The following is a 55967-nucleotide window of genomic DNA, read 5'->3' as shown; positions in this document are numbered from 1 at the left end:
GGGGCCTCAGCGCTTGACGGGCATCCATGCCCGTCACCTCCCTCCGCAGTCCCTTCGCTCGGCCTCCTGAAGTCGCAATCGGCGGCGCCTGGACTACCGCGCGCTTAAAAGCAAAAGCAAAAGCAAAAGCAACGGCAACGGCAACGGCAACGGCAACGGCAACGGCAACGTTGCAATTATTGGGCGAACGCACGCCCCAGACCACCCGGCACACCGCTGCTGTCAGTCTCCTGCCACGGCCCATCCGGGCTCAGCGACCAGCTCCAGCCGTTGTCGAAGCGGTAGTAGGTGCGCTGGCGGTAGAAGGTATTGGGCTTTTTCTCCAGCACATACACGCCCAACTTCGGGTCCCAATGGCTCGCCCCGCCAGGTGGCGGCGCGAAGCTGGCCGAGGTGCGTGGCATCGGTTTGGGCGTGGCCGCCGGCTTGCTCGGCGCAGGGGCCGGTTGCCTGTCCGGCAAGTGTTTGACCGCCGGCCCCGGCGGCGGCAGGCGTTCGATCGGTGGTTCGGGCTGCTCGTACGGCTCATGCACCGTACACGCAGACAAACCCAGGGCCAGGGTGATCAGGGTCAGGCGGACGATGCTGTGCATGGCATTGCTCTCTTACGGGTCGGGGCTGTCGATGGTCAGGTGCTGGATGGCCTGGGTGGCGCTGGGCAGTGGCGTGCCCTGGCCAATCCACTCGCCATGAGTTGGCTGGCCAGCGCGTGATACACGTGCAACGAGTTGGACTTCGGCAAAGTCCGACAGTTTCATCTGCGGCATCATGGCGTCAGCATCGGACAATTCCACTTCGATCGGCAACTGCGCCACGGTCACCCGCTTGGCCGCCAACGGCATGGGTGGGCCATTGCTGGCGCGGGCGAAAATGAACACCGTGTCGTCCGGCTTGACCTTGTCCTTCAACGCCGCCGCCAGTTCCACCCGCACCTTCAAGCGAGCCGCCACGGGCGCCGCAGCCTGCCCCGGCGAACCACCCAGGCGCTCGGCGGCGCGGTCGATACCGCCCTGCAGCGCCGCACGCGAGGCATCACCTTCCGGCAACTGCGCCAACAGGCGCTTCCAGTAATCGATGGCTTCCTGGTAACGCTCGCCCTCGAAGGCAGCGATACCACGCAGGCCCAGGCTGGTCACTTCATTGGGGTCGGCTTTCAGCGCCTCGTCAGTCAGCGCCTGCAGCTGCGGGCTCCATTTCTTGTCGGCGGCGAAGTACAGCGCCTGCGCCCACTGCCCGAGCAATTCGGGCTGGCGACCCGCCAAGGCCACGGCGCGCTCGAAGGTACGCGCGGCATCGCCAGGGCGCTGCTCGGCCATGTAGGCTCGGCCCAGGAAGTACACGGCCTCGGCCGAATCCGGCTGGGCCTGCACCACCCGTTCCAGGCGGGCAGTCATTTCCTCCATCGACTTGGGCGCCTCGGCAAACTCCTGGGTCAGTTCCACCTTGTCGGCCGCGCCGAAATGCAGGTACAGCCCCAATGCCAGCAGCGGCACCAGCAACGCTGCCAACAACGGCAGGGTCTTGCCCAGGTAGCCTTGGCGCGGAGTCTCGGTACCCTCGGTATCAGCCAGCAGCTCACGGGCGGCCTCGTCACGGCCCTTGGCCATCTGCGCCTCGTCGAGCACGCCGGCGGCCTGCTGGGCAGCCAGTTCGGCGACGCGCTCCTGGTACAGCGCCACGTTCAGGGCGGTGCGGTCTTCTTCCTGCTGGCGGCCACGGCCACGCAGGATCGGGATCAGCAGGAAGCTGAGGGCAGCGAGCAGCAGCAGGCCCGCGCTAAGCCAGAATTCAATCATGGGTCTGTTCTTTTTCCAGCAGTTTGGCGAGACGCTCGCGTTCTTCGGCGGACAACTCATTGGCGCCCTGCACGGCCGCACCGCGGCGCCGGCGCACGATCAGCGCCAGCACCACGAAACCGCCGGCCAGCAAAATCCCCGGGCCGAACCACAGCAGCCAGGTACGCCCGCTGAGCGCCGGCTTGTAGCGCACGAAGTCGCCATAGCGGTCGACCATGAAGTCGACGATCTGCTGATTGCTCTTGCCCTCGCCGAGCATGCGGAATATTTCCCGACGCAGGTCGGCGGCAATCGGCGCGTTGGAGTCGGCGATGTCCTGGTTCTGGCACTTGGGGCAGCGCAGCTCCTTGGTCAGCTGCTGGTAGCGCTCACGCTCGGCATCGTCGCGGAACTGGTAAGTGTCGATGGCCGCCTTGGCCACGCCTGCCAGGCTCAACCCCATGAAGAGCCCCAGCACGGCAGCTGCCAGCCCCCGCTTCATGGCTTGGCCTCGTCGACCAGGCCCTGGTACAGCGGCGCCAGCTGCTCACGCCAGACCGTGGCATCGACCACGCCAACATGCTTGTAGCGGATGATGCCCCTGGCATCGATCAGGAAGGTTTCCGGCGCGCCATACACGCCCAGGTCCAGGCCCAGGCTGCCCTGCTCGTCACGAATGTCCAGCTGATAAGGGTTGTGGAACTCGGCCAGCCACTTCAGGGCCGCCGCATTGTCGTCCTTGTAGTTGACCCCGTGGATCACCACGCCCTGCTGGGCCAGCTGGTTCAGGTACGGGTGCTCGACCTTGCACGACGGGCACCAGGTGGCCCACACATTGACCAGTGCCGGGCGGCCCCGCAAGTCGGCCTCGGTCAGGGTACGGTCGCCCTGGGTCGAGGCCAGGGAAAACGCCGGGAACGGCTTGCCGATCATTGCCGAGGGCAGCTCGTCGGGCTTGAGGAACAGCCCTTTGTAGAGGAACACCGCCACCAGCAGGAATACCGCCAGGGGGACTACCATGATCCAACGCTTCATGCAGCTGCTCCAGACACGCCCAGGGCATCACGCACCCGGGTCTTGACCTTGACGCGATAGCGCCGGTCGAGGGCCGCCAGCAACCCGCCCAGGCCGGTCAGCAGACCGCCCAGCCAGATCCAGCGGACGTAAGGCTTGATATGCACGCGTACCGCCCAGGCACCGTTCTCCAGCGGCTCGCCAAGGGCGACGTAGAGGTCGCGGGTAAAACCGGCGTCGATGCCGGCTTCGGTCATCATCGACTGCTGCACGGTGTACAGGCGTTTCTCCGGGTGCAGGGTGGTCACTTCACGGCCATCGCGGCTGACCACCACGGTACCCTTGTCGGAGATGAAGTTCGGCCCTTCGAAGTGCCGGGCACCCTGGAACTGGAAGTGGTAACCGCCCAGTTCCACGCTCTCGCCCGGCGCCATGCGCAGGTCGCGTTCGGCGCTGTTGTTGCTCGACAGCACCACGCCCAGCGCGCACACCGCCAGGCCCAGGTGCGCCAGCTGCATGCCCCAGTAGCTGCGACCCAGGCCGGGCAGGCCCTTGAGCAGGCCTTTGTGGCGGGTCTTGTCGAGTATGTCGCGCAGCCCGCCAAGCACTACCCAGGCGGCCAGGGCGAAGGCGGTCAGGGTCGGCCAGTCGAAGTCGTCGACGATAAAGCCCGCCACCGGCGCGAGGATGGCGCTGCCGAGCAGCACCGGGGTCATCATGCTGGCCAGCCATTTGCCGGGGGTGTCTTTCCAGCGCACCACCACGCCCACGCCCAGCACCACCATCAGCAGTGCCATCAGCGGCAGGAACAAGGCATCGAAATACGGAGGGCCGACCGACAGCTTGGCACCGGTCAACGCATCGAGCACCAGCGGGTAAAGGGTGCCGAGCAGAATCATCGAGGCCGCCACTACCAGTACCAGGTTGTTGGCCAGCAGCAGCGTCTCGCGCGACCACAGGGCAAAGCCGACCTGGCTCTTGACCACCGGTGCGCGCAGGGCGAACAGGGTCAGCGATCCACCGACCACGAACAGCAGGAAGATCAGGATGAAAATGCCCCGCGACGGGTCGGCGGCAAACGCGTGCACCGAGGTCAGCACACCGGAGCGCACCAGGAAGGTACCCAGCAGGCTCAGCGAGAACGCGGCGATTGCCAGCAGCACCGTCCAGCTTTTGAACACCCCGCGCTTCTCGGTCACCGCCAGCGAGTGGATCAGCGCCGTACCTACCAGCCAGGGCATGAACGAGGCGTTTTCCACCGGATCCCAGAACCACCAGCCCCCCCAGCCAAGCTCATAGTAGGCCCACCACGAGCCCAGGGTAATGCCGACACCGAGGAAGGCCCAGGCAACGATGGTCCATGGCCGCGACCAGCGCGCCCAGGCGGCGTCCAGGCGGCCACCGAGCAAGGCGGCGATGGCGAAGGCGAAGGCCACCGAGAAACCGACATACCCCATGTACAGCATCGGCGGGTGAACGATCAGGCCAAAGTCCTGCAATAGCGGGTTGAGGTCGCGGCCATCGGTCGGCACCTGCGGCAGCAGGCGCTGGAACGGGTTGGAGGTGATGATCAGAAAGCTCAGGAAGCCCACGCTGATCATGCCCATTACCGCCAGCACGCGGGCCAGCATCACCTGCGGCAATTGCCGCGAGAACACCGACACGGCGAAGGTCCAGCCGCCGAGGATCAGCGCCCACAGCAGCAGCGAACCTTCGTGCGCACCCCACACGGCGCTGAACTTGTAGTACCAGGGCAAGGCGCTGTTGGAATTGCTGGCCACATAGGCGACCGAGAAGTTGTCGGTCATGAAGGCATGGGTCAGGCAGGCGAAGGCAAAGGCCAGGAAGGCGAACTGCCCCCAAGCCGCCGGCCGCGCCAGGCTCATCCACAGGCTGTCGCCACGCCAGGCGCCCAGCAGCGGTACGCTGGCCTGCACGGCGGCAAAGCAGATGGCCAGGATCATCGCCAGCTGGCCGAGTTCGGGGATCACCAGCGCCGCGTTCATGGCCTGGCCTCCCCGCCGGTGGCGGCCTGGCCGCTTTCCTTCAGGGCCTTGGTGACCTCGGGCGGCATGTACTTCTCGTCGTGCTTGGCCAGTACTTCATCGGCCACCACCACGCCATCGGCGTTGAGCTTGCCGAGGGCGACGATGCCCTGCCCTTCGCGGAACAGGTCGGGGAGGATGCCACGGTAGGTGATCGGCACCGACTTGTTGAAGTCGGTGACCACGAAGCGCACGTCCAGCGAATCTGACGAGCGCTGTACCGAACCCTTCTCGACCATGCCGCCGGCGCGAATGCGGGTGTCCAGCGGCGCTTCGCCATTGGCGATCTGGGTCGGTGTGTAGAACAGGTTGATGTTCTGCTGCAATGCGCTCAAGGCAAAGCCGACGGCAACCCCGACGCCGACCAGCAGGCCGACGATGAGCAACAGGCGTTTCTTGCGCTGCGGATTCACTGGTTGTTCTCCCGGCGCAAACGGCGCGCCTCATCTTGCAGGTAGCGACGGCGGGCCAGCACGGGCGCGGCGACATTCAGCGCCAGCACCGCCAGGCAGATGCCATAGGCCGTCCACACGTACAGGCCATGGTGGCCCATGGCGAGAAAGTCACCGAAGGTGGCGAAACTCATTGTGCGGCCCTCCGCCCCAGGCTGTTCAATACTTCGTCCTTGACCCAACTGGCGCGCGCTTCGCGCTTGAGTACTTCAAGGCGCATGCGCAGCAACAGCACCGCGCCAAAGAAGCAGTAGAAGCCCAGCGCCGTGCACAGCAGCGGCAACCACATTTCTGCGGGCATCGCCGGCTTTTCGGTGAGGGTGAAAGTGGCGCCCTGGTGCAGGGTGTTCCACCACTCCACCGAGTACTTGATGATCGGGATGTTCACCACACCGACGATCGCCAGTACCGCACAGGCCTTGGCTGCACTGTCACGATTACTGATTGCCTGGCCCAGCGCAATAATGCCGAAGTACAGGAACAACAGGATGAGCATGGACGTCAGTCGGGCATCCCAGACCCACCAGCTTCCCCAGGTGGGCTTGCCCCAGATGGCCCCGGTGACCAGTGCCACGGCGGTCATCCAGGCACCGATGGGAGCGGCGCACTGCAACGCGACGTCGGCCAGTTTCATCTTCCACACCAGCCCCACCACCCCGGCTACTGCCAGCAGCACGTAGCAGGACTGCGCCAGCATCGCCGCCGGCACGTGGATGTAAATGATGCGGAAGCTGTTGCCTTGCTGGTAGTCCTGGGGGGCGAAGGCCAGGCCCCAGGTGATGCCGACCAGCAGCAGGAGCACGGCAGCGCCGGCAAGCCACGGCAGCATGCGGCCGCTGATGGCATAGAACCATTTGGGGGAGCCCAGCTTGTGGAACCACGTCCAGCTTATTTTCATCAGGGTACATCCAGGGTATTGGCCGGGCTTGAAAGCCCGGGACTCGTTATTCGCCGACGCTGATCTTCAGGCCGGCCGCTATCGCAAAGGGTGCCAGGGTCACGGCCAGCGCCGTCAGGCTGGCGAGCCAGAGCAGGTGGCCGGTTGCCGGCATATTCTGCAACGCCGCTTGCAACGCACCACTGCCCAGGATCAATACAGGGATATACAACGGCAGAATCAGCAATGCCAGCAGCAAACCGCCGCGTTTCAGACCGACTGTCAGCGCCGCACCCACCGCGCCCAGCAGGCTCAGCACCGGCGTGCCCAGCAGCAGCGAGCCGAGCAGCACCGGCAGGCAATGGCTAGGCAGCCCCAGCATCAGCGCCAGCAGCGGCGCCAACAATACCAGCGCCAGCCCGGAAAAGATCCAGTGTGCCAGCACCTTGGCCAGCACCAGCAGCGCCAACGGGTGCGGCGACAGCACCCACTGTTCCAGCGAGCCGTCCTCGAAATCGCTGCGGAACAGGCCGTCCAGCGACAACAGCACCGCCAGCAGCGCCGCCACCCAGACCAGGCCTGGCGACAAGGTTTGCAACAATTGGCTTTCCGGGCCGACTGCCAGCGGGAACAGCGCAACCACGATGGCGAAGAATACCAACGGGTTGGCCAGCTCGGCCGGGCGGCGGAACAGCAGGCGCGCTTCTCGGCGCAACAACAGGATGAATACGCTCATGCCGCCCATTGCCCCAGGTTCAGTTCACGGTAACCGGAGGGCTTGCGTTCCAGTGTGTGGTGGGTGGTCAGCACTACTGTGCCGCCCTGCTCGCAGTGGGCCGCCAGGTGCGCCTCGAGCTGCGCCACGCCCTGCTTGTCGAGGGCGGTGAAGGGTTCGTCGAGGATCCACAGCGGCGGGCTGGCCAGATACAGCCGGGCCAGGGCCACGCGGCGCTGCTGGCCGGCAGACAGGGTATGGCACGGCACGTCTTCGAAACCACGCAGGCCGACGTCCGCCAGTGCCGCCCAGATCGCTTCGCGGCTGGCCGGCTGGTGCAGGGCGCACAGCCAGGTAAGATTCTCTTCGGCGGTGAGCAGGTCCTTGATGCCGGCGGCGTGGCCGATCCACAGCAGGATGCTGGCCAGGGCGTGGCGCTGCTCGGCCAGTGGCTTGCCGCCCAGCAGGATCTGCCCGGCCGTCGGCTGCATGAGCCCGGCCAGCAGGCGCAACAGGCTGGTCTTGCCGCTACCGTTGGGGCCGCTGATCTGCAGCATGTCGCCCGGCCGCAGCTCAAAAGCGAGATGCTCGAACAGCAGGCGCCAGTCGCGCTCGCAGGCCAGGCCCGCGGCTTGGAGGTGAAGGGTCACGGTTTCGCCTTATCTTTGTAGGGTTCCGGAGCGGTGTCGCCTGCTTCGCGGGCACGCCCGCTCCCACAAGGTTTCACGCAAGGCTTGAAAGCTGCGCAAGACCCTGTGGGAGCGGGCATGCCCGCGAAGCAGGCGACACGGCACTGAAGCCCTGTATCTCAAGTCGCCCCACTCGCTGCCGTTATACTGGCAACGACGGACGGTCGGCATTATTACACGCGCCGCCGCGCTGCCAAGAGGGCGGGTTCGACAGGTTGTATACAATCATGACTGAAATCAATAGTCTCGGCGCACAAACCGCGATCAGCCCCCAGGCCTTGAAGGCAGGCATGACCGGCGAACTGCTGCGCCTGACGCAACCGCAGCCCGGCTTGATGGCCCCCGGCGAAACCGCACAGGCCGAGGTCATGTCGTTGCGCCAGGTGGGCCAGGATTTCCAGCTGGTGCTGCGGCTGATGCAGGCCAACGGCACCCAGACCCAGCTGCAAGCCAGCGCCAGCCAGCCCTTGCCCCAGGGCAGCCAGGTCACCGTCAGCCAGACCGAAAGCAACCGCCTGGCGATCATGCTGCAGCAGGCCAGCGCCAGCCAGGTCGCCACCCTCACCCAACTGGACACCAGCAAGGTGCCGGTCGGCACCCTGCTGCAGGGCAAGGTCCTGACCAACCAGGCGCTGGCCCAGGCGCCCGGCCAGCCCGCCGTCTACCGGGCGCTGGTCAGCCTGCTGAACAGTGCCCAGGCCGGCGCTACCTTAAGCGTGGACAGCCCGCGACCGCTGGCCGTCGGCAGCCTGCTCAGCGCGCTGGTGCAGGGCGACCAGTCTCTGCGCTTTGTACCGCTCAGTGGCCGCCAGGACCAGCTCAGCATTGCCCAGCAGCTGCTGACCCAGCAAAACCGCCAGGCTTCGCTGCCCGGGTTGCTCAATGCCCTGCAACAGGTGGCGCGCGATCCGGGCGCCGATGGCGAACTGCGAGCAAGCGCCGAACGCCTGCTGGCCAGCCTGCCGGATGCCCGGCAACTGGGTGATGCCAAGGCAGTGGCTCAAGCCCTGAACAACAGCGGTGCCTTTCTCGAAGCCAAACTGCTGGGCGGCTTCCCGGCCAGCGTCGCCACCGACCTGAAGGCGCACTTGCTGCGGCTGATCGCCGTCGCACCGGCGAGCGTACCCGGAGCACCCAACCTGGCGCCCGCCAGCCTGGCCGTCACCATGCCGGCCCTGGCCCGCAGTGCGCTGGGCATGCTCGAACGGGTCAGCCCCAAGCCACAGCCGGGCGCATTCCCGCTGCCATCGCGCCTGCTCAAGGCCATGGAAGACGAAGGCGACCTGCAGCAACTGCTGCGACTGGCCGCCGCCGCGGTTTCGCGCCTGCAAAGCCATGCCATGAGCAGCCTTCAACAAACCGGTACGCTGGAAAATGGCAACCTGCAGACCACCTGGCAAACCGAAGTGCCGATCCGTCACGGCCAGGAGTTCATCCCGTTGCAGGTCAAGCTGCAGCGCGAGGAAACGCCACAACAGCAGGCCGACCGCCAACAGGAATCAGCCGACCCACTGCAAGCCCTGTGGCGTATCGAGCTGGCTTTCGACCTCTCGCCCCTTGGCCCGGTGCAGGTCCAGGCACAACTGAGCCAAGGCCGCCTGGGTGGCCAGCTTTGGGCGGAACGCGAGGCGACAGCCCGGCTGATCGACAGCCAGCTCGGCAGCTTGCGCGAACGCCTGTTGGCGCGGGGCCTGGATGTGGGTGATCTGGAATGCCATCCTGGTATCCCGCCACAAGGCCCGCGTACGCGGGTAGAACAACGCTGGGTGGATGAGAACGCATGACGCACCAACCTGCACGGCAGGCAATTGCCCTGTTCTACGACGGGCAGCAAGCCCCTACCCTCACCGCCAAGGGCGACGATGCGCTGGCCGAGGCCATCCTGGCATTGGCCCGCGAGCACGAAGTGCCGATCTACGAAAATGCCGAGCTGGTGCGCCTGCTGGCGCGCCTGGAGCTGGGGGACCAGATACCGGAGGCGCTGTACCTGACCATTGCCGAAATCATCGCCTTTGCCTGGCACCTGCGGGGCAAAGTGCCCGCGGGCTTCGATGACGAACCGGCCACCCCAGAGGCAACCCCACCGCTGCTCGGAAGGCTGCTGCCCGGAGGCGAAGGCGCCTGACCGCCATGGTATTCATGCAAATTGCCTTTTTGCGCCATCTTGGTAACGTGCCGTTCAAGGTCAGGCGCTTGGCGATGTAAGGAATACTGTAATGCGTACCATCTGGTTCTTGCTGCTCCCGGGCACCCACATCCTTGATCTCGGCGGCCCGTTACAAATCATGGCGAGCCTCGAAGAACTCCAGCTGGCACCGGTCAACGTACGTTGCATAGCCGCCAGACAACAAGTCAGCAGTTTCCAGGGCGTGACATTGAGTGGCCTGCACCAGTTGCCTGAGCGGCTCGCACCGCAGGACTTGCTGTTCGTGGTAGGCAACAAGCTCTCTGCGACACCCGCCGAAACAGCGATATTGACCGCCACCGCCCTGTGGCTGGCGAAGGTGGTCAGGCAAACGCCGGATATAAAGCTGTGCTCCATATGCACCGGTGCGTTCCTGCTGGGCGAAGCTGGCTTGCTGGATGGCCGGCAATGCACCACGCACCATCGTTATGTCGACTTGCTTCGGTCGCGCTACCCAGCAGCCAAGGTGCTGGAGAACCGCCTGTTCGTCGAGGACGATGGCGTGTTCACCTCGGCAGGCGTTTCCAGCGGAACCGACCTGGCGTTGCACATCGTCAGCCTGGAATTTGGCAAGGTAGTGGCCAACCAGGTGGCGCAGGAGCTGGTCATCTACCGTCGCCGCGCTGGCGAAGATGTGCAACTGCGCGCGGCTGACCTGGCGCGCAACCACATCCACCCGTTGGTGCATGCGGCCCAGGACTACATCGATGCACACCTGGGTACCCACTTCAGCTTTGAACAACTGGCCAGCCAGTTCAATGTCAGCTACCGGCACCTGGCGCGGCTGTTCCGCGATAATACCGGTCAAACGCTGCAGAGCTACCTGCGCACTCAACGCATCGACCTGGCCCGTGAACTTTTGCGCAGCAGCCACCTGAACGTGGAACAGATCGCCGAACGTTGCGGCTACGGCAGCAGCCATGCCTTTCGCCTGGCATGGCGTCAGGAAATGCCGCAACCGCCACTGCAGTTTCGCCATGCTCTGGCCCACGAGGGCGCCTAGATTTCGACTGCTATCGCTCGCTTATCGCAGTCGGGGCGAAGCTTTCGGTGAAAAACTCCACCACGGCCCGGCGCGAAGCGTCGCGCGCTGCCGGGTCAGGTGCCGAACGCCCCACGCCGCCCTGGCCACGATGCAGGAACGGGTCCTGATACTCCTGGGCGGCCTCCAGCCCATTGAAACCGTGCTCTGCGCCGGGGTAAACCAGCACCTGCGCCCGCGCCTGGTCTTCGCTGGGCAGGGTTGAAATAAGCGACGGGCAGGCACCCGGGTCATCTTCGTACTGGTCGTTTTCCCCTACCAGCACCAGCAAGCGCGCCGGGGCCAGGTGCTTGAAGGTATAACCCGGCACATGGTTGTAACCCCAGCACACGGGGTAGAACGCGGCCATCGAGATGGGGCGTACGCCTGAGGCTTGCTCCAGCTCGTCATTGATGGGTGCAGAGGCGGCGAGCATGGCCTGTACGCCCCCCCAGGAAAACCCGAGCACCCCCACGCGGTGGCCGTCGACGCCAGGCTGCTTGGCCAGGTAAGCCAGGGCGCCTGCCAGGTCCGGCAGGGTATCGTGCACACGTGGCGGCCGCCCTTGTGCACCGCCTGTGAGCCTGCGCGCGCCCCACATGTCCAACTCCAGCGTTGCGATGCCGCGGGCATTCAGGTCACCGCCATGCAACGGACCGCGCGAATCCATCCCCGCCGAGCCATGCAGGATGATCACGGCCGGTACCGGCCCCGCGGCTTTGGCCGGCAGCGACAACACAGCCGGAACCCGAATCGGTATCGCCTTGCCAGCGGATGGCAGTGGCTGACTATAGAAAGAGACCAGCCGTTTGCTGACCGTGGCAACGGTGCCGCTGTCGCCAGCGGCGACCTCAGCCCGGGCCGTTGCGAACTGAAGGGCGCAGCCCAGCACCAAGCTGATGGCCATTACTTTGAACATCTGGTTACCCCTGAACGTCATGAGCGGGTGTTGAACCGGCACCCGTTATCGAAAATTGACGGCGCCCGGCATCAGCCGCACATCGCCAGTACTGCCAGGCCGTCGACATGCCATTGGGTGAATGCCAACGGGTCGAGCATCGCCATGCCCGTCATCACGCAACTCGCCAGCGCGAAAGCCACGGCATAGAAGCGCACTTCCTTAACGCAGGCCGTGCCATACACCGCGATCAGTGCAAGGATCTGCACCCCCACGGCGAACACGCCAATGCCGAATCCTGAAGCGAGCAGTTCAGTCATTGAACACCGCGTTCCGGGCACAGCCGACCGGCACTGTCATGGATGATTGCAAGGACACGGCGTGGAAAGCCTGTTGCAGGTCGGCCTTGATATCGTCCACACGCTCCAGGCCGACGCACAACCTGATCAAACCATCCGTGATACCCGCCTGATGCCGCGCCTGTGCGTCCAGTCGCCCGTGCGTGGTTGTGGCTGGATGCGTGACCATGCTGCGGGTGTCGCCAATGTTGGTACAGCGCGCCACGCAACGCAGTTGGTCAATCCATTGCCAGGCTGCGGCCTGGCCCCCGACGATCTCGAAAGCCAACAGCCCGCCATGGCCGTCCTGCTGGCGGCATGCCAATGCGTGCTGGGGGTGGTGCTCGAGGCCGGTGTAATGCACCGCCGTCACCAGGTCCTGATGGGCAAGCCAGCGGGCCAGCTCGAAGGCGCTCTCCTGCGCCCGCATCATCCTGACTTCAAGGGTTTCCAGGCTTTTGAGCAGCAGCCAGGCGTTGAACGGGCTGCAGGAAATGCCCAAGGTACGCAGAACACCCCGCAACACCTGAATGAGGCTTTGCGAACCGGTCACGACGCCCGCCAAGGCACGCCCTTGGCCATCCATGTACTTGCCGGCGGAGTGGATGACCAGGTCCGCTCCCAGTGTGTGGGGCCGCTGAAAAACCGGGGTAAGCAAGGTGTTGTCCACCACCAGCAACGCGCCTTTTTCATGTGCCAGCAAGCTTATGGCGCGGATATCACCGATTTTCAGCAGCGGATTGGAGGGCGACTCCAACACCACCAGACGGGTCCTGCCGTCGATTGCCGAAGTCCACTGCGCCAGGTCTGTCAAATCGACGAACCGGGCCTCGATCCCGAACCGGGCCATGTAGTAGCTGAAGGCATTGACGGTAGTGCCGAACACGTCACGGCTGCAGACAATGTTGTCACCTTGCTGGAGAAAGGCGTGACAAAGCGCGGTGAAAGCGCCCATGCCGGAAGCGAACGCCACTGCGCTTTCAGCGTTTTCCAACGCTGCCACACGGCTTTCAAACGCTTGAACGGTCGGGTTGGTGAACCGGCTGTATACATTGCCCTGCTGTTGCCCGCTGAAGCGCTCGCAAGCCTCTCTCGCTGAAGCGAAGGTATAGGCGGACGTCATGGCCAAAGGCTCGCAGAACACATCGGACAGGTCACTGACCCGGTGAGCATGCAGCGCCCTGGTTGCATTGAAATCAGTTGCGTTGAAATCATCCAGGCCAATCACGGTAGATTGCATGGGTTTGCGCCTCCTTGTTTGCATTGAACAATGGGCAATTGATTGGTGGACTATTCAGGTTCGGCGAGTTGAGCGGCCAGGGTTTCGCTTGATGGGCGAACCGCTATCAGCCACAACGATGCCAGGGCAGCCACCGCCGTGGCCGTGGCCAGGCCGGCCAAGGTCAGCTGATAGCTTTGATGCCGGTCGAAATCCAGTGCGCCCAGCTGCGTGGCAACCAACGCGCCAAGTTGATGTACCAGGAACAGCATCCCGAACACCTTGCCTTTGATTTCGGCGCCATACAGCGCGAAGCAAAAGGCAGACGTGAGCACCACCGTTCCGAGGTAACTGGCGCCAAACAGCACAGCGAACACGTAGGTTCCGAGAGGCCCAGGCGTGGTCAGCAGCACGATGACCGCAGCGGTTCGCAGCAGGTAGAACATCATCAGCAGCAGCCCCTTGTTGTAGCGGGTGGCCAACCAGCCCGCCAGCAGGCCACTGACCAGCTCCAGCACACCTAACAGGCTCAGGCCGCTGGCCTGTACCGAACTGGGCAGCGCCTCACCCTGCCAGAACGACACCAGGTGAACATCGATGAACGCCATGGTGGCACCACAACTGGCGAAACTGAGGGCCAGCACGAAGAAGCGCGGATCACGCAGCAGAAACGTCACCGGATGCCTGACCTTTGCCGCCTGCGGGTCCGGCTTCAACGGCACGGTGCGGGATACCCAATACAGCGCCAGGCTCAGAGGCACCAGGAAGATCAGGCCAACCCAGGAGAACACCGACTGCCAGGGCACGCTCTGCTGCAGCATGATCCACAACGGCGACAGCACGATGAAGCCGATGGAGGTGCCGTTGGTGACGAATGCGAAAGCGAAGGCCTTGAACCGTTCGGCGACCAGGCGATCGACCAGAATACCCATGGGTACATAGGTCATCGCAGCAAGGGCAAAGGCGCCGAGCAGGCCATACAACAGGGTGAACACCAGCAGGTGCGAGCCCGCGAAGGTCACGCCCAGCAGCACCACCCCGCCGCTGACACTGCCCAGGGCCACCGTGCTCAAGGGGCCGACCCTGTCGCTCAACCAACCCACCACAGGCGATACCAGGCCGATGGTCAGGACGAACAGCGATCCTGCCGTGGCCAAGGCTGCGCGCCCCTCGCCAAAGTGGGAGGCCAGGTCGACGAAGTAGACCTGGTACAACCCCTTCAAGGCGCTGGACAGGAACATCACCACGAAGCCGACTACCAGCACCGAGACGATCAAGGTAGAGCTGAATTTCTGTTTCATGGGCAATCCTTATCGTGTGGGCATTACACCGCCTCGGCTTGCGGAGCTCGGCAATACGCCTGGTACATGTTTTCGTACATCGCGTAGAACAGCTGGCAGGTGTGGTCTACCGCCTGCAACGCCTCTTCCTGCATCTGCGCCGTGGTGCACAACTGCGAGACAAGGTCCAGGCCTTCATTGACATGGCCCACGTCTTCCTTCTGGTGTACCGAAAAGAACAGCAAGTCTTGTTCGGCCAGGCCATAGGCACGCCCCAGCAGCACATGCCGTGCATCACCTGCGACGGTCTCGAGGTTCTGCCCCTCGCTGGCGATCATCACTGCTGCCGCACCAATGTGATAACGCGCCGGGTCACGTACCGCTTGCAGGCGGAAATCGATCAACTCCCATGTAGCTGGCAGCGGTTGCTCGGCATCACGCTCGGCATCGCTGATACCGAGCGCCCTCAGGAAGTTCTGCATGAGCACGACATGATTGTCGGTGCGGGACAGCCGACCGGTTTCTTCTTCGAAACAATTGGTGATCAGCGCCCGCTTGTGAGCGGGCAGCGGGCAATAGAAGAACAAGTGCTCGACATAGGTCAGGAAATACTTGGTGAGCTGGTAGCCTTGCAGCGCGACCTTGCGCAGCAGCGGCCTGTTGCCCTCAGGCGCAAGCAGTTCCTTGAAAATCGGGTGGGACAAGGTCAGATGGTGGTGCAGCTTCTGCTCCAACTGATCGCGAAAATCTGCGGTAGATAAGGCCATTGGGGGTGTTCCTTGGGTCAGAAAGGCAGGTGCCGTTGACGGCGATGGCCGCAGGCAGTGTTGACGAAGGGCAAGTCAGTTCAGGTTGAGTCGCAGCGCAAGGCCTTCCACGGACTGGGCCATGTAATGGCCGCGGTGCTTCACGCCGTCGACCCGTGCGTAGTCGTCCAGCACGCCGTAGGTCTGGAACCCGAAGGTTTGCCATAACCGGTGCGCCCGGGTGCCCTCGCGTACATCCAGGGTCAACAGCTCGATACCTTGGGCCTGGCAAAGGCGCACGACTTCCCCGAAAGCCCTTGCCACCAGGCCGGTCCCGCGATAGGCCGGATGCACCACGCCCTTGCTCAGGTCGGCAATATGCCGGCAGTTCGGCATGCTGCTGCGCGAAACAATGACCAGGCAGGCAGGCCCGGCCATTGCCTGGCCGAGCAAGACGTGGGTATCGCCGCCATGGATGCGCTCTTGCAACGCGGCAGTGAATTCGACGCTCTGCCCGGCAGACATCTCGTGCTCGTAACCCAGAACACCGCCATCGCCAACCGTGCTGTTGATGAGTTGCATGATGGCCGGCGCGGTATCGCTGTCGGCCTGGCGCAACCATTGCAACTGTGGCTCGCCGGGGGCCACCTGCTTTGAAGAGAGCGTGTTCATTGCGTAAATCCCTTGTGCGTACAAGCAGGGATTTAAACGTTTAAGGGCGACGCCGGGTAAGAAGGGAACCGGACAGGAAGCGGCAGGATAGTGACATGCACGACCAAAATGCCATCAGCGCCGGAGGGCCGGGGGTGACGAGATCGGCCAGGCCGCGTACCGACATATCTACCACCGCTTTTACGTACCCCTGCTTCAACCTTGCCGGCTTCCTCTCAGCGCAGGTACCCACATGCATTCGACTCGCATCAACGTGATGGGCACGCATTACGTTATAGACCACCTCGGCCATGTGCCTCGCCCCGATCAAGAAGCCAACCGCGCCATCCGCCAATGGCTCGCGCAGCAAGGCCATGACCTGGACCCAAACCAGCTTGACGTCGTTACCCTCCACTACTGCCCTGACGGTGCAGGTGGCCAGCTGGCCGCAATCAGCCAACGTATCAGCCTGACCCAGGCACTGCTGGGCAACTGGCAGGGCGAGGCGGCCAATGACGTGTTCGGCAAGCTGCTGCAAGCACCGTGGGCAGGTACATTGCCCGCAGGCCCGCTACGGTTGGTGGACACCCTCCCGGCACCCGCCTTCAATCACTACGGGGCACCCTTCGAAGTATTCAACGGCCTGTTCCGGCGCACTGCCCCGCAACGCTACGACGCTTCCACCCATTTGCCGGTAAGCGCCGAAGCCTTCCAGCACTTCATCACCCAACTGGATTTCCAGCATCCTTTCAAGGCGGCGCTGGATGCCTACTGGCGAGACCATCTGCGCAGTCACAGGCTGGCGCTGAAGCTCAACTTCATCGCAGCTTGCAATAAACAGGTCAGCGAAGGCAGCCTCAGCGAGCCGGCGCGGCAGCTGATCTGGCAGGCGGCTGGGCTGATGCCGAAGCGCAACAGGGTGCGTCGCAGCACATTGAGCATTTACGGCTATGCAGCGACCGACTTGTTGTACCTGAATGACCCCATCACCGACCTGACAGTGCTGTACATACCTGGCAACAGCTCGCCCTTGCTGACGTTCAGCAGCGAACGAGAATTGAAAGCCTGGGTCGGCGAACAATGCAAAGACCCGGCCAGACGCCAGGCCTTGAAACAGCACTTTCGTCTGGCCGATTGCCCACAAGGTCTCGACTTCAGCGGCCTGGACACCGCCCTGGAGGGCCTGGGCGCCTACCCAGAGCGACATCTGTTACCGCCTGAACATGGTTACTTCAACGACGATGGCACCTGGCCCCCGCAAACCTATGTCAACTATCGGCCTGCCAGATACAACCCCAGGATGAAGGGCGATCTGTTTCAGGCGCTGGCCGAGCGCCAGCGCCAGCGCAGCTACGACGATGCCGCATTTCTGATCACTGCTGACAGCGAGGTTACCAAGGCCAGATGGCGTGGCTACCTCACCACCACGCTCAACCTGCTTGCGCCACTTTGCATGGTGGTGCCGGGCCTGGCCCCTCTGCTGGCCGTTGGCGGCATCGCCCAGTTTGGCCTGGGGCTTGACCAGGCGATCAATGGCAAGTCATTGCAGCAGCGCCAGGACGGCATCGACAACATCACATGGGGCCTGTTCAACGCGTTGCCACTGGCGGCAGGCGGGGCCTCGCGGGCCTCGGCGCTATTCGAATTCAAGACCGAGGGCTTCGCTCCACCGACACGGTTGCGTGATCAGCTCGGCTACCCGCTGAGCCCGCTTTCGCCGCCGCGGTTACCCGAACCCGAGGGCGCCCGCTATTTCCATGTCACCGACCCGATCGAGCCCCTGGCGGACAGCGATCAGGCAGTTGCCGACGCAGTCATTCGCACACCGCAGTACGATGGTGAGCCAGACAAGCTCGCAGCCAGCATCGATACCTATAACACCCGCGTCATCTACGACATGGCACGGGACGTCTTCATCCAGGCCGAGGATGTGAACCAGGCCGACCCTGTCGGCTTCGTGGCAGTACTCGGCAGCAGGGACCTGCGACCTGCACCACAAGGGCGTGTGGCAACCAATGCAATGCGCGTCCGGACCCTGCGGGCGCTGGGCGTCGACCTGCCATTACCGCTACAGATACCGGTCAGAGCACCGGGGAGTTGGCCAATACCCAAGCGCATTTCCTGCCTGTGGGTCGGTGACCAGATCATCGGTCAGGAGCTGCTGGCCAACCTGGGCCAGAACGCAGCGCGGCTGCAAGGCAGCGAATACAGCATGCGGTTGTTCCTTTCCAGTACAGCCCGGCAGGCCTTTGCCGAAAACCTGGATCTGCTGACCAGTCATGCCCCGGGCTTGCAGGTGCTGCCGCTGGAAGAGCAGGCCTTCTTCCAGAATTTCCGCCAAAGCAGGTACTACGCGCAGTACGACGCTGCCCTGGATGGCAACGGCGGCGTCGCCCGCAACTATGCATCGGCATGCGACGTGCTGCGCTACCCGATGCTGCACCACGAAGGTGGCTTGTACATGGACGTCGATGACACGTTGCTGGCACCAGGCGAATACCCATTGATCATCGACGGGCGCCCGGAAGGCGACGCCAGTGAGCCCATCGACCAGGTCGAGTTGAGCACCGACGCCAATGGGCTGCTTCTGGCACCGCCCATGTCCAACGAAAGGATGAGCATGAACTGCCTCTACAACTCCAGCATGATCGGCAGCCACCCAGGCAACCCCACCCTGGAGGCCATTTCCGAAGAAATGTACACGCGCTACCAGCTCAACCGCGAATTCTACGACAGCAAGCCCAGCCTGGCCGACGACCCGGCGAACTTCTATCACTACGCCAAGCGGCTGAGCTACCTCACCGGCCCTGCCCTGCTCAGCGACGTGGTCGATAGGCAACTGCCTAGCCTGCGTCTCCTGCGACAGCTCACCAATCTCTATGGGATACCGCGCATCAACGCCTACCAGTTCGTCGATTTGCCGCGCATGCGCGAGGCAGTGCGTACGCTGCTGCCCCTGAACCGGTTCTCCAAGGTCGGTGGCAACCATTCCTGGAGCCGAACATGACCCAGCGCCTACCCGTGGTCGGCGCAGCCGGCCAAGATTACGTCAAGGCAATGTTGGGTTCCGTGCCACGCCCGGACCGCAATGCCAGTGCCGCCATCCGCGACTGGGCACGCCAGCAGCAACTGGACCTGGAACCCGACAACACACTTGCGGTGACATTGCATTGCAAATTCGTACCCAAGCGGGGTTGGCTGGCCAAGGTCGTCCAACAAATGAGCCTGACCGAAGCACTATTGAGCAATTGGCAGCAAAGCGGCTATTCCAAGGCTGCCGAGCAAATCGCGCAGCTGCTGCTAAAAGGCGGAACGGCAGCCTTCGACCTGCTCGGTTCACTGCCGGACCTGTCCCTGCTACACGGTCGAGCGCGCTGGGCCCAGGAATTCAGTCACGGCCAAGTGACGATCGTCGATGAGTTGCCTGGAAGCGGCCTGGCCCATGACATTGATGTGCACACCGAATTCCATGGCCTTTTCCGCCAGACCGCACCCATGCGCTACGACGCCGGCACTTATGTCCAGGTAGACGCCACGACCTTCCAGGCTTTCATCTGGCAGCTCGACTTCCAGAACGTATTCAAACGCCAGCTCGATGCCTTCTGGGCCGGCACCGCCAGCCAGTACAGCGCCAGCGCGTGCATCGCGTTCCTCGCTGCCTGCAACCGGCAAGCTTTGCGGGGCAACCTCAGCGAACATGGACGCAGCCTGGCGTGGCGGGCGGCTGGAGTGGAACGCTGGCACCACGGCGCAAGCCTCATTGCCAACGGGGTAGACGCCAGGCTGCTTAACATCAATGGTTACCCATCAAGCGACATCCTCTGCCTGAGCGATATCCGCAGTCACCTCACCCTGCTGTATATCCCGGGCAATGCGGCACCGCTGCATGAGTTCGCCAACCCGGGCGCCATGCGTGCGTGGCTTGCAAGGCAATGCCGCGATGCAGCCAAACGGGCTGCCCTGCTTGCGCACTTCAGGGCTTGCGATATTCCGGACAGGATTGGCTGGTCGGGGTTGCGTCGGGTGCTTCGGGGCCTGGCCGATTTCCCGCCCCGCCAGATCATTCGGCCTGCAACCAGTGTGTATCGCCTGGTCAGGGTATGGAACCCGCATACCTTGATCAACTACAAGGCGGACACTTACAGCCCACGCATCGAATACAACCTGTTCGAAGCATTGACGGTGGCCCAACGTCAACGCAGCCAATCCGACGCCGACTTCCTGATCACGCGCGACAGTGAAGTGACCAAGGCCGCATGGCGCAGCTATTTCTACCTGACCATGAACCTGGCCACACCGTTTCTACTGGTGGTTCCCGAACTGGTCCCCCTGGCTGCCGTGGCCGGGGTTGCCCAATTTACAATAGGCCTGGACCAGGCGCTGCACGACAAGCATCCGGACCAACAGCTCGAAGGCGCCGAGCAGGCCGTGTTCGGCCTGCTGAACGCAGCCCCGGGGCTGGCGCGCGGGGTCAAGGCGAGCAAGGCGCTGTTCGGCCGACGCCCTATTGGCTTCATCAAACCGGTGAGGCTCAATGGCCGCATAGGTTACCCGCTGAGCCCGGTATCGCCGCCACGCTGGCCCGGCCCGGCGATGACACCCTATTTCCAGGACCTCGCAGAAGCAGGTGACCAAGTGGCTGCCACCTGGCCCGGCGCCGACTCACACGTTGCCCGCTGCGTAACGCGGCGCAGGGCATTCGGCACGGGTGACGAACTGATCGGCGATGCGGGCAACGGCCCCCACCCACTCTACTACGACGCCCGACAGGACAGTTTCGTGCTCAAGTACCCCAACGGCACACGCGGCGCCCAGCACTATGTGGCCAGCACCGACCCGCTGCAGCCCTCGATCAGCCGGCTGCTGCCCGATACGGACCCGTCGCGGGAAATCAGCCCGGCATCGCGCTCGCGTACGCTGCGGGCACTGGGTATCGATCTGCAGCTGCCCGTCGACCTCGACGCCCTGGGGACCGCACCAGGCATACCCGTCCCCAGGCAGGTTTTTCACATCTGGCTGGGTGACAGGACGATCGCCGGTGATTACCTGGCTGCGCTCGACAACAACGTACAGGCACTGCGCAACAGCGATTTCACGCTCAAGCTCTACCTCTCCAATGCAAACCCTCAGGCATTCGAACGCAACATGACCCTGCTGCAGCCCCGCATCGCCGAGGGGCTGAAGGTGGCGGTGCTGGAGCACCAGACCTTCTATCGCCAGTTCGAGGCAAGTGAATACTTCGGCCAGTACCAGGCTGCGCTGGAAGGGAATGGCGGTGTGGCGAGCAACTTCTCCTCGGCCTCGGACATCTTGCGCTACCGCGTCCTGCACAGCGAAGGGGGCATCTACCTGGATATTGACGACCATCTGCTGGTCGAGCCGGACGCAACCGGGCAGCTGCGGGCAAAGATCGACAGCGTACCGCTCACCACGCCACTCGACGGGCTGCTGCTGAGGAGCCCGGTGTGCAATGCGCAATTGGGCATGTATACCAGCTACAACACCAGCATGATTGGTAGCCGTGCTGGCAATCCGGTGCTGAATGCCATATCCGACGAGATACTGACCCGCTACCTCACCCCAGAGGGCCAGGCGTTCTACCAGGTCCCCAAGCCGCCGCGACAGTATGCGGCGGCATTCCAGGCCTATACCGAAAGGCTCAACACGCTGACCGGGCCTGCGGTGCTCAACCACGTGATCGACCAACGTCTACCTGAGCTGTACACCTTCAGGCAGGTGGCAGACCTGGCAAACATGCACACCCTGAACTACGACGCGCTGCTGGATGAAGCAGCACAACGGCGTGCAGAGCTGCGCTTGCTGCCACTGGAAGAGGTCGCAATGGCGGGGAACGCACAGGGCTACTGACTGCCGAGCGAGCCTGCACGGCCGCTGCAGCAGATGGCCGCCCAATGCTCATGGCAATCAGTTGCTGCGATGCAGCTTGCTCATCAGCTCGGCCTCGGCCTGGGTGAGGCCGCAGCTTTCGGTCAGCTCGGCCACGCTGGCCCCCATGCCCACCAGCTTGGCCGCCTGGGTGAAGGTGACGTTGTGCGGGTCGCGTTGCTCCAGCTGCTGGATCTTGTCTGGCAGCGGAGCAACCGCCACGCGCAGGTCATGCAGCGCCTCGCCCATGCGCACGGTACCGTTCTGGTAGTCGTCCAGGCGCTTGGCCAGGTCCTTGATGCGCTGGTCACGCAGCGCATCACCCGCCGCCTGCTGCGCAGCCAGCTCGCGCTGGCGCTTGCTGTAGTTGAGGAAAAACCACAGGCTCAGCGCCCAGACCAGCGCCAGGAAGATGACAGCAACCTCTAGGATCAACTCAGATATTCTCCAGCTCGGACCATTCTTCCTCGGTCATCATCTTGTCCAGCTCGACCAGGATCAACAGCTCGCCGTTCTTGTTGCAAACACCCTGGATGAACTTGGCCGACTCTTCGTTACCCACGTTCGGCGCGGTCTCGATCTCGGACTGACGCAGGTACACCACCTCGGCCACGCTGTCGACCAGGATCCCGACCACTTGCTTGTCGGCCTCGATGATGACGATACGGGTGTTGTCGGTGACTTCGGTCGGCATCAGGCCAAAGCGCTGGCGGGTGTCGATCACGGTCACCACGTTGCCGCGCAGGTTGATGATGCCCAGCACATAGCTTGGCGCACCCGGCACCGGGGCGATCTCGGTGTAGCGCAACACTTCCTGCACCTGCATCACGTTGATGCCGTAGGACTCATTGTCCAGACGGAAGGTAACCCACTGCAGGATCGGATCTTCGGAACCTTGTGCAGACGACTTTTTCATTCCCCTACCCTCAAAATCCGCCATCGGCGGTGTGTTCGGTGTCATTTCTGTTTGGCGTGCATCTGCTTGACCGCGCCACTGGCGATCAGCTCGGCCAGTGCCGCGACGTCGAGCAGTGCACACATGTGTTCAATCACCGTGCCGGCCAGCCACGGGCGCTGGCCACGCTGGCTGCGCCACTTGATCTCGGACGGGTCCAGACGCAGCGAGCGGCTGACCTGGTGCACGGCCAACCCCCATTCGTAGCCCTGCACGGAAATCACGTATTGCAGGCCTTGGCGAAAATCATCCCGGTAGCGGTCGGGCATCACCCAACGCGCGGTATCCAGCACCTTCAGGTTGCCGGCCTGGCAGGTCAGGATGCCGAGGAACCAGTCGGGCTGGCCGAACAGCGGTGTCAGTTCCTGGCCGGCCAGGGTGTAGATCGAGCCAAGGCACACCAGCGGCACCGCCAGGGTCAGCCCGGCCACATCGAACAGCAGGCATTCGAACGGCTCGGCGGCCCAGGCCGGGCGGCCATCGACCGTGGCCGGGGGCACAGGCACCTGCGGCGCCGGCAGGTGCACATCCACCAGCGGCACTGCCGGTTCCACGGTTTGCTCTTCGACCAGCACCGGGATGCTTGCCTCGGCCACCACTTCGCGCTCGACCACCGTCACCACCGGCGCTTCCACCGGCATCACGCGGGGCAGCACCGCCAGCCTGGGCTCGGCGAATGGCCGTGGTGCGGGGCGGACGGTTGCTTCGGCTGGCGCAGGCCTGGCTTGCTGCAAGGCATCACGCGCCTGCTCTTCGCGCACGGCCTCGGCGAACTCGTCCGCCGCCGCTGGCGCCTCGAACAGGTCTTCGTCTTCGGTAGCCTCCTGCAGCAGGCCGTCGAGGTACGACTGCAGGGCCATCTGTGGCCGGTTGCTGGTTTGCCGGGTCTGGGTCATCAGGCCACCTGCGCTGCAGTCTTGTAGGTCAGCAGGTGCTTGAGCAGCGCCCGATAGGCAATCAGGCCGCGGCTCTTGCTGTCGAATTGCGAGGGTGTGACGCCCTTGCGGCTGGCATCGCGCAGGCGCGTATCCACCGGGATGTAGCCCTGCCACACATGTTGGTCGTAGGTGTCTCGCAGCAGCTTGAGCGTGGCCAGCGAGGCCTGGGTACGGCGGTCGAACAAGGTCGGCACTATCTGGTACGGCAGCGCCTGTTTGCGCGAACGGTTGACCATGGCCAAGGTACCGACCATGCGCTCCAGGCCCTTGACCGCGAGAAATTCGGTTTGCACCGGGATAACCAGCTGCTGGCTGGCTGCCAGGGCATTGACCATCAGCACGCCGAGCAAGGGTGGGCTGTCGATCAGGGCAAAGTCGAAATCCTGCCACAGCTGCGCCAGACTCTTGGCGATCACCAGGCCCAGGCCGTTCTGCCCCGGTGACTGGCGCTCCAGCACCGCCAGCGCGGTGCTCGACGGCAACAGCGAGATGCGCTCGTCACTGGTGGGCAGCAGCAGTTGCCCGGGCAGGCCCTCAGGTACCGCGCCCTTGTGCAGGAACAGGTCGTAGCAGCTGTGCTCCAGGGCATCGGGGTTGTGCCCGAAATAACTGGTCATCGAGCCGTGCGGGTCGAGGTCGACAACGACCACACGCTTGCCGGCCTCGGCCAGCAGGCCGGCCAGGGCGATGGTAGTGGTGGTCTTGCCGACGCCACCTTTTTGATTGGCTACTGCCCAGACTCTCATCAAGCAAACTCTATCTATTGATTTGGCAGGGACACTGTAGAAAACAACTCTTTAAAAGCCTGCACGATTCCTGTGGGAGCGGGCGAGCCCGCGAACACCGGCGCAGCCGGTGCCATTCACCGCGTCGTCTGCTTCGCGGGCATGCCCGCTCCCACAGGGGACAGCGCCATCTTCAACATCGTGTTCATAGCAACGTCGGGGAATTGACGGATCACTGCCCCGCCACCGTCGCAGGCGTTGCTGGTGCACTTTGTGTGCCAGCCCGACGCAATGCGGCATCCGGCGTGGCATTTGCACTGCCCGTTCCAGTCAGGCTGCGGCGCACATCGAGGTTGCGCGAAATCACCAGCACCACGCGGCGGTTGCGCGCACGGCCTTCGGCAGTGTCGTTGCTGGCCACCGGCTGGTACTCGCCATAGCCGACCGAGGCCATGCGCGCCGGGTTGACCCCTTCCATGGCCAGCAGGCGCACGATGCTCGCCGCCCGCGCCGATGACAGCTCCCAGTTGGTCGGGTACTGCGCGGTGCGGATCGGCAGGTTGTCGGTAAAGCCCTCGACATGCACCGGGTTGGCGAACGGCTTGAGAATGCCGGCCACCTTCTCGATGATGGCAAACGCCTTGTCGCTGGGCATGGCATCGCCACTGCCGAACAACAACGAGGAATTGAGCTCGATCTCGATCCACAGCTCATTGCCGCGCACAGTCATCTGGTCGCTCTTGATCAGGTCGCCAAAGGCATCGCGCACGTCATCGCTGATGGTTTTCAGCGGGTCGACACTGCTCGCCCCAAGTCCCGCATCGGTCTGCTCGCTGTCCTTCACCAACGGTTCGGCCGGGCGCACGCTCAGCGGCCGCTCTTCACCGATGGGGATCGGCTTCATGCTGCGCTCGGGGTCGTTGAACACCCCGAGCAAGGCCTGGGAAATGACCTTGTACTTGCCCTCGTTGATCGAGGAAATCGAGTACATCACCACGAAAAAGGCGAACAGCAGGGTAATGAAGTCGGCGTACGACACCAGCCAGCGTTCGTGGTTTTCGTGTTCCTCGGTATGACGACGGCGACGCATGGGTTACTCCATGAAGCCTTGCAGCTTCAGCTCGATCGAGCGCGGGTTCTCACCCTCGGCAATCGACAGCAGGCCCTCTAGCAGCATCTCGCGGTAGCGCGACTGGCGCATGACGATGGCCTTGAGCTTGTTGGCGATCGGCAGCAGCACCAGGTTGGCGCTGGCCACCCCGTAGATGGTCGCGACGAAGGCCACGGCAATGCCGTTGCCCAGTTGCGACGGGTCGGCCAGGTTGCCCATCACGTGGATCAGGCCCATCACCGCACCGATGATGCCGATGGTCGGCGCGTAGCCGCCCATGCTCTCGAACACCTTGGCAGCCTGGATATCACGGCTTTCCTGGGTCAGGAAGTCGACTTCGAGAATACTGCGGATAGCCTCCGGCTCCGCGCCATCCACCAGCAACTGCAGGCCCTTGCGCGCATAAGGGTCAGGCTCGCCGTCGGCCACCCCTTCCAGGCCCAACAGGCCTTCCTTGCGCGCGGTCAGGCTCCAGTTGACGACGCGGTCGATCCCGCCCGCCAGGTCGACCCGTGGCGGAAACAGGATCCAACGCAGAATCTGCAAGGCACGCTTGAACGACGACAGCGGCGACTGCAGCAAGGCAGCCGCCAGCGTGCCGCCCAGTACGATCAGCGCCGCCGGGCCATTGATCAGGGCGCCGACATGGCCGCCTTCGAGAAAGTTGCCACCGACGATGGCGACAAAGGCAAGGATCAGGCCGATCAGGCTGAGCACGTCCATCAGACGCACGCCTCCACCAGGTGCTTGCCGATTTCGTCCAGGCTGTACACCGCGTCAGCCAGGTTGGCCTTGACGATGGCCATGGGCATGCCATAGATCACGCAGCTGGCTTCATCCTGGGCCCACACCGTACTGCCGCCCTGCTTGAGCAGGCGCGCACCTTCACGGCCATCGGCGCCCATGCCGGTAAGCACCACCGACAGTACCTTGTCGCCATACGACTTGGCCGCCGAGCCGAAGGTGATGTCCACGCACGGCTTGTAGTTCAGGCGCTCGTCACCGGGCAGGATCTTCACCGTGCCACGGCCGTCGATCATCATCTGCTTGCCACCTGGGGCCAGCAGGGCCAGGCCCGGGCGCAGCATGTCGCCGTCCTCGGCTTCCTTGACGCTGATGCGGCACAGTTTGTCCAGGCGTTCGGCAAAGGCCTTGGTGAACGCCGCCGGCATGTGCTGGATGAGCACGATCGGCGCCGGGAAGTTGGCCGGCAGCTGGGTCAGCACGCGCTGAAGGGCGACCGGGCCGCCGGTGGAGGTGCCGATGGCCACCAGCTTGTATGGCTTGCGCTTGGGTGCCGGCGAGTGTGCTGGCGCTGCCGCCGGGGCCGCCGCACGCGCAGGCGCAGGCGTACGCGCCGCTGCCGGGCTGGCGAAACCGCTGGCGGGTGCGTGGCTGCTGCCTGCCGGCGCTGGTGCGGCAACCGGCGCGGGGCTGGCGTAGCTGCCAAAACGGCGGTTGCTGCGGGAAATGGTATGCACCTTCTCGCACAGCAGTTGCTTGACCTTGTCGGGGTTGCGCGAGATGTCCTCGAAGTTTTTCGGCAGGTAATCCACCGCACCGGCATCCAGCGCATCGAGGGTGACACGGGCGCCTTCATGGGTCAGCGACGAGAACATCAACACCGGCGTCGGGCAGCGCTGCATGATGTGCCGCACTGCGGTGATGCCATCCATCATGGGCATTTCGTAGTCCATGGTAATGACATCGGGCTTGAGCGCCAGCGCCTGGTCGATTGCTTCCTTGCCGTTGGTCGCGGTACCCACTACCTGGATCGTCGGATCCGCCGAGAGGATTTCCGAGACGCGGCGGCGGAAGAAACCGGAATCATCCACCACCAGGACCTTGACTGCCATAAACACTCCATTAGGTGGCGCAACCCGCCAGGGTGCGCCACCGAAATCAAATACGCCGCGCGGCGTAACGCTTGAGCATGCTCGGGACGTCGAGAATCAACGCAATGCGACCGTCGCCGGTGATGGTGGCCCCGGACATGCCCGGGGTGCCCTGCAGCATCTTGCCCAGCGGCTTGATTACCACTTCTTCCTGGCCAACCAGTTGATCGACGACAAAGCCGATACGCTGGGTACCGACCGACAGGATCACCACGTGGCCCTCATGCTGCTCTTCGTGCACCTGGCCCTGGACCAGCCAGCGCTTGAGGTAGAACAGCGGCAGCGCCTTGTCGCGCACGATCACCACTTCCTGGCCGTCGACCACGTTGGTACGCGACAGGTCGAGGTGGAAGATCTCGTTGACGTTGACCAGCGGGAAGGCGAACGCCTGGTTGCCCAGCATCACCATCAGGGTGGGCATGATCGCCAGGGTCAGCGGCACCTTGATGACGATCTTCGAGCCCTGGCCCTTGGCCGAGAAGATGTTGATCGAGCCGTTGAGCTGGGAGATCTTGGTCTTCACCACGTCCATGCCCACACCGCGGCCAGACACATCGGAAATCTCGGTCTTGGTCGAGAAGCCCGGGGCGAAGATCAGGTTGTAGCAGTCCGACTCGCTCAGGCGATCGGCGGCGTCCTTGTCCATCAGGCCCTTTTCCACGGCCTTGGCACGCAGGATGTTGGGGTCCATGCCCTTGCCGTCGTCAGAGATCGACAGCAGGATGTGATCGCCTTCCTGCTCGGCCGACAGCACCACCCGGCCGGTGCGCGCCTTGCCGGCGGCTTCACGCTCTTCGGGCATTTCCACGCCATGGTCGACGGCGTTGCGCACCAGGTGCACCAACGGGTCGGCCAGGGCCTCGACCAGGTTCTTGTCGAGGTCGGTCTCTTCGCCGACCAGCTCCAGGTTGATCTCCTTCTTGAGCTGGCGGGCCAGGTCGCGCACCAGGCGCGGGAAGCGGCCGAAGACTTTCTTGATCGGCTGCATGCGGGTTTTCATCACCGCGGTCTGCAGGTCGGCGGTGACCACGTCGAGGTTGGACACCGCCTTGGACATGGCCTCGTCACCGCTGTTCAGCCCCAGGCGCACCAGGCGGTTACGCACCAGCACCAGTTCGCCGACCATGTTCATGATCTCGTCCAGGCGCGCGGTATCGACCCGCACGGTGGTTTCCGCTTCACTGGCACCATGCTTGTCGGCGGCCGGGGCCGGGGCGCGAGGTGCTGCGGCAGGTTTGCTGGCAGGCGCCGGTGCCGGCGCAGCTGCTGCTGGCTTGGCCACGGGCTGGCTGTCGGCCTTGGCCACGACCGGCGCTTGCGCCTTGGCTGCAGCCGGGGCTTCGACGGCGGCAACGTCGCCACCGAACTTGCCCTTGCCGTGCAACTGGTCCAGCAGCGCCTCGAACTCGTGCTCGCTGATTTCATCGCTGGCTGCACTGGTGTCAGTTGCAGCAGGCGCCGGCGCCTTGGCACCAGGCAAGGCATCGGCCTGGAAGGTACCCTTGCCATGCAACTGGTCCAGCAGCGATTCGAACTCGGCGTCGGTAATTTCGTCGCTGGCCGCTTCCGGCGCGCTGGCAACCGGCTGCGCGGCAACCTCGGCGCTGAACTGGCCTTTGCCGTGCAACTGGTCGAGCAGCGACTCGAACTCGGCGTCGCTGATTTCGTCACCTGCGCCGCTGACGGTCTCGCCCTGCATCTGCTCGTCGGCCGCAGCTTGTGCCTTGACCGCATCGAGCGAATCGAGCAGTTGTTCGAACTCGCTGTCGGTGATGTCCTGCTCTTCCACCGGCGCTTCGGCAACCGGCTCCGGTGCCGCAGCGGCAGGCGCCTCGACGGCTTCTGCGCCGCCCGGCTCGGCCAGGCGCGACAGCGCGGCCAGCAGCTCGGGGGTAGCCGGGGTCACTTCGGCACGCTCGCGCACCTGGCCAAACATGCTGTTGACCGTGTCCAGTGCCTCGAGCACCACATCCATCAGTTCCGCGTCGACCCGGCGCTCACCTTTGCGCAGGACGTCGAACACGTTCTCGGCGATATGGCAGCACTCCACCAGCTCGTTCAGCTGAAGGAAGCCGGCGCCCCCTTTTACAGTGTGGAAACCGCGAAAGATCGCATTGAGCAGGTCGGCATCGTCGGGCCGGCTTTCCAGCTCGACCAGTTGCTCGGACAGTTGCTCAAGAATTTCGCCGGCTTCTACCAGGAAATCCTGGAGGATTTCTTCATCGGCGCCGAAGCTCATCAAACGTGCTCCTTAAAAACCCAGGCTGGACAGCAGATCATCGACATCGTCCTGACCGGACACGACATCTTCACGCTTATCGGCATGAATCTGCGGACCTTCACCCCGAGTCGGATGTTTTTCTCGATCTTTTTCTGCGCGCAGTTGATCGTGGTCATGCTGGATGCCCGCAAAGCGGTCGACCTGGCTGGCCATCAACACCAGTTTGAGCAGGTTGCTTTCCACCTCGGTGACCAGGGTGGTGACGCGCTTGATCACCTGGCCGGTCAGGTCCTGATAGTCCTGGGCCAGCAGAATGTCGTTGAGGTGGCCGGCGACCTTGCGGTTACCTTCGGCGCTGAGCGTCAGGAAACTGTCGACGCGCTTGACCAGGTCTCGGAACTCCGGCGCAGCCACTTCGCGGCGCATGAAACGCTGCCAGTCGGTGCTCAGGGCCTCGGCCTCGCTGGCCAGGTCGTTGAGCACCGGGGTGCTTTCCTCGACCAGGTCCATGGTGCGGTTGGCCGCGCCCTCGGTGAGCCTGACCACGTACGACAGGCGCTCGGTGGCGTCGGTTATCTGCGACACCTCCTCGGCCTGCGGCATGGTCGGGTCGATCTGGAAACTGACTATGGCACTGTGCAGCTCGCGGGTCAGCTTGCCGACTTCCTGGTACAGGCCGCGGTCACGGGTCTGGTTCAGCTCGTGAATCAGCTGCACCGCCTCGCCGAAACGGCCACGCTCCAGGCTTTCGACCAGCTCCTGGGCATGCTTCTTCAGGGTCGATTCGAACTCGCCCAAAGACGTTTGTGATGAATCCATGGCGCGCCCCCTGACGTGACTCAGCCGTTGACGCGTTCGAAGATCTTCTCGATCTTTTCTTTGAGCACCTGGGCGGTGAACGGCTTCACAACGTAGCCATTGACGCCGGCCTGGGCCGCTTCGATGATCTGGTCGCGCTTGGCTTCGGCGGTCACCATCAGCACCGGCATGGTTTTCAGGCGATCGTGGGCACGCACCTTGCGCAGCAGGTCGATACCGGACATGCCGGGCATGTTCCAGTCGGTCACCAGGAAGTCATAGTGGCCGTTCTCCAGCATCGGCAGCGCCGTGGTGCCGTCATCGGCTTCTTCGGTGTTGGTGAAGCCCAGGTCACGCAACAGGTTCTTGATGATCCGCCGCATCGTCGAAAAGTCGTCAACGATGAGGATTTTCATGTCTTTGTTCAAGTAGACCTCCAAGCAGTCTCAAACGCGCTCGGCCCCGAGCGCGCATTCACAATTCGGTACAACGTAGAAAACGACTGCAACGACAGCGGGCTCAACGCGCCCGCCATTCCCCCAGGCGGCTGCGCAGGCGCGCGGCACACTGGCTGTGCAACTGGCTGACCCGCGACTCGCTGACCCCCAGCACCTCACCAATTTCCTTGAGGTTCAGCTCTTCGTCGTAGTACAGCGCCAGCACCAGGCGCTCACGCTCCGGCAGGTTGGCGATGGCCTCGGTCAGGGCAGCCTGGAAGCGCTCGTCCTCCAGGCCACGCGCAGGTTCCACCTGGCCACTGGCGCCATCCTCATGCAGCCCTTCGTGCTCGCCGTCCTGCAGCAGGTCGTCGAAGCTGAACAGGCGGCTGCCCAGGGTATCGTTCAAGATCCCGTAGTAATCATCGAGACTCAATTGGAGTTCGGCAGCAACTTCATGATCTTTAGCGTCACGACCGGTTCGGGCTTCAACCGCACGCATCGCGTCGCTGACCATGCGGGTGTTGCGGTGCACCGAACGCGGTGCCCAATCGCCCTTGCGCACTTCATCGAGCATGGCCCCGCGAATGCGAATGCCGGCGTAGGTTTCGAAGCTGGCGCCCTTGCTGGCGTCGTACTTGTTGGCCACTTCCAGCAGGCCGATCATGCCGGCCTGGATCAGGTCCTCGACCTGCACATTGGCTGGCAGCCGCGCCAGCAGGTGGTAGGCGATGCGCTTGACCAGCGGGGCGTAGCGCTCGATCAGCTCGTACTGGGCGTCTTTCGACGCCCGGCTGTACATCTTGAAACCGCTGGCGTTCATAGCACAGGTCCCGCGCTGGTGGGCTGCACCAGGCGCTCGACAAAGAACTCCAGATGGCCGCGCGGGTTGGCCGGCAGCGGCCAGCTGTCGACCTTCTGGGCAATCGCCTTGAAGGCCAGCGCGCATTTGGAGCGTGGGAAGGCTTCGTATACGGCGCGCTGCTTCTGCACGGCCTTGCGCACGCACTCGTCATACGGCACGGCGCCCACGTACTGCAGGGCAACGTCGAGGAAGCGGTCGGTGACCTTGGTCAGTTTGGCGAACAGGTTGCGGCCCTCCTGCGGACTCTGCGCCATGTTGGCCAGCACCCGGAAACGGTTCATGCCGTAGTCGCGGTTGAGCAGCTTGATCAGGGCGTAGGCATCGGTGATCGAGGTGGGTTCGTCGCATACCACCAGCAGCACTTCCTGGGCGGCGCGGACGAAGCTGACCACCGAATCACCGATACCGGCAGCAGTGTCGATCACCAGCACGTCGAGGTTGTCGCCGACTTCGCTGAACGCCTGGATCAGCCCGGCATGCTGGGCCGGGGCCAGGTGCACCATGCTCTGCGTGCCCGAGGCAGCCGGCACGATGCGCACGCCACCGGGGCCCTGCAACATCACATCGCGCAGCTCGCAGCGCCCTTCGATGACATCGGCCAGGGTCCGCTTGGGGGTAAGGCCCAGCAACACATCGACATTGGCCAGGCCCAGGTCGGCGTCGAGCAGCATGACCCTGCGGCCAAGCTCGGCCAGCGCCAGGGACAGGTTCACTGAAACGTTAGTCTTGCCGACGCCACCTTTGCCACCGGTCACGGCGATCACCTGTACGGGATGCATGCTACCCATGTCTGTTCTTTACCTTGTCTCGCTGGGACTCAGGCCACACGTAGGGCAATTCTGCGTACCCTTTGGCATAGCTACCTTGCACACGCTTCATCATCAACCCGCTCGCCGTGGGTTGTGATAGAGATCAGCGAACATGTCGGCCATGGCCTCTTCGCTGGGCTCGTCCTGTTGCTGCACATTGACCGCGCGGGAGACCAACTGGTGCCCTCGAGGCAGGTGCACATCGTCAGGAATGCGCGGCCCATCTGTCAGGTAGGCCACCGGCAGTTCATGACTGATGGCAAGGCTCAGCACGTCGCCAAGGCTCGCCGTTTCATCGAGTTTGGTCAGGATGCAACCGGCCAGGCCGCAGCGCTTGTAGCTGTGGTAGGCGGCAGTCAGCACCTGCTTCTGGCTGGTAGTGGCCAGCACCAGGTAGTTCTTCGCGGCGATGCCACGCCCGGCCAGGGTATCCAGCTGCATGCGCAGGGCCGGGTCGCTGGCCTGCAGGCCGGCGGTATCGATCAGCACCACGCGCTTGCGCAGCAGCGGCTCCAGCGCCGCAGCCAGCGACTGGCCCGGGTCGACGTAGGTCACCGGTACGTTGAGGATGCGACCCAGAGTCTTGAGCTGCTCCTGGGCACCGATGCGGAAACTGTCCATGCTCACCAGCGCCAGGTTCTGCGCACCGTACTTGAGCACGTAGCGGGCCGCCAGCTTGGCCAGGGTGGTGGTCTTGCCCATGCCGGCCGGGCCGACCATGGCGATCACACCGCCCTCTTCGATCGGCTCGACTTCGGGGATTTCGATCATCCGCGCAAGGTGCGCCAGCAGCATGCGCCAGGCCTGGCGTGGCTCGTCGATCTCGGCAGTCAGGTCCAGCAGCTCACGGGCGATCGGCCCGGACAGGCCGATGCGCTGCAGCCTGCGCCAGACAGTGGCCTGCTGCGGCTTGCTGCCCTGCAACTGGTTCCAGGCCAGCGAGCCGAGCTGCACTTCCAGCAGCTCGCGCAGGCCCGACAGCTCGGAGCGCATGGCATCGAACAGGCGCGGGTCGACCGGTGCCGGCGCCGGGGCTGCAGCTGCGGCCTCGGGCGCATCGACGTGCGGTTCGATCAACGGCTCGGCGGCGGTCAGCGACTGCCCGGCGAACAACTGGCGGTTGTTGTCGCTGCTGTCCTGGCGGTGACCCAGCTCGGCCTGGGCGGTGGCGATGCGCGTATGGGTCTTGCGCAGCTCTTCTTCCAGTTCGGCGTTGGGCACACGCGGGGCCAGGGCGGACAGCTTGTAGTCCAGCGCGGCCGTCAGCTCGACACCGCCGGCGATGCGACGGTTGCCGATGATCGCGGCATCGGCGCCCAGCTCGTCACGGACCAGCTTCATGGCCTGACGCATATCGGCGGCGAAAAATCGCTTAACTTGCATTATCCCCTACCTCAGCCATTAGGGCCCACGGTGGCAACGATGGTGACTTGCTTGTTGTCCGGTATTTCCTGATACGCCAGAACATGCAAATTCGGTACAGCCAGGCGACCGAAACGCGACAGCATGGCGCGGATCGGGCCGGCGACCAGGAGAATGGCCGGCTGGCCCTGCATTTCCTGGCGCTGGGCCGCCTCGATCAGCGAACGCTGCAGCTTCTCGGCCATGCTCGGCTCCAGAAGAACACCGTCTTCCTGACCTTGCCCGGCCCTTTGCAGACTATTGAGCAAAATCTGTTCCAACCTTGGCTCCAGGGTAATCACTGGCAGCTCCGACTCAACGCCGACAATGCTTTGCACGATGGCGCGACACAATCCGACGCGCACCGCCGCCACCAGTGCGGCGGTATCTTGACTCTTGCCGGCGTTGTTCGCGATCGCCTCGGCGATACTGCGAATATCGCGCACAGGCACCTGTTCCGACAACAACGCTTGCAGCACCTTGAGCAGGCCCGACAAGGAAATGACACCCGGCACCAGCTCCTCTGCAAGTTTAGGCGATGCCTTGGCCAACACCTGCAGCAGTTGCTGGACCTCTTCATGACCGATCAGCTCGTGGCAGTGCTTCTGCAGGATCTGGTTCAGGTGGGTGGCCACCACGGTGCTGGCGTCAACCACGGTGTAGCCCAGCGACTGCGCCTGGGAGCGCTGGCCGACATCGATCCACACGGCTTCAAGGCCGAACGCCGGATCGCGCGCGGCAATGCCGTTGAGGGTACCGAACACCTGCCCGGGGTTGATTGCCAGTTCGCGGTCGGGGTAGATCTCGGCCTCGGCCAGGATCACCCCCATCAGGGTCAGGCGATAAGCGCTGGGCTGCAGGTCGAGGTTGTCGCGGATGTGCACCGTGGGCATGAGGAAGCCCAGGTCTTGCGACAGCTTCTTGCGCACGCCCTTGATCCGCGCAAGCAATTGGCCACCCTGGTTGCGATCGACCAGGGGGATCAGCCGGTAGCCGACCTCCAGGCCAATCATGTCGATCGGCGTGACGTCGTCCCAGCCCAGCTCCTTGGTTTCCAGCGCGCGCTGTGGCGAGGGCAGCAGGTCCTGCTGGCGCTGCGCCTCTTGCAGCGCCTGCGCCTTGGCCTTCTGCTGCTTCTTCCACACCAGGTAGGCGCCGCCACCGGCCAGCAGGCCGAGGCTGAGGAAGGCCACGTGCGGCATGCCCGGCACCAGGCCCATGACGATCATCAGTGCGGCGGACACCGCCAGGGCCTTGGGCGAATCGAACATCTGCCGGTTGATCAGCTTGCCCATGTCCTCGGAGCCCGAGGCCCGGGTGACCATGATCGCGGCAGCGGTGGACAGCAACAGTGATGGCAATTGCGCCACCAAACCGTCACCGATGGTCAGCAAGGCGTACACCTTGCCGGCATCGCCAAAGCTCATGCCGTGCTGCAGCATGCCGATCAGCATGCCGCCGATCAGGTTGATGAACAGGATCAGCAGGCCGGCGATGGCGTCACCGCGGACGAACTTGCTGGCACCGTCCATCGAACCGTAGAACTCAGCTTCCTGCGCTACTTCGGCACGACGGTGCTTGGCCTGGGCCTGGTCGATCAGGCCGGCGTTGAGGTCAGCGTCGATGGCCATCTGCTTGCCGGGCATGGCGTCGAGGGTGAAACGCGCGCTCACTTCCGAGATACGCCCGGCGCCCTTGGTCACCACCACGAAGTTGATGATCATGAGGATGGCGAACACCACGGCACCGACCACGTAGTTACCGCCGATCACCACCTCGCCGAAGGCCTGGATCACCTTGCCGGCGGCGCCGTGGCCCTCCTGGCCATGCAGCATCACCACCCGGGTGGAAGCCACGTTCAGGGCCAGGCGCAACAGCGTGGCCACCAACAGAATGGTAGGGAACGCGGCGAAGTCGAGCGGGCGCAAGGCGTAGACGCAGACCAGCAGGACCACGATCGACAGGGCGATGTTGAAAGTGAAGAACACGTCGAGCAGGAACGGCGGTATCGGCAACATCATCATTGCCAACATCACCAGCAGCAACAGCGGCACACCCAGGTTGCCCCGACCGAGCCCGGCCAGGTTGTTACGGGCGTTGCTGATTAACTGAGTGCGATCCACCGCGAGTCCTCTTGATGCAAAACTTTGACGCACAGGGAGCGCCTGGCGCTGGCTTTGCAAGAAGCCTTCCAACTTTGCTCGACGGGGGATTTATGTTGCCTGTTCCGGCCTCTTCGCAGCTGAACCCGCTCCCACAGGGACCGCACAGCTTTCAAGGCCCGCCGAGAACCTGTGGGAGCGGGTTTACCCGCGAAAGGGCCAGAAGCCCTGACACAAGGTCAACTGTCGCGGCGCAGGTCCGGCGGGATCGGCAGGTCGTCCTTCAGCGGCTCTGGCCGCTTGCCCTTCCCAGCCCGGTATTGGCGGATCTGGAACACATAAGCCAGCACCTGTGCTACCGCCAGGTAAAGCCCGGCAGGGATTTCCTGCTCGAGTTCGGTGGAGTAGTAGATCGCCCGCGCCAACGCCGGCGATTCGAGGATCTGGACCTTGTGCTCCACACCGATCTCGCGAATCTTCAAGGCAATAAAATCCGTGCCCTTGGCCAGCAGCAACGGCGCCGCCCCGCCCTTCTCCGGGTCGTATTGCAAGGCCACCGCATAATGCGTCGGGTTGGTAATGATTACATCGGCTTCGGGCACAGCCGCCATCATGCGCCGCTGCGAGGCCTCACGCTGCAGCTGGCGGATTCGCTGCTTGACCTCGGGCTTGCCTTCACTGTCCTTGTACTCGTCCTTGATTTCCTGCTTGGTCATCTTCAGTTTGTTGTGCGCCTGCCACAGCTGGAACGGCACATCCGCCGCCGCAATCAACAGCAGCCCGGCCGACATCCACAACGCACTCCAGCCCACCACCTGCAAGCTATGGATGATCGCCTGCTCCAATGGCTCATTGGCAATGGCAAGCAGCGCCTGGCGGTCATTGACCAGTACCACCACCGCCACGACCAGAATCACGAAAAACTTGGCGAGTGCTTTCACGAGCTCCGTCAGCGCGTTCATCGAGAACATCCGCTTGATCCCCGACAAGGGATTCATGCGGCTGAATTTAGGCTGCAGCAGGCTGCCGGAAAACAGGAAACCGCCCAGGGCAATCGGCGCGACGAAGGAAATCACGAACAACAGGATCAATATCGGCTGCACCGCCCAGATGGCCATCTTGCCCGAGGCCAGCAGGAGTGCACCCATGGCCCGCTCATCGACGACGAAGTCGCGAGTCAGGCTGAAGTTCATGCGCATGATCGCCAACAGCGTCTCGGCCAGGTGGCCACCGAACGCCAGCAGGCCACCGGCACCGGCCAAGGTCACCGCTACCGTGTTCAGCTCCTTGGAACGCGCGACCTCGCCTTTTTCGCGGGCATCGCGTTTGCGCTTGTCGGTGGGTTCTTCTGTCTTGTCCTGACCGCTTTCGCTTTCCGCCATGCTCAGCGCGCCCTCGCCAGTTCACGCAGCCATTGCAGCGCTTCGCTGGCCAATGCCTGGTAATGGGAAAGTATGTCGGCCAGGCCGACCCAGAAAATGAACATGCCCATGACCAGGGTAAGCGGAAAACCGATGGAGAAAATGTTCAACTGCGGCGCGGCACGCGTCATCACGCCAAAGGCGATGTTCACCACCAGCAGCGCGGCGATAGCCGGCAGGATCAGCAGCAGGCCGGCGCCGAACACCCAGCCCAGGCGCCCCGCCATCTCCCAGAACTGATTGACTACCAGCGCATTGCCCACCGGCAAGGTGGTGAAGCTTTCGGTCAGCACCTCGAACGCCACCAGATGACCGTTCATCAGCAGGAACAGCACGCTCACCAGCATGGTCATGAACTGGCTGATCACCGCAACGTTGACGCCGTTGGCCGGGTCGACCATCGACGCGAAGGCCATGCCCATCTGCACCGCGACGATCTGGCCAGCGATCACGAAAGCCTGGAACAACAACTGCAACGACAACCCGAACAAGGCCCCGACGATGACCTGTTCGGCACACAGCAGCAGGCCGCGCAGGCTCAACGGGTCGAACTCGGGCAGGGGCGGCAGGGCCGGGACGATCACCACGGTGATGGCCACCGCCACGTACAGGCGCACCCGCGCAGGCAGCATGCGGGTACCGAAGATGGGCATGGTCATCAGCACCGCCGTCACCCGGAACAACGGCAGGATGAAGGTGGCGACCCAGGTGCCGATCTGCGTGTCGGTCAGCTCCAGCATCGGGACGTCAACCGATCAGCTGCGGGATGCTGGTGTAGAGGCTGGTGAAGTACTCCATGAACTTCTGCACCAGCCACGGCCCGGCGACGATCAGCGTGATCAGCATCACCAGCAGGCGCGGCAGAAAGCTCAGGGTCTGTTCGTTGATCTGCGTGGCGGCCTGGAACATCGCCACCACCAGGCCCACCAGCAGGCTGGGCACTACCAGTATGGCGACCATCAGGGTGGTCAGCCACAGGGCATCACGGAACAGGTCGACTGCGACTTCAGGTGTCATCGGCGGCTCTCCTTGACGGCGTCAGACGCCGCCGAAACTGCTGGCCAGGGTACCCATGATCAGGGCCCAGCCATCGACCAGCACGAACAGCATGATCTTGAACGGCAGCGAAATGATCAGCGGCGACAGCATCATCATGCCCATTGCCATCAGCACACTGGCCACCACCATGTCGATGATCAGGAACGGGATGAAGATCATGAAACCGATCTGGAACGCGGTCTTCAGCTCGGAGGTGACGAACGCCGGCACCAGGATCGTCAGCGGCACCTGGTCCGGGCCGGCGATGTCGGTACGCTTGGACAGGCGCATGAACAAGTCGAGGTCGCTTTGCCGGGTTTGTGCCAGCATGAAGTCCTTGAGCGGCCCCTGGGCCTTGTCGATGGCCTGCTGGGCGGTCATCTGCTCTTTCAGGTACGGCTGCAGCGCGTCCTGGTTCACCCGGTCGAACACCGGCGCCATGATGAACATGGTCAGGAACAGCGCCATGCCGGTCAGCAGCTGGTTCGACGGCGTCTGCTGCAGGCCCAGGGCCTGCCGCAGGATCGAGAACACGATGATGATGCGGGTGAAGCTGGTCATCAGGATGACGAACGCCGGGATGAAGCTGAGCGCCGTCATGATCAGCAGGATCTGCAGGCTGACCGAATATTCCTGCTGCCCGTCCGCGGTATTGGACAGGGTAATGGCCGGGATCGACAGCGGGTCGGCCCCCAGGGCCAGCGGCGCAGCCAGCAGCAGCGCCAGAGTCAACAACACACGCAGCGCGCCACTCATCACTTCTTGTCCTTAGGGTCCTTGCCCATCAGCTCCATCAGCCGCTGGGCAAACTCCGGCGTCGCCTGGCGGGCGTTTTCCGGCACTTCCACGGGTTCGGCCAGCACATGCAGGGTCTCGATGCTGCCGGGGGTATGGCCGATCAGGATCTGCTCCTTGCCCACCTGCACCAGCAGCAGGCGGTCACGCGGGCCAATGGCCCGGCTGCCGACGATCTCGATCACCTGCCCGCCCTTCACCGCCGTGCTTTGCATGCGCCGCAGCAACCAGGCCAGGAAGAAGATCAGGCCGACCACCAACAGCAGGCCGAAGACCATCTGCGCCAGCTGCCCACCGAGGCTGCCAGGCGCGGTTGCCGGGGTTGCCGCCGGTGTGGCCGCGGCCAGGCAGGCCTGGCTGGCGAGCAGCGCGGCGACCGCCGCGATGGCGCGCATCGTGCCCTTCACTCAGCGCAGCTTCTTGATACGTTCGCTGGGGCTGATCACGTCGGTCAGGCGGATGCCGAACTTCTCGTTGACCACCACCACTTCGCCATGGGCGATCAGCGTGCCGTTGACCAGCACGTCGAGCGGCTCGCCGGCCAGGCGGTCGAGTTCGATCACCGAGCCCTGGTTGAGCTGCAGCAGGTTGCGGATGTTGATCTCGGTGCTGCCCACTTCCATGGAAATGTTCACCGGGATATCCAGGATCACGTCCAGGTTAGGGCCTTCGAGGCTGACGTTTTCGCTCGGCTTCGGCGAGCTGGCGAACTCCTCCATCGGCAGGCGGCCCGCGCCGCCAGTGCTGCTACCGGTGTCGCCACCCAGGAGTGCATCGATATCTGCCTGGCCGGCAGCACCGGTTTCTTCCAGTGCCGCAGCCCATTCATCGGCCAGCGCCTGGTCCTCTGCAGAGGTGATCTCGTTTTCGTTAGCCATGGTTTCCTCGACAGGCATTCAATTCGTTATGAGCGACCGGCACGCCGTCAGCGGCGTTCGATCGGGTCGATGATCTGCAGCGCCAGGTTGCCCTTGTGCGAACCCAGGCGCGCCTTGAACGACGGCACGCCGTTGGCGCGCAGCACCAGGTGCTCGGGCAGTTCCACCGGGATCACATCGCCGGGCTGCATGTGCAGGATGTCGCGCAGCTTCAGCTGGCGCCGGGCAACCGTGGCGGTCAGCGGCACGGCAACGTCCAGCACGTCCTCGCGCAGGGCCTTGACCCAGCGCTCGTCCTGGTCGTCCAGGTCGGACTGGAAACCAGCATCCAGCATTTCCCGCACCGGCTCGATCATCGAGTACGGCATGGTCACATGCAGGTCGCCGCCACCGCCGTCCAGCTCGATGTGGAAGGTGGATACCACCACTGCCTCGCTGGGGCCGACAATGTTGGCCATGGCCGGGTTTACCTCGGAGTTCATGTACTCGAAGGTGACCGGCATGATTGCCTGCCAGGCTTCCTTGAGGTCGACGAAACACTGGTCCAGCACCATGCGCACCACGCGCAACTCGGTGGGGGTGAACTCGCGGCCTTCGATCTTGGCGTGGCGGCCGTCGCCGCCGAAGAAGTTGTCCACCAGCTTGAACACCAGCTTGGCGTCGAGGATGAACAGCGAGGTACCGCGCAGCGGCTTGATCTTGACCAGGTTGAGGCTGGTCGGCACGTACAGCGAGTGCACGTATTCGCCGAACTTCATCACCTGCACGCCACCCACCGCCACGTCGGCGGAGCGGCGCAGCAGGTTGAACATGCTGATACGGGTGTAACGGGCGAAACGCTCGTTGATCATTTCCAGGGTCGGCATGCGACCCCGCACGATACGGTCCTGACTGGTCAGGTCGTAGCTTTTGATGCTGCCAGGCTCGGATGCACTCTCGGTCTGCACCAGCCCGTCGTCGACGCCATGCAACAGGGCATCGATTTCATCCTGGGACAGCAGGTCCTGTACGGCCATTGCGGACTCCTACTGCAATACGAAATTGGTGAACAGCAACTGGTCGACGACCGGCTTGCCGACTTCCTTCTGCGCCACTTCCTGAACCACTGCGGTGGCCTTCTGGCGCAACATTTCCTGCCCCACCGGGCTGCCGGCCAGGGTGTCGAAGCCTTGCCCGGAGAACATCATCACCAGGTTGTTGCGGATCACCGGCATGTGCACCTTGAGCGCATCCAAGTCAGCCTGGCTGCGCGCTTGCAGGGTGATGCTCACCTGCATGTAGCGCTGGCGGCCGTTCTGGTTGAAATTGACCACGAAGGCCGGGGCCAGCGCTTCGTAGATGGCCGCTGGCTTGACGTTGCTGGCTGCAGGATCGGCGGCCGGGGCCGGCTCGCTCTTGTGCATGATGAACCAGGTAGCGCCCACCGAAAGGCCGATCGCCAGCAACAGGCCGACGACTGCCAGCAGGATCAGCTTGAGTTTGCCTTTAGTGGCGGGGTCTTTGACTGCTTCGCTCTTCGCCATGCCAATAATCCGTCGTCCATCGGGGGTTCAAGGGAGGATGGCTTGGCTTGAGCAAGTGTTATGCCAGATTTCGCAGAGGATGGGTTCCAGCAGGTTTTGCGGTGCTGCCTTCTTCGCGGGCACGCCCGCGAAGAGGCCGGCTCAGGCTAACGGTTATCAGGCGTAATAATCGACCGCACTGTCGCCAACAACCACCTGCTGCTCCACAGGCCTTGCGCTATCGACTGCCTCTGCCCCACCCTGCTCGGCCCGGCGCGCCGCCACCCCGGACAGGTTGCTGCCCTGTGCCTGCCCCTGCTGCTGTTGCTGCTGCCCGCGCGACTGGTCGGCCACGTTGACGTCCGGCTGTGCCAGCCCCTGCTGGGCGAACAACTCGCGCAGGCGGTGCACCTGGCTGTCGAGGGCGTCACGCACGCCGGCGTGGCCGCTGATGAAGGTGACCTGGGTCGACTGGTCCGTCGCAACATTGACGCGAATGTCCAGGCGGCCCAGTTCCGCCGGCTCCAGCTGGATATCCGCCGATTTGAGGTTCTGGCTGGACAGGTACATGACCCGGTTGACCAGGCCCTCGGCCCAGGCGTTCTGATTCATCGGCAACGGTTGGTGCAATGGGCTGGCATTGGCCGGCACGGCATTGGCGGTCTTGGCCGTGGCAGCCTGGGTCAGGTTGGCCAGGCGGTTGGCGAAATCGTCTACGCGTGTATCGCTGCCAGCGCTCTTGGTGTCTTTCAGGCCATCTTCGAGCAAGCCAGCAAAGGCCTTGTCGCCAGGCTCGCCCGTTTCACCCTCGGCATTCTCGACCAGATTCGCCAAGGTATTGACGGCCATCTGCCCCTCTTCGCCCTGAGCTTGCGAAGGGTCCAAGGCATGCGCCGACGTCGCCCCCTTGGCCTGGGCGCTTTGTTCCAGCGCCAGGCGCAGGGTAGGCAGGTTGGCCAAAGGGTCGGAGTCAGGGTCGAAGGCTTCCTCGGCGAGCGGCTCCTCGGGCAGCTCGGCGGTGACCTGCGCCTGCGCCGTGGCGGCCTGCAACACCGGCGCCACCGCTTCGGCCTGGGCCTGGATCAGTTGTGCGCCAGGCTGGGCGTCGGTTACCTGGCCGGCCACCAGGCTGGCATCGCGCAAGCCGGTGTCGGCCTGGGCCTGGTCGTCGGCTGGCAATTGTTTGCCGTCATCGGCAACCGCGGGTTTGTCGGCAGGGTCTTTCTTGCCGCCCTGTGCCGCCTCGGGCTTGTCCTTGGGCTTGGTCTGGGCGACCTTGTCGTCCTGCCCGGCAGCCTTGTCTCGACCCTGCCTGGCCATTACCTGGCCGAAGCCGTCGCCCTTGTCGCCCGGCGCCTGCAGCGGCTTGTCGGCCTGTACGGGGGCCGAGCGCGAGGTGTTGGCAATGGCGTTGCCTTGCAACAATGGGTTGGGTGCGACAGGCATCGAGCGGTCTCCGCGCCAGAAACAAAAAAAACATCCAGCCAGAGACAGGCAAGACTCGCGCCAAGTCTTGTATCAACCCGCCAAAATGCGTTGCTGCTCACTTTGGTAGAAGCGCTGCACCTCGATGAATTCGTGGTCGATGCGGTTGATCAGGTCCTCGATGCCATACAAAGGACGCTGCCTTGCACGCTCCTCCAGTTGCTGGCACAAGCTGGCCAACGCAAACGCGCCCATGTTGCTGCTGCTGCCCTTGAAACTGTGGGCTGCGGAACCGAGCTCTTCGGCACTTTTGGCCGCGTGCAGCTGGCCCAGGCGCCGTTCGGAATCGTCGAGAAAAGTCTGCACCAACTGCAGGTAGCCATCTTCCATGACCGCACGCAGGTCACTGAGTACCTTGTGGTCAATATGCAAGTCAGTCACTTGTTCACTCCTTGATCAAGCCAGATTATGCCCGAGCCAACCCGTGGCTCACCAGACGAACTCCACATGCGCGCAACGCCCGCCCTCACTCCAGTGCGCGCTGGTGGCCAGCCGCCGCACCAGGTTCAGGCCACGCCCGCTCAGCCCCTGCTCCAGCGAGGGCCGCGACAACACCCGCTGCACATCGAACCCCGCACCACTGTCACGCACCTCGATCATCAGACGCCCACCGCCGGCATGCGGTTCAACCTGGAAATCGATGCGCACGTAACCGTCGGTCAGCACTCCAAGGCGCCGGGCGCGTTCCTGATAATAGTCGGCAAAGCCCTGCACATCACACTTGAGCTGCGAGTCCAGCCCCAGTACGCCGTGCTCCAAGGCATTGGAATACAGCTCGCTGAGCACGCTGTGCAGGTTGCCGGTACGCGCGCGCAGGCCGTGAATCTCTTGCAACAACTGCACCAGGTACGGCACCGGATTGAAGCGCTTGAGGCTCTGGCCACGAACCTCGAACCCCAGCGACCAGTCCAGCGGGCTGGAGCGGCCGCTATCAGAGTAGATCATCGGCGCCGGCACCCGCTCCTCGGCGCTGAACATACGAATGTCGCACAGGCTGATGTCATCGCGCGGACGCCCGCCAAAGCGCTCCAGGGCCTGCATCACTTCGTCGAACAACCGCACCGGGTCACGGTTGTCGGCCAGCACCCTGAGCAGGCGCTGCACACCGAACAGGCGTTCCCGGTCGTCGGCGGTGTCCAGCACGCCGTCCGACAGCAACAGCAGGCGCTCGCCCGGCGCCAGCGGCAACACTTCGGTACTGTCATCGAAACGCTCGGCATCCAGTATACCCAGCGGCAGGTGTCGCGAAGTCAGCGCCGACAGCACTTGACCGTCCACTGCCAGGCGATAACCATCGGGCATGCCGCCGTTCCACACTTCCACCGAACCGCGCTGCATGCTCAGGTTGAGCAGCAGCGCACAACAGAACATGTCCACCGGCAGGATACGTTTGAGCTTGGCGTTCATCTCGCGCAGGATCTGCGCCATGCCGTAGCCCTTGGCAGTCATGCCGTAGAACACTTCGGCCAGCGGCATCGCGCCCACCGCCGCCGGCAGGCCGTGGCCGGTGAAATCGCCGAGCAGCACCCGCATGTCGCCGGACGGGGTGAACGCGGCCAGCATCAGGTCGCCATTGAACAGCGCATAGGGCGATTGCAGATAGCGAATGTTGGGCGCGGCCAGGCAGCCGGAGTGGGCCACCTTGTCGAATACTGCCTTGGCCACCCGCTGCTCATTGAGCAGGTGGTGGTGGTGCCGGGCAATCTGGTCGCGCTGCTCCAGCACGGTGGCCTGCAGCCGTCGCAGGCGGTCCATGGCGCGGATCTTGGCGCCGAGGATCACCGCACTGTAGGGCTTGGCCATGAAGTCGTCACCCCCGGCCTCCAGGCAGCGCACCAAGCCTTCCTCCTCGTTCAATGAAGTCAGGAAAATGATCGGCACCAGCGCTTCGCCCGCCAGCGCCTTGATCTGCCGTGCCGCCTCGAAGCCATCCATCACCGGCATCAACGCATCCAGCAGCACCAGTTGCGGGCGCCGCTCGATGAACAGCGCCACCGCCTGCTCGCCGTTTTCCGCGGTGAATACCTGATGGCCCTGACGGCGCACGATCTGCGCCAGCAGCAGGCGGTCGGCGGCACCGTCTTCGGCAACCAGCACGGTCAACGCCTGTTCGGCCGGCATATCGGCGCTCAACTGATATCGAAGAGTTTTTCGAAATTGGAGATGGCGAGGATCTTGCGCACGTCGGAGCTGGCATGCACCACACGCACATCCGACTCATCGCCGCCCGCATGGTCACGCAGCAACAGCAGCATGCCGAGCGCGGAACTGTCGAGGTAGGTAGTGTCCTTCAGGTCGACGACCACCGAGTCGGGCCGGCTGGGCTGGCGTTCGTAGGCATCACGAAATTCCTGGTGCTTGCCGAAATCGAAGCGCCCCTTGATCTTTATCGTCAGCTTTTTCCCGTCCTGCGAAAAATCAGTCTCGACTGCCATGCTAGCGATTCCTTCGATGATGGCGGATGCAACTCCTTACAAGTTTAGCAGGCGATGGCGGGGGTGGCAAGCATGGGGGCTGCCCGTCCCGGCCTCTTCGCGGGTAAACCCGCTCCCACAGGATCTCCGCTAATTCGCGAAGAGGCCAGTACAGGCTATAGGTGATTCTGCCGCGGCAGGCGTTGTGACAGCTCGTCGAGCAAGCGCTGCTCACGCTTGTCTTCGGCCCGCCGAGCTTCCTCCTGGTAGCGCTGCACCAGCTTGCGCAAGCCTTCGACACGGGCATAGGCCTGCTGCCATGTGCCGCGCGCGTTGTTGAGGTTGTTCTGGTGCCAGACCAGGCTCTGGCGCTGCTGGGTCATGGCCGTTTCCAGCTGCCCGAGGAAGCGCTGGTAATTGACCAGCCAGCTACCGTTTACCCCCTGCCCGCCACGGTTGATCCATTGCAGCTGGTAATCCTCGCGAAACCGCTCGAGCTCGGCCAGCTTGGCCTGGGCCGTAGCCACCTGCTGCTGGAACTGCCCAAGGCGCTGGGCGGCCTGGCGCTCGGCCTCTTCGGCCATGTCCACCACCGGCGCCAGGCGCGCGGCACGTCCGGGCAGCGCCATGGCCTATCAACCGCCCGCCGGGGGCGCAAAGATCGCCCCCAACTGTTCGCGGCTTTGCGCCATGTCCACGCTCTCGCGCAGGCCCTGGCGCAGAAACTCCAGCAGCTTCGATTGCAGGGCAATGGCCAGGTCGGTTTCCGGGTCGCCACCGGCCACATAGGCACCCACGCTGATCAGGTCGCGGCTTTGCGACAGGCGCGACCACAACTGCTTGAACTTTTGCGCCTGGCGCAAATGGTCGGCATCGACCACCTGGGGCATGACCCGGCTGATCGAGGCCTCGATGTCGATGGCCGGGTAGTGGCCTTCCTCGGCCAGCCGCCTCGACAGCACGAAGTGGCCATCGAGCACACCACGCGCCGAGTCGGCAATCGGGTCCTGCTGGTCGTCACCCTCGGACAACACGGTATAGAACGCGGTGATCGAACCACCACCAGGCTCGCCGTTACCGGCCCGCTCCACCAGCTTGGGCAGCTTGGCGAACACCGACGGCGGGTAACCCCGGGTGGCCGGCGGCTCGCCGATGGCCAGGGCAATTTCACGCTGGGCCTGGGCGAAACGGGTCAGCGAGTCCATCAGCAACAGCACGTTCTTGCCCTTGTCGCGGAAGTACTCGGCAATACGCGTGCAATACATGGCAGCACGCAAGCGCATCAGCGGCGCATCGTCGGCGGGCGAAGCGACCACCACCGAGCGCTTGAGGCCTTCTTCACCAAGGATATGCTCGATGAACTCCTTGACCTCGCGGCCCCGCTCACCGATCAGGCCGACGACGATGATCTCGGCTTCGGTGAAGCGGGTCATCATGCCCAGCAACACCGACTTGCCCACACCGGTACCGGCGAACAGGCCCAGGCGCTGGCCGCGCCCGACGGTGAGCAGGCCATTGATGCTGCGAATACCCACATCCAGCGGCTTGCTGATGGGGTCGCGATTCAACGGGTTGATCACCGGGCCGTCCATCGGCACCCAGTCCTCGGCCTTCATCCCGCCCTTGCCATCCAGCGCGCGGCCGGCGCCGTCGAGCACGCGGCCGAGCATGCTCATGCCCATGGGCAGGCGGCCGCTGTCATCCAGCGGCACCACCCGGGCGCCGGGGGCGATGCCGACGATGCTGCCGACCGGCATGAGGAATACCTTGGGCCCGGCAAAGCCCATGACTTCGGCCTCCACCTGCACCGGGTGGTAGCTGTCGTCGTTGATTACCAGGCAGCGGCTGCCGACTGCAGCGCGCAGGCCTTCGGCTTCCAGGGTGAGGCCGACCATGCGCAGCAGGCGGCCCTCGACGACGGGCTGGGCCGGCAGCTCGATGGCCTCGGCGTAACTGCCCAGGCGCTTGCCGAAACTGGTGCGCTCAAGATGCATCCGGGCTACCCACGGCGTGCTCTGGCAGGCTATTCAGGTCTATCGTCATGTCCGGCGCTGCCGGGTGCAGCGAATGGTCGTGCAACTGGTCGAACAGTTGTGTCACGGCTTTATCGATGCGGGTTTCCATGGTTGCGTCGATGCGGCTGTGCGCGGTCTCAATACGGCAGCCGCCTGGTAGCAGTGCGCTGTCCTCGAGCAGCCGCCAGCTTTCCTCATGGCGTTCGCGCAGGGCCTTGACCAGCTCGAAATCCTGCGGGTTGAGGTGGATGCGGATATTGTCCGCGCCCATGGGCAGCAGCTTGAGCGCTTCGCGCAGTACCTGGGTGATCTGGCTGGAATCGCCGCGCAGTTCACGACCGATCACCTGGCGGGTCATGTGCGCCACCAGGTGGACCAGGGCCTTCTCGATCTGCGTGTCCTGCTCGGCGATCGGCTCCATCAGGTTGGTCATCAGCCGATCGAGGCTTTCCAGCTTGGTCTTCAGTGCTTCTTCGGCTTCCTGGCGGACCTTGAGCTGGGTGCTATGGAAGCCCTCGCGCTCACCGGTGGCGAAGCCTTCGTTGTAGGCCTCCTGGCGGATGGCCTCGAGTTCTTCCAGGGTCAGCGGCTGGACTTCTTCCAGCGGCACTTCCTCGACTTCTTCCTCGACTACCTCGGGTTCCGGCTCCGGTTCGGGCTCAGGCTCCGGGTCGAAGCTGGGCAGCGCCCATACGTCCACGCCCTCGAGGTCGCGGGCGCGGATCAGGTCGCTGGGGTGATGTTCTTTGGTGGACATGTTTTCAGGTACTCAACAAGCCTGTTCGACAAATGCGGGGCCCTGTGGGAGCTGGCTTGCCGGCGATCAAGGGCGAAGCCCTTGCCATACAGCAGCGGTGCCTGGGCCGGCCTCATCGCCGGCAAGCCAGCTCCCACAAGTACCGCACCAGGCCGCAAAATTCATTTGCCTGCCCTGGTGGATCAGATCATTTCCTCGGCACCCTTGCCGCCGAGCACGATCTCGCCGGCCTCGGCCATGCGGCGGGCGATGGTGAGGATTTCCTTCTGCGCCGTTTCCACGTCGCTGACCCGCACCGGCCCCTTGGCCTCCAGGTCGTCGCGCAACAGCTCCGACGCACGTTTGGACATGTTCTTGAAGATCTTGTCCTTGACCCGCTCGTCGGCGCCCTTGAGCGACACCACCAGCACGTCGGACGAGACTTCGCGCAGCAGCGCCTGGATGCCACGGTCGTCGACGTCGGCCAGGTTGTTGAAGACGAACATCAGGTCTTCGATCTGCTCCGACAGGTCGCTGTCGATCTCGCGGATCGCGTCCATCAGTGCACCTTCCACCGAGCTGTCGAGGAAGTTCATGATGTCGGCGGCGCGCTTGATGCCGCCCAAGGTGGTACGCGCCGCGTTGGAGTTGCCCGAGAACTGCTTCTCGAGGATCTGGTTCAGCTCCTTCAACGCCGCCGGCTGCACGGTGTTCAGCGACGACACGCGAAGGACGATGTCCAGGCGCACCTTGTGGTCGAAGTTGCTCAGCACTTCGCCGGCCTGGTCGGGGTCGAGGTAGGCAACCACGATAGCCTGGATCTGCGGGTGCTCGTAGCGGATCACGTCGGCAACGGCGCGCGGCTCCATCCACTTCAGGCTGTCCAGGCCGCTGGTGTTGCCACCGAGCAGGATGCGGTCGACCAGGCCGTTGGCCTTGTCCTCGCCCAGGGCCTGGTTGAGCATCTTGCGGATATAGGCATCGGAGCCCACGCCCAGGCTGGTCTGGTCGCCGACGATTTCGACGAACTCGCTCATCACCTGCTCGACCTGTTCACGGTGCACATTGCCCATCTGCGCCATGGCCACACCCACCCGCTGCACTTCCTTGGGCCCCATGTGCCGCAGCACCTGGGCGGCATCGGTCTCGCCCAGCGAAAGCAGGAGGATCGCTGCCTTGTCGACGCGGCTCAGCTTGGCGGTAACGGCTCGGTTATCACTCATCGGCGTTGATCCACTCTTTCACGACCTGGGCAACCCGGCCCGGGTCTTCGGCCACCAGGCCTTTGATTGCGTTGAGCTGTGCCTCGTAACCCTCGTTCGGGCTAGGCAGCAGAATGCTTGTCGGGCCACCCAGGCTGACGCGGTCGTTGGCCAGTTCGCCATCCAGACCCATCATGCCGCCCAGCTCCATGTCGCTATCCGAGGCAGCCTGCTTGCCGCCCCCTGTAATGTTGTTCAGTACCGGCCGCAGCACACCGAACACCAGCACCAGGATGAACACCACGCCCAGCACTTGCTTGACGATGTCCCAGAACCACGGCTGCTGGTAGAAGGCGATGTCGGCGATCTCTTCGCCACGGTCAGCGGCGAACGGTACGTTGATCACCGTCACGCTGTCGCCACGGCTGGCATCGAAGCCGACCGCGTCCTGTACCAGGCGAGTGAAGCGTGCCAGGTCCTCGGCGCCCCATGGCGCACGAGTGGCGTCGCCGGTGGCCGGGTCGATCTTGACCTGGTCGTCCACCACCACCGCCACCGACAGGCGGGTCATGCGCCCCTGCTGCTGACGGGTGTGGCTGATGGAACGGTCCAGCTCAAAGTTCTTGGTGCTTTGCTGGCGCTTGTCCGACGGGTACGGCGCGAGCATCGGCTGGCCGGTGGCCGGGTCCATGATCTGCTGGCCGTTGGCATCCACCAGCGGCTGGCCAGGCTGTATGGCCGCGGCCGGGGTAGCGGCACCACCGGTGGTCTGCGGTGCCGAGGCCGGGCCTGGCGGCTGGTTGCTCAGCGCGCCGGGCACACCTTGCGGGCCCTGGCTGCTGGCACGTTGTTCGTCGACCGACTGCTCGCTGCGCAGCGCCGGCTGGTCTGGGTTGAACTGCTCGGAGGTGGATTCGACCGCGCTGAAGTCGAGGTCGGCGGACACTTCGGCCTTGTAGCGGTCATTGCCCAGCACCGGCTGCAGGATGTTGTGCACCCGCTGGGTGAGCATGCTTTCCACCCGGCGGCTGTAGTCGAACTGTTTGCCTGCCTGGGTCAGGGCGGTGTCCTGGATCTGCTCGGACAGCAGGTTGCCCTTCTGGTCGACCACGGTGACCTGGGACTTGTCCAGTTCCGGCACGCTGGTGGCAACCAGATTGACGATGGCCATCACCTGCCCGGCTTCCAGGGCACGGCCCGGGTACAGCTCGACCAGTACCGAAGCACTGGGCTTGCGTTCGTCACGCACGAACACCGAGCTTTTCGGGATGGCCAGGTGCACGCGCGCACCCTTGACGTTGTTCAGGCTGGACACGGTACGCGCCAGCTCGCCTTCCAGGCTGCGACGGTAACGGGTGGCTTCCATGAACTGGCTGGTGCCCAGGCCCTGCTCCTTGTCGAGCAGCTCGAAGCCGACATTGCCATCGCTCGGTGCCACGCCGGCGGCCGCCAGTTTCAGGCGCGCACGGGAGAGGTCGTCGGCCTTGACCAGCAGAGCGCCGGAATTGGGCTCGACGTTGTAAGGGATGTCGGCAGCGGCCAGGGTATCCATGACCTGCTTGGTGTCCATGCCCGCCAGGCTACCGTACAGCGGACGGTAATCGGGTTGTTGCGACCACAGCACCACGGCAAAGCCGATCGCCACGCTGGCGGCCAGGCCGACCAGAAGGCCGATCTGACGCAGCATGGGCATCTGCGCGATGTTTTCCAGAAACGCCATGCCGAACAGCGGCGGCTTGGCCGCGGGCGGGCCGCTTTTGGCAGGGGGGTTGTCGACGACTGCTTCAGCCATGGTTTACGTCCGTCCTCAAACCGGCATCTGCATGATGTCCTGGTACGCCTGGACCAGCTTGTTGCGTACCTGGGTCAGTGCCTGCATCGACACACTGGCCTTTTGCGAAGCGATCATCACGTCGGTGAGGTCGACACCACTCTTGCCGATCTCGAAAGCGTTGGCCAACTGGGTCGAAGCCTGCTGCGTCTCATGCACCTTGCCGATGGCCTGGCCGAGCATGTCGGCAAAGGTACTCTGCCCCGGTGCCAACTCGGGGGCGGCAGCCACCTTGGGCAGCGACATGGCATCGGCCTGCATGGCCCGCATGTCCAACATCAGACGATTGAATTCAACACCTTGGCTCATGACCCTTCTCTCTCCTGCGGCCGCATTTTTTTGACAGTGATGCGGCGGATAGCCAACCTAAAGCAACAAAGGTGCCAGCCTTGGCGAGCAACGCGATCCCTGTGGGAGCGGGCGTGCCCGCGAACACCGGCGCAGCCGGTGCCCGCCACCGCGTCGAATTCTTCGCGGGCACGCCCGCTCCCACACGGGGACCGCGCCAGCAGCGGTATATATTGCCCGTCAGCCGAACAGGCTGGCCTCGACGTCAAACCCGGCATCGCGCATCTGCGCCAGCTTGTAGCGCAGGGTACGCGGGCTTATCCCCAGGCGTTCGGCCGCCTCTTTGCGGCGGCCGCGCTCGGCGCGCAGGGTGTCGATGATCATCTGGTACTCATGACGACGCATGTCATCGCCCAGCCCGCCAGCCTCGGCTACCACCTCTGGCGATGGCTCGATGCCAGCTGACAATGGAATGGCGCCTGCCAGACAAAAATCCGCCGCCTCGATCACCCCTCCCTGCTGCAGGATCAGCGCCCGCTGCAGGGCGTTGTCCAGTTCGCGTACATTGCCCGGCCAGGCATACGCCTGCAGGCAGGCCCGGGCCTGGGGCGACAGCTGCACCGGGGCGTGCTTCATCTTGGCCACGTGACGCGCCAACAGGCGCTCGGCCAGTTGCAGAATGTCACCCGGGCGTTCGCGCAGCGGGCGCCAGGCCAGGGGGAACACCGACAGACGGTAATAAAGATCCTCGCGGAAACGCCCGGCCGCCACTTCGCCAGCCAAGTCACGGTTGGTGGTGGCCAGCACGCGGATATCCAGGCTGATCGGCTTGCGCCCGCCTACGCGCTCCACCTCGCGCTCCTGCAGCACCCGCAGCAGCTTGGCCTGCAAGGCCATTGGCATTTCCGAGATTTCGTCGAGCAGCAAGGTGCCACCTTCGGCCTGCTCGAACTTGCCGGCCTGGGCAGCGATGGCACCGGTAAAGGCACCCTTCTCGTGGCCGAACAGCGTGGCCTCGAGCATGTTGTCGGGGATGGCAGCACAATTGATCGCCACGAAAGGCTGCGCCGCCCGCGGCGACTGCTGGTGAATGAAGCGCGCAAGCACTTCCTTGCCGGTACCGGATTCGCCGGAAATCAGCACGGTCGAGTCACTGCGCGCCACCCGTGCGGCCAATTCCAGCAACTGTCGACTGGCCGGTTCGCAGGCCACCGGGCCTTCCTCTTCAGCCACGCGCCCGGCGGCATGCCGCTCGACCAGGCTGAGCAATGCCTTGGGCTCGAATGGCTTGACCAGATAGTCGGCGGCCCCTTGGCGCATCGCCTCGACGGCACGCTCCACCGCTGCATGCGCAGTCATGAGCAACACGGGCAATTGCGGATGCTGGCGGCGCAGCTGGGCCAGCAGTTGGTGCCCATCCATGCCTGGCATGTTCACATCGCTGACTACCAGGCTGAAGGCCTCCTCCAGCACCGCTTCCAGCGCTTCTTCGGCACTGCCCACCGCCTGGTAGGCGAAGCCGCCGATTTCCAGGGTATCGCTCAGCGCCTGGCGCAGTACGCGGTCGTCCTCGACCAGCAGCACCTTGATCGCCATTACATGCCCTCCGCCAGCTGCCCGTCGATCAACGGCAGCTCCACTCGCACACAGGTACCACGGCCAACCTTCGAGCGCAGGCGCAGCGTACCCTGGTGCGCGCGCACCACGGCCTTGACCACGGCCAGGCCCAGGCCGGTGCCAGTGGCCTTGGTGGTGAGGAACGGCTCGCCCAGGCGGCCGAGCAGCTCGGCATCGATGCCACTGCCGGCGTCGCTTACACACAGGTGCAGGCTGCGCTCGCGGCGGAACAGGTGCACCTTCAGTCGCGCCGGGCCATCGCTGGCTTGCAGCGCATTTTCGATCAGGTTGAGCAATGCACCAATCAGGGTGTCGCGGTTGCATAGCAGCTCACCCAGGTGGCTGTCGCACTGCCAGCGCACGGCGTGCCCCTGCACATGCACCTGGGCAGCCTGCTGCAGGGCCTGGAACAAGGCTTTTGGCGTGACCCGATCACTCAACGGCAGCTCGCCACGGGCGAACACCAGCATGTCGCGTACCTGGTGTTCCAGCTCGTGCAGGCGCTCCTTCAAGGTGCCGGCAAAGCGCTGGCGGGTTTCCGCGCCCAGCTCCTGTTCGGGATCAGCCAGGTGGCTGGCGTAGAGCATCGCCGCCGACAGTGGCGTGCGAATCTGGTGCGCCAGCGAAGCGACCATGCGCCCCAACGACGACAGGCGCTCGTGGCGGGCCAATTGGTCTTGCAGGCGACGGGTTTCGGTCAGGTCGTTGAGCAACACCAGCTGGCCAGGCTCGGCATCCAGCGAGCGAGTGGCAATGGACAGGCGGCGGCCATCACGTAGCGAGACTTCGTGACCGTCATCCTTGCGCGGGGCAAAGCTGCGGGCGATCACCTGGCGCCACAGCTGGCCGACCAGCGGCTCGCCGAGCAGTTCGCAGGCGGCCGGGTTGGCTTCGCGTACCAGGCCCTGGCCATCGATCACGATCACCCCGCCGGGCAGCAGGTCCAGCAGGTTCTGCAGGCGGTTGGCCAGGCGTTCCTTTTCGCTCAGTTCATCGATGCGCTGGGCGCTGACCACCGCCAGCTCGCCCTTGAGTTCGCTGACCCGGGCTTCGAGCAGGCTGTAGGACTGGCTCAGCTGGCTGGACACCTGATTGAACAGGGCGAAGGCTTGTTCGACACCCTGGCGGCTTTCCTGCTCGACCAGGGATTGCCCCTGCGGATCGGGGGCTAGGGATACGTGGGCGGCCTGGGGCATCTTGCTCTCTCGCGTGGCTGACCGTCATAAAAACGGTGTGTTGCCAAGGGTGTAGCAATAGCCGTGCCGGAGATAGGGATTTTGGCTCCCTGTACCGGCCTCTTCGCGGGCATGACCGCTCCCACAGGGACCGTGCAGGCTTCAAGCCTTGCGCAGTACTCGAGATTTTGGCTCCCTGTGCCGGCCTCTTCGCGGGCTTGCCCGCTCCCACAGGGATATCACCGAATTCAAGCTGTGCATCGATCCTGTGGGAGCGGGCGCGCCCGCGAAGAGGCCGGTACAGGCAACCGACAGGCGTCAATCCTCCGCCTGTTCCTCGCCGCCCTGACGGCTCATGCCGTACTTGCGCATCTTCTCTACCAGGGTGGTGCGGCGAATACGCAAACGTTCAGCTGCGCGTGCAACGATACCGTTGGCATCGTCCAGCGCCTGCTGGATCAGGCCTTGCTCCAGGCTACCCAGGTAGTCCTTCAGGTCCAGGCCTTCAGGTGGCAACATGGCGTGGTTGCTGAAGTTCGGCGTATGGCCGTTGATCGCCACGCGCTCTTCCAGGTCGCTGCGCAGGCTGTCGACCATCTGCTCGTCTTCGTCATCGACGTAACGGAATTTCTTCGGCAACTCGGACACGCCAATCACCCCGTACGGGTGCATGATCGCCATGCGCTCGACCAGGTTGGCCAGTTCGCGCACGTTGCCCGGCCAGCCATGACGACACAGCGACATGATCGACGCGGAGTTGAAGCGGATAGAGCCGCGCTTCTCGTGCTCCATGCGCGAGATCAGCTCGTTCATCAGCAGCGGGATGTCTTCCACCCGCTCACGCAGCGGCGCCATCTCGATGGGGAACACGTTCAGGCGGTAGTACAGGTCTTCGCGGAACGTGCCCTCCTCGATCATGGTCTCGAGGTTCTTGTGGGTCGCGGCGATGATGCGCACGTCGATGCTCTGGGTCTTGTTGCTACCCACGCGCTCGAAGGTACGCTCCTGCAGCACGCGCAACAGCTTGACCTGCATAGGCAACGGCATGTCGCCGATTTCGTCGAGGAACAGGGTACCGCCGTTGGCCAGCTCGAAACGCCCGGCACGGCTGGTGATCGCCCCGGTGAAGGCGCCCTTCTCGTGGCCGAACAGTTCGCTTTCCAGCAGCTCGGCCGGGATCGCACCGCAGTTGACCGGCACGAACGGCGCTTCGCGGCGCTTGGAGTGGTAGTGCAGGTTGCGCGCAACCACTTCCTTGCCGGTGCCGGACTCACCCAGGATCAGCACGCTGGCATCGGTATCGGCCACCTGCTGCATCATCTGCCGCACGTGCTGAATGGCACGGCTGGTACCGACAAGGCTGCGGAACAGGTTGGGTTCGCGCTGGCGACCACGCTCGCGCGCCTGGTCGTACATCTCGCGATAGACCTGGGCACGGTGCAGCGAATCCAGCAGCTGGCTGTAGCTTGGCGGCATTTCCAGGTTGGAAAGCACCCGGCGGCGAAGGTCTTCCGGGAACTCC

The 55967-nt window shown here is 63.9% G+C and carries 56 protein-coding genes (1 of these 56 cut by a window edge); 5 read left to right on the top strand and 51 right to left on the bottom strand.

The features are described 5' to 3' along the window. Nucleotides 1-176: 176 nt before the first annotated feature. The 10 genes from IRZ77_RS06380 to ccmA are packed head-to-tail and all read right to left on the bottom strand — an operon-like array spanning nt 177 to nt 7528. Nucleotides 177-593 carry a hypothetical protein gene (locus IRZ77_RS06380; RefSeq protein WP_196173113.1) on the bottom strand — a complete coding sequence of 139 codons (417 nt, stop codon included), beginning with the start codon at nt 591-593 and terminating at the stop codon, nt 177-179. 12 nt (nt 594-605) lie between these two features. Continuing rightward, nucleotides 606-1796: a c-type cytochrome biogenesis protein CcmI gene (ccmI, locus tag IRZ77_RS06375; RefSeq protein WP_046614556.1), complete on the bottom strand. Its 1191-nt coding sequence runs from the start codon at nt 1794-1796 to the stop codon at nt 606-608. Continuing rightward, nucleotides 1789-2277, bottom strand: coding sequence for a cytochrome c-type biogenesis protein (locus tag IRZ77_RS06370; protein ID WP_025340052.1), 489 nt, complete (start codon nt 2275-2277; stop codon nt 1789-1791). Before IRZ77_RS06370 ends, ccmI begins: the two co-directional genes overlap by 8 nt. Further along, nucleotides 2274-2810 (bottom strand): DsbE family thiol:disulfide interchange protein, encoded by a 537-nt coding sequence (locus IRZ77_RS06365; protein WP_085601636.1) that lies wholly within the window; start codon nt 2808-2810, stop codon nt 2274-2276. Before IRZ77_RS06365 ends, IRZ77_RS06370 begins: the two co-directional genes overlap by 4 nt. Next, a complete protein-coding gene (locus IRZ77_RS06360; protein WP_178081808.1) occupies nt 2807-4780 on the bottom strand; it encodes a heme lyase CcmF/NrfE family subunit in 1974 nt (657 codons plus the stop codon). Before IRZ77_RS06360 ends, IRZ77_RS06365 begins: the two co-directional genes overlap by 4 nt. Nucleotides 4781-4791: 11 nt before the next feature. After that, complete coding sequence (ccmE, locus tag IRZ77_RS06355) at nt 4792-5247, bottom strand: cytochrome c maturation protein CcmE (RefSeq protein ID WP_015271187.1); 456 nt, start codon at nt 5245-5247, stop codon at nt 4792-4794. Further along, the gene (ccmD, locus tag IRZ77_RS06350; protein WP_013973562.1) at nt 5244-5420 is read right to left on the bottom strand and encodes a heme exporter protein CcmD; all 177 of its coding nucleotides are present in this window, start codon (nt 5418-5420) and stop codon (nt 5244-5246) included. Before ccmD ends, ccmE begins: the two co-directional genes overlap by 4 nt. Further along, the gene (locus IRZ77_RS06345) at nt 5417-6184 is read right to left on the bottom strand and encodes a heme ABC transporter permease (protein ID WP_012273476.1); all 768 of its coding nucleotides are present in this window, start codon (nt 6182-6184) and stop codon (nt 5417-5419) included. Before IRZ77_RS06345 ends, ccmD begins: the two co-directional genes overlap by 4 nt. A gap of 46 nt (nt 6185-6230) precedes the next feature. Then, the gene (gene ccmB / locus IRZ77_RS06340) at nt 6231-6908 is read right to left on the bottom strand and encodes a heme exporter protein CcmB (RefSeq protein WP_013973563.1); all 678 of its coding nucleotides are present in this window, start codon (nt 6906-6908) and stop codon (nt 6231-6233) included. Further along, nucleotides 6896-7528: a cytochrome c biogenesis heme-transporting ATPase CcmA gene (gene ccmA, locus IRZ77_RS06335; protein WP_046614560.1), complete on the bottom strand. Its 633-nt coding sequence runs from the start codon at nt 7526-7528 to the stop codon at nt 6896-6898. The genes ccmB and ccmA overlap by 13 nt, the downstream gene beginning before the upstream one ends. A 266-nt stretch (nt 7529-7794) precedes the next feature. Here ccmA and fliK point away from each other — a divergent pair, with 266 nt between their 5' ends. The 3 genes from fliK to IRZ77_RS06320 all read left to right on the top strand — a co-directional run bounded on the left by fliK (nt 7795) and on the right by IRZ77_RS06320 (nt 10755). Further along, nucleotides 7795-9351 (top strand): flagellar hook-length control protein FliK, encoded by a 1557-nt coding sequence (gene fliK, locus IRZ77_RS06330; protein WP_196173111.1) that lies wholly within the window; start codon nt 7795-7797, stop codon nt 9349-9351. Then, complete coding sequence (locus IRZ77_RS06325) at nt 9348-9692, top strand: EscU/YscU/HrcU family type III secretion system export apparatus switch protein (protein WP_108480231.1); 345 nt, start codon at nt 9348-9350, stop codon at nt 9690-9692. Before fliK ends, IRZ77_RS06325 begins: the two co-directional genes overlap by 4 nt. Before the next feature lie 91 nt (nt 9693-9783). After that, nucleotides 9784-10755 (top strand): GlxA family transcriptional regulator, encoded by a 972-nt coding sequence (locus tag IRZ77_RS06320; protein ID WP_080958442.1) that lies wholly within the window; start codon nt 9784-9786, stop codon nt 10753-10755. 10 nt (nt 10756-10765) lie between these two features. Here IRZ77_RS06320 and IRZ77_RS06315 read toward each other — a convergent pair whose 3' ends face one another. The 6 genes from IRZ77_RS06315 to IRZ77_RS06290 all read right to left on the bottom strand — a co-directional run bounded on the left by IRZ77_RS06315 (nt 10766) and on the right by IRZ77_RS06290 (nt 15926). Continuing rightward, nucleotides 10766-11692 (bottom strand): dienelactone hydrolase family protein, encoded by a 927-nt coding sequence (locus tag IRZ77_RS06315; protein WP_196173108.1) that lies wholly within the window; start codon nt 11690-11692, stop codon nt 10766-10768. A 71-nt stretch (nt 11693-11763) separates the two neighbouring features. Further along, nucleotides 11764-11991, bottom strand: coding sequence for a hypothetical protein (locus IRZ77_RS06310; protein WP_046614564.1), 228 nt, complete (start codon nt 11989-11991; stop codon nt 11764-11766). Then, nucleotides 11984-13249, bottom strand: coding sequence for an aminotransferase class I/II-fold pyridoxal phosphate-dependent enzyme (locus IRZ77_RS06305; RefSeq protein ID WP_153671522.1), 1266 nt, complete (start codon nt 13247-13249; stop codon nt 11984-11986). Before IRZ77_RS06305 ends, IRZ77_RS06310 begins: the two co-directional genes overlap by 8 nt. A gap of 50 nt (nt 13250-13299) precedes the next feature. After that, nucleotides 13300-14529 (bottom strand): MFS transporter, encoded by a 1230-nt coding sequence (locus IRZ77_RS06300; protein ID WP_046614566.1) that lies wholly within the window; start codon nt 14527-14529, stop codon nt 13300-13302. Nucleotides 14530-14552: 23 nt separating this feature from the next. Then, nucleotides 14553-15275: a TenA family transcriptional regulator gene (locus IRZ77_RS06295; RefSeq protein ID WP_196173106.1), complete on the bottom strand. Its 723-nt coding sequence runs from the start codon at nt 15273-15275 to the stop codon at nt 14553-14555. A gap of 75 nt (nt 15276-15350) precedes the next feature. Then, a complete protein-coding gene (locus tag IRZ77_RS06290) occupies nt 15351-15926 on the bottom strand; it encodes a GNAT family N-acetyltransferase (RefSeq protein ID WP_196173104.1) in 576 nt (191 codons plus the stop codon). Nucleotides 15927-16158: 232 nt separating this feature from the next. Here IRZ77_RS06290 and IRZ77_RS06285 point away from each other — a divergent pair, with 232 nt between their 5' ends. Next, entirely contained in the window at nt 16159-18912 is a 2754-nt protein-coding gene (locus IRZ77_RS06285; RefSeq protein ID WP_196173102.1) for a dermonecrotic toxin domain-containing protein, read from the top strand. Further along, entirely contained in the window at nt 18909-21773 is a 2865-nt protein-coding gene (locus IRZ77_RS06280; RefSeq protein ID WP_196173100.1) for a dermonecrotic toxin domain-containing protein, read from the top strand. The genes IRZ77_RS06285 and IRZ77_RS06280 overlap by 4 nt, the downstream gene beginning before the upstream one ends. A gap of 57 nt (nt 21774-21830) precedes the next feature. Here the strand turns inward: IRZ77_RS06280 and IRZ77_RS06275 are convergent, their stop codons facing one another. The 35 genes from IRZ77_RS06275 to fleQ form a co-directional block, all read right to left on the bottom strand. Beyond that, nucleotides 21831-22226, bottom strand: coding sequence for a DUF2802 domain-containing protein (locus IRZ77_RS06275; RefSeq protein ID WP_023663283.1), 396 nt, complete (start codon nt 22224-22226; stop codon nt 21831-21833). A gap of 1 nt (nt 22227) precedes the next feature. Then, the gene (locus IRZ77_RS06270; protein WP_003254393.1) at nt 22228-22707 is read right to left on the bottom strand and encodes a chemotaxis protein CheW; all 480 of its coding nucleotides are present in this window, start codon (nt 22705-22707) and stop codon (nt 22228-22230) included. Between the two features lie 41 nt (nt 22708-22748). Then, nucleotides 22749-23642: a CheW domain-containing protein gene (locus IRZ77_RS06265; protein ID WP_196173098.1), complete on the bottom strand. Its 894-nt coding sequence runs from the start codon at nt 23640-23642 to the stop codon at nt 22749-22751. Next, nucleotides 23642-24430: a ParA family protein gene (locus IRZ77_RS06260; protein ID WP_025340066.1), complete on the bottom strand. Its 789-nt coding sequence runs from the start codon at nt 24428-24430 to the stop codon at nt 23642-23644. The genes IRZ77_RS06265 and IRZ77_RS06260 overlap by 1 nt, the downstream gene beginning before the upstream one ends. A gap of 211 nt (nt 24431-24641) precedes the next feature. Continuing rightward, complete coding sequence (gene motD, locus IRZ77_RS06255; RefSeq protein ID WP_108480237.1) at nt 24642-25499, bottom strand: flagellar motor protein MotD; 858 nt, start codon at nt 25497-25499, stop codon at nt 24642-24644. Between the two features lie 3 nt (nt 25500-25502). Beyond that, entirely contained in the window at nt 25503-26243 is a 741-nt protein-coding gene (locus tag IRZ77_RS06250) for a flagellar motor protein (protein WP_046614572.1), read from the bottom strand. Then, nucleotides 26243-27376 carry a protein-glutamate methylesterase/protein-glutamine glutaminase gene (locus tag IRZ77_RS06245; protein ID WP_085601623.1) on the bottom strand — a complete coding sequence of 378 codons (1134 nt, stop codon included), beginning with the start codon at nt 27374-27376 and terminating at the stop codon, nt 26243-26245. The genes IRZ77_RS06250 and IRZ77_RS06245 overlap by 1 nt, the downstream gene beginning before the upstream one ends. A 46-nt stretch (nt 27377-27422) precedes the next feature. After that, a complete protein-coding gene (locus tag IRZ77_RS06240) occupies nt 27423-29654 on the bottom strand; it encodes a chemotaxis protein CheA (RefSeq protein WP_046614574.1) in 2232 nt (743 codons plus the stop codon). Between the two features lie 12 nt (nt 29655-29666). Further along, nucleotides 29667-30455, bottom strand: coding sequence for a protein phosphatase CheZ (locus tag IRZ77_RS06235; RefSeq protein WP_046614575.1), 789 nt, complete (start codon nt 30453-30455; stop codon nt 29667-29669). A 20-nt stretch (nt 30456-30475) separates the two neighbouring features. Further along, entirely contained in the window at nt 30476-30850 is a 375-nt protein-coding gene (locus tag IRZ77_RS06230) for a chemotaxis response regulator CheY (protein ID WP_161551427.1), read from the bottom strand. Nucleotides 30851-30953: 103 nt separating this feature from the next. Beyond that, nucleotides 30954-31694 (bottom strand): RNA polymerase sigma factor FliA, encoded by a 741-nt coding sequence (fliA, locus tag IRZ77_RS06225; RefSeq protein WP_046614576.1) that lies wholly within the window; start codon nt 31692-31694, stop codon nt 30954-30956. Beyond that, nucleotides 31691-32524, bottom strand: a complete 834-nt coding sequence (gene fleN, locus IRZ77_RS06220; RefSeq protein WP_039612698.1) for a flagellar synthesis regulator FleN — start codon at nt 32522-32524, stop codon at nt 31691-31693. Before fleN ends, fliA begins: the two co-directional genes overlap by 4 nt. Before the next feature lie 93 nt (nt 32525-32617). After that, the gene (gene flhF / locus IRZ77_RS06215; protein WP_046614577.1) at nt 32618-33928 is read right to left on the bottom strand and encodes a flagellar biosynthesis protein FlhF; all 1311 of its coding nucleotides are present in this window, start codon (nt 33926-33928) and stop codon (nt 32618-32620) included. An 11-nt stretch (nt 33929-33939) separates the two neighbouring features. Next, nucleotides 33940-36069: a flagellar biosynthesis protein FlhA gene (gene flhA / locus IRZ77_RS06210; protein WP_025340073.1), complete on the bottom strand. Its 2130-nt coding sequence runs from the start codon at nt 36067-36069 to the stop codon at nt 33940-33942. Nucleotides 36070-36287: 218 nt separating this feature from the next. Then, on the bottom strand, nt 36288-37430 hold the full coding sequence (gene flhB, locus IRZ77_RS06205) for a flagellar biosynthesis protein FlhB (protein ID WP_046614578.1): 1143 nt from the start codon (nt 37428-37430) through the stop codon (nt 36288-36290). Between the two features lie 2 nt (nt 37431-37432). Continuing rightward, nucleotides 37433-38209, bottom strand: coding sequence for a flagellar biosynthetic protein FliR (gene fliR / locus IRZ77_RS06200; RefSeq protein ID WP_046614579.1), 777 nt, complete (start codon nt 38207-38209; stop codon nt 37433-37435). Nucleotides 38210-38216: 7 nt separating this feature from the next. Further along, complete coding sequence (fliQ, locus tag IRZ77_RS06195) at nt 38217-38486, bottom strand: flagellar biosynthesis protein FliQ (RefSeq protein ID WP_046614580.1); 270 nt, start codon at nt 38484-38486, stop codon at nt 38217-38219. Between the two features lie 21 nt (nt 38487-38507). Then, nucleotides 38508-39263 (bottom strand): flagellar type III secretion system pore protein FliP, encoded by a 756-nt coding sequence (gene fliP, locus IRZ77_RS06190; protein WP_003257293.1) that lies wholly within the window; start codon nt 39261-39263, stop codon nt 38508-38510. Further along, complete coding sequence (gene fliO, locus IRZ77_RS06185; RefSeq protein WP_046614700.1) at nt 39263-39697, bottom strand: flagellar biosynthetic protein FliO; 435 nt, start codon at nt 39695-39697, stop codon at nt 39263-39265. The genes fliP and fliO overlap by 1 nt, the downstream gene beginning before the upstream one ends. 12 nt (nt 39698-39709) lie before the next feature. Beyond that, entirely contained in the window at nt 39710-40180 is a 471-nt protein-coding gene (gene fliN, locus IRZ77_RS06180; protein WP_046614701.1) for a flagellar motor switch protein FliN, read from the bottom strand. 47 nt (nt 40181-40227) lie between these two features. Continuing rightward, on the bottom strand, nt 40228-41196 hold the full coding sequence (gene fliM / locus IRZ77_RS06175; RefSeq protein WP_013973595.1) for a flagellar motor switch protein FliM: 969 nt from the start codon (nt 41194-41196) through the stop codon (nt 40228-40230). A 9-nt stretch (nt 41197-41205) separates the two neighbouring features. Then, a complete protein-coding gene (fliL, locus tag IRZ77_RS06170) occupies nt 41206-41703 on the bottom strand; it encodes a flagellar basal body-associated protein FliL (protein WP_025340078.1) in 498 nt (165 codons plus the stop codon). A 156-nt stretch (nt 41704-41859) separates the two neighbouring features. After that, nucleotides 41860-43128: a flagellar hook-length control protein FliK gene (locus IRZ77_RS06165; RefSeq protein WP_108480240.1), complete on the bottom strand. Its 1269-nt coding sequence runs from the start codon at nt 43126-43128 to the stop codon at nt 41860-41862. 72 nt (nt 43129-43200) lie between these two features. Then, a complete protein-coding gene (locus tag IRZ77_RS06160; protein ID WP_046614582.1) occupies nt 43201-43548 on the bottom strand; it encodes an Hpt domain-containing protein in 348 nt (115 codons plus the stop codon). 48 nt (nt 43549-43596) lie between these two features. After that, nucleotides 43597-45288 carry a fused response regulator/phosphatase gene (locus IRZ77_RS06155; RefSeq protein ID WP_046614583.1) on the bottom strand — a complete coding sequence of 564 codons (1692 nt, stop codon included), beginning with the start codon at nt 45286-45288 and terminating at the stop codon, nt 43597-43599. 8 nt (nt 45289-45296) lie between these two features. After that, nucleotides 45297-45602: an STAS domain-containing protein gene (locus IRZ77_RS06150; protein ID WP_013973600.1), complete on the bottom strand. Its 306-nt coding sequence runs from the start codon at nt 45600-45602 to the stop codon at nt 45297-45299. A 155-nt stretch (nt 45603-45757) separates the two neighbouring features. Further along, nucleotides 45758-46210 (bottom strand): flagellar export protein FliJ, encoded by a 453-nt coding sequence (gene fliJ / locus IRZ77_RS06145; protein WP_046614584.1) that lies wholly within the window; start codon nt 46208-46210, stop codon nt 45758-45760. Nucleotides 46211-46216: 6 nt separating this feature from the next. Then, nucleotides 46217-47575, bottom strand: coding sequence for a flagellar protein export ATPase FliI (gene fliI, locus IRZ77_RS06140; protein ID WP_046614585.1), 1359 nt, complete (start codon nt 47573-47575; stop codon nt 46217-46219). Then, complete coding sequence (fliH, locus tag IRZ77_RS06135; protein WP_108480242.1) at nt 47565-48353, bottom strand: flagellar assembly protein FliH; 789 nt, start codon at nt 48351-48353, stop codon at nt 47565-47567. Before fliH ends, fliI begins: the two co-directional genes overlap by 11 nt. A gap of 182 nt (nt 48354-48535) precedes the next feature. Then, nucleotides 48536-49555, bottom strand: coding sequence for a flagellar motor switch protein FliG (gene fliG / locus IRZ77_RS06130; protein WP_003257289.1), 1020 nt, complete (start codon nt 49553-49555; stop codon nt 48536-48538). Continuing rightward, entirely contained in the window at nt 49548-51326 is a 1779-nt protein-coding gene (gene fliF / locus IRZ77_RS06125) for a flagellar basal-body MS-ring/collar protein FliF (protein WP_046614587.1), read from the bottom strand. Before fliF ends, fliG begins: the two co-directional genes overlap by 8 nt. A gap of 15 nt (nt 51327-51341) precedes the next feature. Beyond that, nucleotides 51342-51674: a flagellar hook-basal body complex protein FliE gene (fliE, locus tag IRZ77_RS06120; RefSeq protein WP_013973606.1), complete on the bottom strand. Its 333-nt coding sequence runs from the start codon at nt 51672-51674 to the stop codon at nt 51342-51344. A gap of 219 nt (nt 51675-51893) precedes the next feature. After that, nucleotides 51894-53249, bottom strand: a complete 1356-nt coding sequence (locus IRZ77_RS06115) for a sigma-54-dependent transcriptional regulator (protein WP_046614588.1) — start codon at nt 53247-53249, stop codon at nt 51894-51896. Then, a complete protein-coding gene (locus IRZ77_RS06110; protein WP_230386480.1) occupies nt 53249-54466 on the bottom strand; it encodes a sensor histidine kinase in 1218 nt (405 codons plus the stop codon). Before IRZ77_RS06110 ends, IRZ77_RS06115 begins: the two co-directional genes overlap by 1 nt. A gap of 297 nt (nt 54467-54763) precedes the next feature. Further along, nucleotides 54764-55967 carry the 3' portion of a transcriptional regulator FleQ gene (gene fleQ / locus IRZ77_RS06105; protein WP_046614590.1) on the bottom strand. The gene runs 272 nt beyond the window's last position, so the window shows 1204 of its 1476 coding nt (coding positions 273-1476); the start codon falls outside the window, past its right edge; it ends in the stop codon at nt 54764-54766.

Source organism: Pseudomonas pudica (assembly GCF_015680405.1).
Lineage (GTDB): Bacteria > Pseudomonadota > Gammaproteobacteria > Pseudomonadales > Pseudomonadaceae > Aquipseudomonas > Aquipseudomonas pudica.
The sequence above is the reverse complement of the archived record's forward strand: the minus strand, read 5'-3'. Positions and strand labels throughout refer to the sequence as shown.

Excerpts from the sequence above, each read along its gene's own strand:
- IRZ77_RS06235 (WP_046614575.1), bottom strand. The coding sequence starts at position 30,455 with ATGGATTCATCACAAACGTCTTTGGGCGAGTTCGAATCGACCCTGAAG.
- IRZ77_RS06110 (WP_230386480.1), bottom strand. The coding sequence starts at position 54,466 with ATGCCCCAGGCCGCCCACGTATCCCTAGCCCCCGATCCGCAGGGGCAA.
- IRZ77_RS06295 (WP_196173106.1), bottom strand. The coding sequence starts at position 15,275 with ATGGCCTTATCTACCGCAGATTTTCGCGATCAGTTGGAGCAGAAGCTG.
- fliE (WP_013973606.1), bottom strand. The coding sequence starts at position 51,674 with ATGAGCCAAGGTGTTGAATTCAATCGTCTGATGTTGGACATGCGGGCC.
- fliG (WP_003257289.1), bottom strand. The coding sequence starts at position 49,555 with ATGAGTGATAACCGAGCCGTTACCGCCAAGCTGAGCCGCGTCGACAAG.
- ccmD (WP_013973562.1), bottom strand. The coding sequence starts at position 5,420 with ATGAGTTTCGCCACCTTCGGTGACTTTCTCGCCATGGGCCACCATGGC.
- fliR (WP_046614579.1), bottom strand. The coding sequence starts at position 38,209 with ATGCTGGAGCTGACCGACACGCAGATCGGCACCTGGGTCGCCACCTTC.
- fliK (WP_196173111.1), top strand. The coding sequence starts at position 7,795 with ATGACTGAAATCAATAGTCTCGGCGCACAAACCGCGATCAGCCCCCAG.
- fleN (WP_039612698.1), bottom strand. The coding sequence starts at position 32,524 with ATGGGTAGCATGCATCCCGTACAGGTGATCGCCGTGACCGGTGGCAAA.
- IRZ77_RS06260 (WP_025340066.1), bottom strand. The coding sequence starts at position 24,430 with ATGAGAGTCTGGGCAGTAGCCAATCAAAAAGGTGGCGTCGGCAAGACC.
- IRZ77_RS06285 (WP_196173102.1), top strand. The coding sequence starts at position 16,159 with ATGCATTCGACTCGCATCAACGTGATGGGCACGCATTACGTTATAGAC.
- IRZ77_RS06230 (WP_161551427.1), bottom strand. The coding sequence starts at position 30,850 with ATGAAAATCCTCATCGTTGACGACTTTTCGACGATGCGGCGGATCATC.
- IRZ77_RS06370 (WP_025340052.1), bottom strand. The coding sequence starts at position 2,277 with ATGAAGCGGGGGCTGGCAGCTGCCGTGCTGGGGCTCTTCATGGGGTTG.
- fliI (WP_046614585.1), bottom strand. The coding sequence starts at position 47,575 with ATGCATCTTGAGCGCACCAGTTTCGGCAAGCGCCTGGGCAGTTACGCC.
- fliJ (WP_046614584.1), bottom strand. The coding sequence starts at position 46,210 with ATGGCGCTGCCCGGACGTGCCGCGCGCCTGGCGCCGGTGGTGGACATG.
- IRZ77_RS06315 (WP_196173108.1), bottom strand. The coding sequence starts at position 11,692 with ATGTTCAAAGTAATGGCCATCAGCTTGGTGCTGGGCTGCGCCCTTCAG.
- IRZ77_RS06270 (WP_003254393.1), bottom strand. The coding sequence starts at position 22,707 with ATGAAAAAGTCGTCTGCACAAGGTTCCGAAGATCCGATCCTGCAGTGG.
- IRZ77_RS06325 (WP_108480231.1), top strand. The coding sequence starts at position 9,348 with ATGACGCACCAACCTGCACGGCAGGCAATTGCCCTGTTCTACGACGGG.
- fliA (WP_046614576.1), bottom strand. The coding sequence starts at position 31,694 with ATGAACGCCAGCGGTTTCAAGATGTACAGCCGGGCGTCGAAAGACGCC.
- ccmI (WP_046614556.1), bottom strand. The coding sequence starts at position 1,796 with ATGATTGAATTCTGGCTTAGCGCGGGCCTGCTGCTGCTCGCTGCCCTC.
- IRZ77_RS06310 (WP_046614564.1), bottom strand. The coding sequence starts at position 11,991 with ATGACTGAACTGCTCGCTTCAGGATTCGGCATTGGCGTGTTCGCCGTG.
- IRZ77_RS06380 (WP_196173113.1), bottom strand. The coding sequence starts at position 593 with ATGCACAGCATCGTCCGCCTGACCCTGATCACCCTGGCCCTGGGTTTG.
- fliM (WP_013973595.1), bottom strand. The coding sequence starts at position 41,196 with ATGGCCGTACAGGACCTGCTGTCCCAGGATGAAATCGATGCCCTGTTG.
- IRZ77_RS06305 (WP_153671522.1), bottom strand. The coding sequence starts at position 13,249 with ATGCAATCTACCGTGATTGGCCTGGATGATTTCAACGCAACTGATTTC.
- motD (WP_108480237.1), bottom strand. The coding sequence starts at position 25,499 with ATGCGTCGCCGTCGTCATACCGAGGAACACGAAAACCACGAACGCTGG.
- fliP (WP_003257293.1), bottom strand. The coding sequence starts at position 39,263 with ATGAGTGGCGCGCTGCGTGTGTTGTTGACTCTGGCGCTGCTGCTGGCT.
- IRZ77_RS06345 (WP_012273476.1), bottom strand. The coding sequence starts at position 6,184 with ATGAAAATAAGCTGGACGTGGTTCCACAAGCTGGGCTCCCCCAAATGG.
- fliO (WP_046614700.1), bottom strand. The coding sequence starts at position 39,697 with ATGCGCGCCATCGCGGCGGTCGCCGCGCTGCTCGCCAGCCAGGCCTGC.
- IRZ77_RS06245 (WP_085601623.1), bottom strand. The coding sequence starts at position 27,376 with ATGGCAGTCAAGGTCCTGGTGGTGGATGATTCCGGTTTCTTCCGCCGC.
- fliH (WP_108480242.1), bottom strand. The coding sequence starts at position 48,353 with ATGTCCACCAAAGAACATCACCCCAGCGACCTGATCCGCGCCCGCGAC.
- IRZ77_RS06290 (WP_196173104.1), bottom strand. The coding sequence starts at position 15,926 with ATGAACACGCTCTCTTCAAAGCAGGTGGCCCCCGGCGAGCCACAGTTG.
- IRZ77_RS06240 (WP_046614574.1), bottom strand. The coding sequence starts at position 29,654 with ATGAGCTTCGGCGCCGATGAAGAAATCCTCCAGGATTTCCTGGTAGAA.
- IRZ77_RS06280 (WP_196173100.1), top strand. The coding sequence starts at position 18,909 with ATGACCCAGCGCCTACCCGTGGTCGGCGCAGCCGGCCAAGATTACGTC.
- fliF (WP_046614587.1), bottom strand. The coding sequence starts at position 51,326 with ATGGCTGAAGCAGTCGTCGACAACCCCCCTGCCAAAAGCGGCCCGCCC.
- ccmB (WP_013973563.1), bottom strand. The coding sequence starts at position 6,908 with ATGGGCGGCATGAGCGTATTCATCCTGTTGTTGCGCCGAGAAGCGCGC.
- IRZ77_RS06320 (WP_080958442.1), top strand. The coding sequence starts at position 9,784 with ATGCGTACCATCTGGTTCTTGCTGCTCCCGGGCACCCACATCCTTGAT.
- IRZ77_RS06165 (WP_108480240.1), bottom strand. The coding sequence starts at position 43,128 with ATGCCTGTCGCACCCAACCCATTGTTGCAAGGCAACGCCATTGCCAAC.
- IRZ77_RS06115 (WP_046614588.1), bottom strand. The coding sequence starts at position 53,249 with ATGGCGATCAAGGTGCTGCTGGTCGAGGACGACCGCGTACTGCGCCAG.
- flhF (WP_046614577.1), bottom strand. The coding sequence starts at position 33,928 with ATGCAAGTTAAGCGATTTTTCGCCGCCGATATGCGTCAGGCCATGAAG.
- IRZ77_RS06155 (WP_046614583.1), bottom strand. The coding sequence starts at position 45,288 with ATGCCGGCCGAACAGGCGTTGACCGTGCTGGTTGCCGAAGACGGTGCC.
- fliL (WP_025340078.1), bottom strand. The coding sequence starts at position 41,703 with ATGGCGAAGAGCGAAGCAGTCAAAGACCCCGCCACTAAAGGCAAACTC.
- IRZ77_RS06250 (WP_046614572.1), bottom strand. The coding sequence starts at position 26,243 with ATGGACGTGCTCAGCCTGATCGGCCTGATCCTTGCCTTTGTCGCCATC.
- IRZ77_RS06300 (WP_046614566.1), bottom strand. The coding sequence starts at position 14,529 with ATGAAACAGAAATTCAGCTCTACCTTGATCGTCTCGGTGCTGGTAGTC.
- fliN (WP_046614701.1), bottom strand. The coding sequence starts at position 40,180 with ATGGCTAACGAAAACGAGATCACCTCTGCAGAGGACCAGGCGCTGGCC.
- IRZ77_RS06365 (WP_085601636.1), bottom strand. The coding sequence starts at position 2,810 with ATGAAGCGTTGGATCATGGTAGTCCCCCTGGCGGTATTCCTGCTGGTG.
- flhB (WP_046614578.1), bottom strand. The coding sequence starts at position 37,430 with ATGGCGGAAAGCGAAAGCGGTCAGGACAAGACAGAAGAACCCACCGAC.
- IRZ77_RS06265 (WP_196173098.1), bottom strand. The coding sequence starts at position 23,642 with ATGACCCAGACCCGGCAAACCAGCAACCGGCCACAGATGGCCCTGCAG.
- fliQ (WP_046614580.1), bottom strand. The coding sequence starts at position 38,486 with ATGACACCTGAAGTCGCAGTCGACCTGTTCCGTGATGCCCTGTGGCTG.
- IRZ77_RS06150 (WP_013973600.1), bottom strand. The coding sequence starts at position 45,602 with ATGGCAGTCGAGACTGATTTTTCGCAGGACGGGAAAAAGCTGACGATA.